This window comes from Streptomyces thermocarboxydus, assembly GCF_024760485.1.
In the GTDB taxonomy this organism is placed as follows: Bacteria; Actinomycetota; Actinomycetes; order Streptomycetales; family Streptomycetaceae; genus Streptomyces; species Streptomyces cellulosae.
In genome coordinates, this window is sequence record NZ_CP058273.1 from 2,370,617 (window position 1) to 2,428,287 (window position 57,671).

Sequence of the window (57,671 nt, forward strand, 5' to 3'; positions counted from 1 at the left end):
GGCTACGGCTACCCCCAGCAGGCGCCCCCGCCCGGCCAGCCCGGTTACGGCTACCCGCAGCAGCCCGGGCACCCCGGTGTCCCGCCGCAGCAGCCGCCCTACGGCCAGCAGCCGCAGTACGGCATGCCGCCCCAGCCCCCGGCCTCCGGCGGCAGCGGCGGCAAGAAGGCGGGGATCATCATCGGCTCCGTCGCGGTCGTCGCGGCCATCGGCGTGGGCGCGTACTTCCTGTTCGGCGGCACCGGCGGCAGCGGCGGCCTGGAGGACGACGGCCCGCACAAGCTGACCGCGCCGGCGTCGGTCCTCGCGGACAAGTACGACCGCCAGGGCCCGGCCCAGGAGGAGTCGGCCAGCTCCAGCGACGAGAAGGACCTGGCGAAGGCCGGGGTGACCGACGCCACCTCGGTCGGCGCCGTCTACTCCACCGCCGACCTCACCGAGCTGAACCCCGAGGACCCGGCGGACCTGGCGAAGCTGCAGACCGCGGAGAACATCACCTACTTCGGCGTCTACGGCAAGGTCGCGGACCCGGAGAAGGCCCTCGACGTGATGTTCACGCAGATGCACAAGAGCACCGACGACGAGAAGGTCACGCTGGTCGGCGAGCCCAAGTCGGTGTCGCCGGACGGGCTGGACGGCGCGGTGATGAAGTGCCAGGAGGCAAAAACCCAGCACCCGGTGACCAAGAAGGACCAGACGACCTTCATGTGCGTGTGGGCCGACTACAGCACGCTCGCCGTGGTCGAGCCGACCGCCACCGCCAAGCAGTACTCGCTCGACGAGTCCGCGGGGATGGCCGCCGACGTGCGCAAGGACGTGCGGGTCGCCAAGTAACGGCTGAACATACGGAGAGGGCGTCCGGCGCGATCGCGCCGGACGCCCTCTCCGTGTGCCGGGGGCCTGAATGCCTGCGGGCCTGGGGGCTTACGCCGTCTTCTGCTCGCCCGAGCCGCGGCCGCGCGAGTCGCGCGGGATGAGCGTCGGGTTGACGTTGGAGAGGACCACGTCCGCGGTGATGACCACGCGGGCCACGTCCTTGCGGGACGGCACCTCGTACATCACGCCCTGCAGGACCTCCTCCATGATGGCGCGCAGGCCGCGGGCGCCGGTCTGGCGCAGGATCGCCTGGTCGGCGATGGCCTCCAGCGCCTCACGCTCGAAGTCCAGCTCCACACCGTCGAGTTCGAACAGGCGCTGGTACTGCTTCACCAGCGCGTTGCGCGGCTCGACGAGGATCTGCAGCAGCGCCTCGCGGTCGAGGTTGTGCACGCTGGTGATGACGGGGAGACGGCCGATGAACTCGGGGATCATGCCGAACTTGACCAGGTCCTCCGGCATGACCTCCTCGAACTGGTCCTTGGACTCCATCTCCCGCTTGGAGCGGATCGTCGCGCCGAAGCCGATGCCCTTGGCGCCCGCCCGGCCCTCGATGATCTTCTCCAGACCGGCGAAGGCGCCGCCCACGATGAACAGCACGTTCGTCGTGTCGATCTGGATGAACTCCTGGTGCGGGTGCTTGCGTCCGCCCTGCGGCGGCACGGAGGCGGTGGTGCCCTCGAGGATCTTCAGCAGCGCCTGCTGCACGCCCTCGCCGCTCACGTCCCGGGTGATCGACGGGTTTTCGCTCTTTCGGGCGACCTTGTCGATCTCGTCGATGTAGATGATCCCGGTCTCGGCCTTCTTGACGTCGTAGTCGGCCGCCTGGATCAGTTTGAGCAGGATGTTCTCGACGTCCTCGCCGACGTAGCCGGCCTCGGTGAGCGCCGTGGCGTCGGCGATCGCGAAGGGGACGTTCAGCATGCGGGCCAGGGTCTGCGCCAGCAGGGTCTTGCCGGAGCCCGTGGGGCCCAGCAGCAGGATGTTGGACTTCGCCAGCTCGATGGCGTCGTCACGGCCCTGGGCGCCGCCGTTCTCCCCGGCCTGGACGCGCTTGTAGTGGTTGTAGACCGCCACGGAGAGCGCCTTCTTGGCCGCCTCCTGGCCCACCACGTACCCCTCGAGGAACTCGTAGATCTCGCGGGGCTTGGGGAGCTCCTCCCAGCGGACCTCGCTGGTCTCGGCGAGCTCCTCCTCGATGATCTCGTTGCAGAGGTCGATGCACTCGTCGCAGATGTACACACCGGGCCCTGCGATGAGCTTCTTGACCTGCTTCTGGCTCTTGCCGCAGAACGAGCACTTGAGCAGATCGCCGCCGTCACCGATGCGTGCCACGGTGTGCTTCCCCTTCGCCTGGGAGACGACCGGACGTCCATGTCCGGCGGCTCCTGGTGCTGCCTTATGTCCGACGGTACCTTGCCTGGCCCCCCGTTCGGGCCCCCCTTGGCACGGTTCACTTTGACGTGGACCGTGCCAAACCGTGCCAAGGGGCGGCAGACGTTACACCCCAGCCGTGCCTCAGCGCAGGCTGGAGTTGTCCATCTTCCGGGTGGTGATGATCTGGTCGATCAGGCCGTACTCCAGCGCGTCCTCGGCCGTGAGGATCTTGTCGCGCTCGATGTCCTCGCGGATCTTCTCGATCGGACGGGTGGAGTGCTTGGCCAGCATCTCCTCCAGCTGCGTCCGCATGCGGAGGATCTCGTTGGCGGCGATCTCCAGGTCGGAGACCTGGCCGCGGCCCGTCTCGCTGTACGGCTGGTGGATCAGCACCCGGGCGTTCGGCAGCGCCATGCGCTTGCCGGGCGTGCCGGCGGCGAGCAGGACGGCGGCGGCGGAGGCGGCCTGGCCCATGCACACCGTCTGGATGTCCGGCTTCACGTACTGCATCGTGTCGTAGATCGCGGTGAGCGCGGTGAAGGAGCCGCCGGGGCTGTTGATGTAGACCGAGATGTCACGGTCGGGGTCCATCGACTCCAGGCACAGCAGCTGCGCCATGACGTCGTTGGCGGAGGCGTCGTCGATCTGCACGCCGAGGAAGATCACACGCTCCTCGAAGAGCTTCGCGTACGGGTCGTACTCGCGGATGCCCTGGGAGGTGCGCTCGACGAAGCGCGGGATGACGTAACGGGACTCGGCCTGCGGACCGGTGTAGCGGCCCTGCGAGCCGGTCATGTCCTGCACGGCCTGCATACGGTCGTAGATCCCGCTGCCGGGGAATGCGTTCACGGTGTCTCCTGAAAGGGGCTGAGGCGGTCGGCTGGGGCTGCTGGGGGCCCCGGGCTCTCACGGGCCCGGGCGGGGTCCTACGGGGCTCGTGGAGCCTCGCAAGGCCGCTCAGGCCCCGGTGCCGCCGCCGCCCGGCATGCCGGCGGCCGTGGCGATCACGTCGTCGATGAGGCCGTACTCCTTGGCCTCGAAGGCGTCGAACCAGCGGTCACGGTCCGAGTCACGGGTGATCTGCTCGACCGTCTGGCCCGTGTGCTGGGCGGTGAGCTCGGCCATGCGCCGCTTGGTGTGCAGCAGCCGCTCGGCGTGGATCTTGATGTCCGAGGCGGAGCCGGCGAGACCTGCGGAGGGCTGGTGGATCAGGATCTCGGCGTTCGGCAGCGCGAAGCGCTTGCCGGGCGTGCCCGCGCTGAGCAGGAACTGCCCCATGGACGCCGCGAGACCCATGGCGATCGTCACCACGTCGTTCTTGATGTACTGCATGGTGTCGTAGATCGCCATGCCGGCCGTGATCGAACCGCCGGGGCTGTTGATGTAGAGGTAGATGTCCTTGTCGGGGTCCGAGGCAAGGAGCAGCAGCTGTGCGGTGATCTTGTTCGCGATGTCGTCGTCGACCGGCTGGCCGAGGAAGATGATCCGCTCGCCGAGCAGCCGGTTGTAGACCTGGTCGCCGAGGCCACCACCGATGGAAGGCTCGCCGGCGGCTGAAGGCATCAGATTCGTCACGTATCCACCTGCTCGTCTTACGACGGCGCCGGGCCGTCTCACGTGTTCCCTGCGGGGCGGGAGCCGTATCGGAGACTCCACTGCCCTGGTATTCATGGACCCTAACGCGCGGGTCCCTTCGGGGAATCCCGGAGATGGGAGTGTTCGCCGGGGGCGTAGTCGGGTGCGGGTCCGTCGTGGTCGCTCACGCGGTTCCCCGCGCCCCTGGGGGTGTTCCCCGTCCCCCGGTGGCGAGAAGGCCCCGGGGCTCGTCGCCCCGGGGCCTTCTCGATGTTCACCTTGCCGGGGCTCAGCCCTCGGTCTTCTCCTCGGTCTTCTCCTCGGCGGAGGCCTCGGAGGTCTCGGCCTCGGCGGCCTCGTCCTCCTCGTCCTCGAGGTCGACGATCTCGCCGTTGGTGTCCTTGACCGTGGCCTTCTCGACCACGACGGCCAGCGCCTTGCCGCGGGCGACCTCGCCGACGAGCAGCGGGACCTGGCCCTGCTCGACGACCGCCTGCGCGAACTGGTCGGGGGACATGCCGGAGGAGGCCGCACGCCGCATGAGGTGCTCGGTGAGCTCCTCCTGGTTGACGTTGAGCTTCTCCTGCTTCACGAGCTCGTCGAGCACGAACTGGGTCTTGATGCCCTTGATCGCGGCCTCGCGGGTCTCGTTCTCGAACTCCTCCTCGGTCTTGCCCTGGATCTCCAGGTACTTCGCGAGGTCCAGGCCCATCTGGCCCAGCTGGTGGTGCTCGAGGTTGTGCTTACGGGTGTTGATCTCGTCCTCGAGCAGCTTCTCGGGGACGGGCACCTCGACCAGCTCGAGCAGCTTGTCCAGGACGCGCTCCTGGGCCTGCGTGGCCTGGTCGTACTGCTTCATGTTCTCGAGGCGCTTGCGGCTGTCCGCCTTCAGCTCCTCGAGGGTGTCGAACTCGGAGGCGAGCTGGGCGAACTCGTCGTCCAGCTCGGGCAGCTCACGCTTGGCGACCTGGGTGACCTTGACGGTGACCTCGGCCTCCTTGCCGGCCGCCGAGCCGCCCTTCAGCTCGGAGGTGAAGGTGGCCTCGCCACCGGCCTCCAGGCCCTTCACGGCGTCGTCGATACCGTCCAGCAGCTCACCGGAGCCGATCGTGTAGGAGACGCCGCTGGCGACGCCGTCCTCGAGGACCTCTCCGTCGACCTTGGCCTCCAGGTCGATGGTGACCACGTCGCCGTCCTCGGCGGCCCGCTCGACCGGGGTCGTGGAGGCGAAGCGCTCACGGAGCTGCTCCACCGACTTCTCCACGTCCTCGTCGGTGACCTCGACGGCGTCCACCTCGACCTCGATGCCGGAGTAGTCCGGGATCTCGATGGCCGGGCGGATGTCGACCTCGGCGGTGAAGTTGAGCGTCTCGCCGTCCTTCAGCTCCGTGATGTCGACCTCGGGCTGGCCCAAGGGGCTCAGCTCGGCCTCGTTCACGGCGTCGGTGTAGAACTTCGGGAGGGCGTCGTTGACCGCCTCCTCCAGGACCGCACCACGGCCGAAGCGCTGGTCGATGACCCGGGCCGGGACCTTGCCCTTACGGAAGCCCTTCACCGTGACCTGCTGGTTGATCTTCTTGTACGCCGCGTCGAGGCTGTCCTTGAGCTCCTCGAAGGGCACCTCGACAGTGAGCCGAACCCGGGTCGGGTTCAGGGTCTCCACGGCGCTCTTCACGGTTCGGTCTCCTTGTGGCTGACTTCTCGGGTTCTGCCGGGACCAGAGCGGTCCGGCCGATTCGCCGCCCGGAGGACTTTCAGAGACACACGGGCGTGCAGCTTGCATAGTAACGGCAGCGGCTGCGGCACCCAAAAGGCGATCACCGATGGTGAGCAGGTGGCTGGTCGGGGTGGCGGGATTTGAACCCACGGCCTTCCGCTCCCAAAGCGGACGCGCTACCAAGCTGCGCCACACCCCGTCTGGTGCGATCCGTAGGGTACATGCACGCGGGCGAAAGGTCCGCCGCCTTTACGGCCCCCGGGGCGGCGCCCGGCGACCGGCCGGACACGGGGTGTGCGGCGAGGGCGTACGACCCGCTACGATGCCTGTCGGTGCCGCGGTCACGGACGCGCGGCGCGCACCGTGCGGGCGTAGCTCAATGGTAGAGCCCCAGTCTTCCAAACTGGCTACGCGGGTTCGATTCCCGTCGCCCGCTCTGAACGGCCGAAGGCCCAGGTGAGAGGGTGTGCACCCGCTCCCTGGGCCTTCGTCGTACCTCCGGGCCGGGCCTCAGGCGGCCCCGCACCGCCTGGCGGCGAGCCGTACCTCCTGCGCCGCGTACGACGGCTCCAGGATCATCGTCCCGGCCTCCCGCCCGTCGTGGTGGTGGACCCGCAGCCGCGGTCCCTCGGTGAGCAGGCGCAGATCCGTCAGCGGGTGGCGCCACAGCAGCACGCCGCGCTCCCACATCTCCAGGCTGCGCGTGGTCACACGCAGCGCGTACTGCGGACCCTCGTGCGCGTCGGGCGGGAGGTGTTCCCGGTACGGGGGCTTGACGGTGTAGACACCCACCACCCTCTCCCCCGGTTCCAGGACCTCGTCCCGCGAGCCGCGGATGCCGCCGATACCGGCCCCCGACCATCCGGCGAACGCGGCCGCCGGCACGGCGCAGACCGCTACCGCCCACCACGGCAGGCCGCCCTCGACCCTCAGGCCGAACACCAGCGCCACGGTCACCGGTACCGCCGTGCCGACCGCGCCGAGCAGCCTCGCGCGCCGCATGCGCCGGTCCCGCTCCTGACTCACGTCCCGCTCCCCCTCCGCAGCCGACTGTGTGCGGCAATCATAGGTTCGATTCACCGACATGCCTCGGGGCCGGCCCGGAGGTCTCCGGGCCGGCCCCGAGGCATGTCGACGGGCGGGGTCAGAAGCTGATGGAGTTGATCATGTCGGCTATCGAGTCCAGGAAGCGCTGGATGTCGTCGGCCATGCCCGTCGAGGCGAGGAAGAAGCCGAAGAGGACGGCGACGATCGCCGGCCCGGCCTTGATGGAGCCACCTCTCAGCAGCACCACCAGGATGATCGCCAACAGCAGCACCACTGACAGTGAAATGGCCACAACTGATCACACCCTTGGTCGGTTCGGCTTCGCCGGCCCGGGCGACGCATCCCCGCGCACCCCGCCAGAACCATCGTGCCACCAACACGCCCGCCCTAACCGGCCGCTGACACATCGTCCACGCCAAGATCCCGCCGCCGTGACCGCCGTACCGGACCCGGAGAGGCAATACCTGTTTGTCGCACGGTAATTCGAGAGAACACCCGCACGGGTAACGGGGCGGCCTTCCGGTGCTTACGCAGGACTTGCGGACGCCACCTTCTCCGCACCCTCACACGGTGTTCGCAGGCGATTCGAATAACCCGTATTCCACCCCGACAAGGGGACATGTCACCGCCAGTCGTCACCCGCCCCCATGACCGGATTGATCCGGAACAATCCTGACAAGAACGGCCGGTGTGAGGGGCGACACGACGACAACACGGCATCTCTTCACTTGTGTTGCCCATCACGCCCACAGCATGCGCGCATTGGCGATTCCGGGGTACTCGAAGGCGATAACCAGGAATGACATCGGGCGTTTTACGGATTCCCGAAGACGACGCTAGGGTGCCTGAGATGTTCCACGCTGCCTCGTCCCCCGCAAGCGCAGCGAGCTCCCCGATCGCCTCCCCGTTCCACCGCCGGGAGGGCCAGTGACGAACTCGCAGCGACCGTACGGCAACAGCAGGACGCCGCTCCCTCCGGTGCAGACGCCCGCGGACGGAGTGCCGACCCCGCGCACCAGGGTCCCGGAGGGCTCCCGGCCCGCCCAGGGAGCCCCGGGAGGCCCGGGGGGCAGACAGCGCGACGCGTTCTTCGACAACGCCAAGTACCTGGCGATCGTGCTGGTGGCCGTCGGCCACGCCTGGGGGCAGCTCCTGGACGACGGGGCGGTCGAGACCGCGTACCGGGTCGTCTACACCTTCCACATGCCGGCGTTCATCCTCATCTCCGGCTACTTCTCCCGCAGCTTCGACCTGCGCCCCAAGCATGTGCGGCGCCTGGTCACCGGGGTCGTCGTCCCCTACGTCGTCTTCGAGACCGCGTACTCCCTCTTCCAGCGCTACGGCAACGACGAGCCGGGGCACGGCATCACGCTGCTGGACCCCACCTACCACCTGTGGTTCCTCTGCGCCCTGTTCGTGTGGCGGCTGACCACACCGGTGTGGAAGGCCGTCAAGCACCCGGTCCCGGTGTCGCTGGTGCTCGCCGCGCTCGGCTCGGTGTCCCCGCAGATCGGCGACGACCTGGAGCTGCAGCGGGTGCTGCAGTTCCTCCCCTTCTTCGTACTGGGCCTGACCCTGCGCCCCGAGCACTTCCGGATGGTCAAGCGCCGCTCGGTACGCCTGGCGTCGGTGCCGGTGTTCCTCGCGGCGGTGGTCACGGCCTGGGCGACGATGCCGTACATGCGGCTCGGCTGGCTCTACCACAGCGACGCAGCCCAGGAGTTGGGCACGCCCTGGTGGACCGGCCCGGTCACGGTGTGGGCCACGCTCGGGTGCTCGCTGGTGATGACCGTCTGCTTCTTCGCCTGGGTGCCGCGCCGCCGCATGTGGTTCACCTCCCTCGGCGCGGGCACCATCTACGGCTATCTGCTGCACGCCTTCCTGGTGCGGGCGGGCAACTACACGGACTTCTACGACCAGCCCGCGCTGCACGAGCCGCTCGGTGTCCTGGGGCTCACCGTCTTCGCGGCCGCCGCGGTGACGCTGCTGTGCACCCGGCCGGTGCAGCGGGCGCTGCGCTGCGTGGTGGAGCCGCGCATGGAGTGGGCGTTCCGGAAGGACGCGGGCGAGGAGGCCCGGATCCGCGAGCAGCCCCGTCCCGCCGAGGTGCGGGCGCCGGGCGAGAAGGTCTCCGTCTAACGGCCTGCGTCCAGGCCCAGAAGCGCGCGCATCCGCGCGTACTTGGCGGTCAGGCGGGCGCGGGTGGCGTCGTCGAGGACGGCGAGGCGGGCCGGGTCGGCGTTGTGCGCCAGGTCCGCCTCCTTCACCAGCAGGGCGCCCGGAGTGGCCAGGATGCGGGCCGCGTACGCCTCCGGGGGTTCGCCGGGCCGCTTGGTCACGGCGAGCACGATGTCCTTGGTGCGCCGGGTGAGCGCCGCCCCCTCCAGCCACGCGGGGCTCAGCCGGTCGTCCTCCACGGCGTCGTGCAGCCAGGCCGCCGCGATCTGCTCGTCGTCGCCGCCCCGCAGCCGTACGCCCTCGGCGACCGCGTGCAGGTGCTCGGCGTAGGGGCGTCCGGCCTTGTCGGTCTGGCCGGCGTGCGCGGCGCGGGCGGTGGCCTCGATCTCGGCCAGGTCCATGAGCGGTGTCCGGTTCACGCGACCAGTGTGCCCGGCGCGGCTCAGCGGACCGCCGCCGCCGTGGGGCCCTCGCGGCAGATCAGCAGCAGCGCCCGGTCGTCGTTGACGTCCTTGGCGACGGCCTCGATGAGGTGCCAGGCGGCGCCGTGGAAGCCGCCCGCGACATAGCGGTCGGCCTCGCCGGTGAGCCGGTCGATGCCCTCGACCATGTCCCGGTCGGAGGTCTCCACCAGGCCGTCGGTGAACAGCATCAGCACGTCGCCGGGGCGCAGCGAGCCCTTCACCGGGTCGAACTGGGCGCCGTCGTAGACGCCGAGGAGGGGCCCGTCGGCGGCCTTCTCCTCCCAGCGGCCGCTGCCCGCGCTGAGCTGGAGGCCCGGCGGGTGTCCGGCTGAGTAGAGCTCGTAATCGCCGGAGTCCAGGTCGAGGACCAGGTGGATGGAGGTGGCGAAGCCCTCGTCCCAGTCCTGGCGCAGCAGATAGCCGTTGGCGGCGGGCAGGAAGTCGTGCGGGGGCAGGCTGCCGAGCAGCCCGCCGAAGGCGCCGGACAGCAGCAGGGCGCGCGAGCCGGCGTCCATGCCCTTGCCGGAGACGTCGGTGAGGACGACCTCCAGGGTGCGCCCGCCGTTGGTGCGGGCGGCCACCACGAAGTCGCCGGAGAAGGACTGGCCGCCCGCGGGACGCAGCGCCATCTCCCGGTGCCAGCCCGTCGGCAGCTTGGGCAGCTTGCTCTGCACGCGGATGCGCTCGCGCAGGTCGAACAGCATGGTGCCGCCGCGCCGCCAGGGCACGCCGACCCTGCTGCGGAACTGGGCGACGAGCAGCCCGAAGAAGCCGCAGGCCGCGACGACCAGGACCACGCCGGGTGTGACGCGGGCCACGCCCTCGGTGTACGGGCCGAGTTGCACGGCCTCCACGATCAGCGCGGTGGCCGCCGCCGCGTACAGCCCGAGCAGGCTGGCCGGGCGCAGCAGGAGGCCGCCCGCGACGATCGGGATGCACAAGGCGGCCGGCGAGCACCACACGGAATTGGCGAGGGTGCCGGCGGCGATCAGCGGGACGGTGAGGAGCAGTCCGACGAGCGCGATCCAGTCCGAGCCGTCGCCGCGGAAGTAGTCGACGGCGGCCCGGCGCACGCCGACGCGGGCCCGGTGCCACTGCTTCTTCAACCGGGCCGTGAACGTCTCGGCCGCCGCGCGCCGCTCTCGTCCTGCTGCCATCAGTTCGGGACCCTATCCATCCAACCGGCCGCTTGGCACGGGAGGTCCAGCTTGTCCCCCCTGACGGGGACCGGACTCACAGTGAACTTCACCCGGGGCCGTTCCGGGTCCGGGCGGCGGAAATTGCCTCGCCCCGGTTCCGGGGGCCTGGTAGGCATGGCCCCATGGTCGACGATCGGACGGGCCCGGAGCCCGAACTGCGCAGCCTGCGACCCGACGAGTGGGACAGCGCGTACGGGAACCTGCTGCGCGCCTTCGGCGGGCTGCCGGAGGCCGACGAGGAACGTCAACTGTGGCGCTCCATCACCGAGTTCGGCCGTTTCCTGGCCGCCTGGGACGGTGACCGGTGCGTGGCCTCCGGGGGCGCCTTCTCCTTCCGGCTGACGGTGCCCGGCGGGGCGTCGGTGCCGACGGCGGGCGTGACGATGGTGAGCGTGGCCGCCACCCACCGGCGGCGCGGGCTGCTGACCGCCATGATGCGCCGGCAGCTGGACGACATCCGTAGCTGGGGCGAGCCGCTGGCGGTGCTGACGGCGTCGGAGCCGGCGATCTACGGCCGGTTCGGCTACGGAGCGGCCACCTTCCAGCTGGACGCGGAGATCGACACCGTCCGCGCCGGTCTGACGGTGCCGGACGGTACGGACGACGTACGGCTGCGGTACGCGGACCCGGTGGAGGCGCTGGACGTGTGCGAGGCGGTCTACGCACAGCTGGTGCCGGGGCGTCCCGGCATGCCGGCGCGGCGGCCCGGCTGGGAGAAGGTGGGGGTGCTGGACCCGGAGAGCGAGCGGGGCGGGGCGTCGCCGCTGCAGTGCGTGGTCGCCGAGCGCGACGGCGCGACGGTCGGGTACGCGCGGTTCCGGGTGAAGCCGCACTGGGGTCCTGGCGGGCCTGACGGCGAGGTGGTGCTGAGCGCCCTGGACGCGCTGGACCCGGCGGCGGCCGCGGCGCTGTGGCGGTTCCTGTTCGACCTGGACCTGACGTCGTCGCTGCGGGTGCGGGGGCGGCCGGTGGACGACTCCTGGCAGTACCTGGTGCGGGACGTGCGGCGCTGCCGCCCGGCGCTGCGGGACGCGCTGTATCTGCGTCCGGTGGAGGTGGGTGCGGCGCTCGCGGCGCGGACGTACCGGACGCCGGTGGACGTGGTGCTGGAGGTGGAGGACGCCTTCTGCCCGTGGAACACCGGGCGCTGGCGGCTGAGCGGGGACGCCAAGGGGGCCGTGTGCGAGCCCACCCGGGACGCGGCCGACCTCGCCCTGTCGGTGCGGGAGTTGGGCGCCGCCTATCTGGGCGGGGTCAGCCTGACCGCGCTGGCGGCGGCCGGGCGGGTGCGGGAACTGCGGGGCGGGGCGCTGGCCGAGGCGTCCGTGGCGTTCGGCAGCGACCCGGCGCCGTGGCTGCCGCACGGCTTCTGACGGGCGGCGTGCCGCAAGGGCCCGTCTCCGCGCGTCCGAGGTCAGGCCCGCTGGCAGCCCGGGCACCAGAAGAGGTTGCGGGCGGCGAGACCGGCGGTGCGGATCTCGCCGCCGCAGATGTGGCAGGGCAGGTTCGCCCGGCGGTAGACGTACACCTCGCCGCCGTGGTCGTCGACGCGCGGCGGGCGGCCCATGGCCTCGGGGGTGTGTTCGGGGCGAACGGTGTCGATGCGGTTGTTCCGGACGCCCTCGCGCATCAGCGCGACCAGGTCGTCCCAGATCGCGTCCCACTCGGCGCGGGTGAGGTCCTTGCCGGCCCGGTAGGGGTCGATGCCGTGCCGGAACAGCACCTCGGCCCGGTAGACGTTGCCGACGCCCGCGACGACCTTCTGGTCCATGAGCAGCGCCGCGACGGTCGTACGGCTGCGGCTGATCCTGCGCCAGGCGCGCTCGGGGTCGGCGTCGGGCCGGAGCGGGTCCGGGCCGAGCCGGTCGTGTACCGCCCGCTTCTCGGGCTCCGTGATCAGGGCGCAGGTGGTGGGGCCGCGCAGATCGACGTACGCGGTGGAGCCGGTCAGGCGCAGCCGCACGGTGTCCGTGGGCGGCGGCGCCGGGGCGGGTCCGAAGGTGACCTTGCCGAAAAGGCCGAGGTGGATGTGCACCCACTCCGGCCGGCCCCGGTCGCCGAAGCCCAGGAAGAGGTGCTTGCCGTGGGCGTCGGTGGTGCGCAGCGGGGTGCGGTCGAGGAGGGCCGCGGCGTCGCTGAACTTGCCCTGGGGGCTGGTGACGCGCAGGGAGGGGTCCGCCCGGAAGGCCTGGGCGTAGTCCTCGGCCAGCCGGTGGATGGTGTGTCCCTCGGGCACGGTCCCCCTCGCTCGCTCCGCTGTCTGTGTCCGGTGGCCGCGTACGGCCGTTACTGCTGCGGGTGGTGCGCCGGGATCGGCGGGAGGTCGCCGGAGGTCTCGTAGGCGGAGAGCATGTCGATCCGGCGGATGTGGCGCTCGTCACCCGAGAACGGGGTGTTGAGGAAGATCTCGACGAACTTCGTCGCCTCCTCCTGGCTGTGCATGCGCGCGCCGACGGCGACCACGTTGGCGTCGTTGTGCTCGCGGCCCAGCGCGGCGGTCTGCTCGCTCCACGCCAGGGCGGCCCGTACGCCCTCGACCTTGTTGGCGGCGATCTGCTCGCCGTTGCCGGAGCCGCCGATCACGACGCCGAGGGAGCCGGGGTCCGCGGCGGTCCGCTCCGCGGCGCGGAGGCAGAACGGCGGGTAGTCGTCCTGGGCGTCGTAGATGTGCGGGCCGCAGTCGACGGGTTCGTGCCCCGCCTCCTTGAGCCATTCGACGAGGTGGTTCTTCAGTTCGTAGCCCGCATGGTCGGAGCCGAGATACACGCGCATGCGTCGAGTGTGACACGGCCCTTCCGGGGAAGCGGCGCGGGGTGGGCGGTGTGAAAGGTGTGAGCCAATCCACAGGACCTCAGGAAAAGCTCGGGTAAAGATTGGAAATCAAAGGTTCCTGTGAAAGTAGGCCTCCGTTTCACTGGTTCAGCTCGTGCACCGCTCGTACGGGTACCGCTCAACCGGCGCAAAGGAAGACCCCCACATGACTTCGCAGCCGACCCTCACCGAGGCCGGTAACGGCCCCGAGGGCCCCGGAGGCCCGCCCACGGGCTCCGGGCTCCAGGCCGGTCTCAAGAACCGGCACCTGTCGATGATCGCCATCGGCGGTGTCATCGGCGCCGGACTCTTCGTCGGTTCCAGCACCGGCATCGCCACCACCGGCCCCGGCATCCTCCTGTCGTACGCGCTCGTCGGCACGCTCGTGGTGCTGGTGATGCGGATGCTCGGCGAGATGTCCGCGGCCAACCCGACCTCCGGGTCGTTCTCCGCGCACGCCGACCGCGCCCTCGGACCCTGGGCCGGATTCACCATCGGCTGGCTCTACTGGTTCTTCTGGGTCGTGGTGCTCGCCGTGGAGGCCACCGCGGGCGCCGCCATCCTCGAAGGGTGGATACCCGCCGTGCCCCAGTGGGGTTGGGCGCTCATCGTGATGCTGGTGCTGACCGCGACGAACCTCGCGTCGGTCGGCTCCTACGGCGAGTTCGAGTTCTGGTTCGCCGGTATCAAGGTCGTCGCCATCGGCGCGTTCATCGTCGTCGGCGGGCTGGCCGTGTTCGGCCTGCTGCCCGGCGTCGACAGCGAGCAGGCGGGCCTGTCCAACCTGACCGGCCACGGCGGATTCCTGCCGAACGGGGCGGGGGCCGTCCTCACCGGCATCCTGCTCGTGGTGTTCTCCTTCATGGGCAGCGAGATCGCCACCCTGGCGGCCGGCGAGTCGGAGGACCCGCAGCGGGCCGTCACCAAGGCCACCAACAGCATCATCTGGCGGATCGGCGTCTTCTACCTCGGCTCGATCCTCGTCGTGGTCTGTCTGCTCCCCTGGGACAGCAAGGCCATCGCCGAGGACGGCTCGTACGTCGCCGCGCTGGACTCGCTCGGCATCGCGCACGCGGGTCAGATCATGAACTTCATCGTGCTGACGTCGGTGCTGTCCTGCCTCAACTCCGGGCTGTACACGGCCTCCAGGATGGCCTTCTCGCTCGGTGAGCGCGGGGACGCGCCGAAGGCGTTCGCCCGGACCACGGGCCGGGGTGTGCCGCGGGCCGCGATCCTCGTGTCGGTCGTGTTCGGCTTCGTCGCGGTGTTCTTCAACTACAAGTTCCCCGACTCCGTCTTCCTCTTCCTGGTCAACTCCTCCGGCGCGGTCGCGCTGCTGGTGTGGCTGGTGATCTGCTTCTCGCAGCTGCGGATGCGGAAGATCATCCAGGCGGAGGCGCCGGACAAGCTGGTCGTGCGGATGTGGCTGTACCCGTACCTGACCTGGCTGAGCATCGGGTTCATCGCCTTCGTGCTGGTCTACATGCTCACCGACACCGAGCACGACGGCCGGTCCACGGTGCTGCTGACGCTGCTGGTCGCGGCCGTGGTGCTGGCGATCGCCCTGGTCCGGCACCGGCGGGCCGCCGCCGCTGCCCCGGAGCGGGACGAGGTGGGCGTGGGCTGAACCGCCCCGGACACAGGTGAAGGGCTCGGCGAGCGCTGTGATCAGCGCCCGCCGAGCCCTTCGGCGTATGCGGTGAAGCCGTCAGCGCTTGTCGACGAGCTTCCAGGCGGTGGGCAGCAGGCCCATCGCGAGCGCGGCCTTCAGCGCGTCACCGATGAGGAACGGGGTCAGGCCGGCCGCGATCGCGGCGGAGGCGGACATCCCGGTGGCCAGGGCCAGGTACGGCACGCCGACGGCGTAGATGATCGCCGAGCCGAGCAGCATCGTGCCGGCCGTGCGCCAGGCGGAGCGGTCGGCGCCACGGCGGGCGAGCGCGCCCACGACGACGGACGCCAGCAGCATGCCGAGGATGTAGCCGAACGACGGCATGCCGATGCCGGACGTGCCCTCCGCGAACCACGGCACGCCCGCCATGCCCGCCAGCGCGTACACCGCGAGCGAGGCGAAGCCGCGGCGGGCGCCGAGGGTGGTGCCGACGAGGAGCGCCGCGAAGGTCTGGCCGGTCACCGGCACCGGGGAACCGGGGACGGGCACCGCGATCTGGGCGGCGAGACCGGTGAGCGCGGCGCCGCCGAGCACGAGGGCCGCGTCCCGGACACGGGAGGCGGGGACGAGGTCGGCGAGGACCTGTCCGGGCCGGGCGGAGGTGACGGTGGCGGTGCTCATGGGGACTCCCCGGGGATGAGGGCAAGTGGGAACACGGCGACGCTATACCGGCGCCCCCGTGCCGATCACCAGCAGCGCTCGACAAAGGCTCGATCAGGGAGTTGGTGGGCTCCGGACAAAGAGCGGGGGTCACACCTCACCCGAGGTGACACGGGTCACTGAGGTGACGTGGTGTCGCCGACACGGAGGGGCGTAGGAGCGGCTGTAGGGATCCACCAACGCGGGCCGGCGTGCGCGGGCGTGCCGTCTCGCCCGTCGGTCACGGTCTGGGCAGCGGGCGTGACCGTTTGCTAGCTTCGGGCCATGGTCGCCCAGTCCCGGAACTTCACCTCGCGTCGCCACGTCGATCTGCGACGCGTGGGCGCCACTGCCTGTCGTCTCCTCTGACGAGGCGGACGGAGCGGATCCGGCGCGCCTCGACTCCCGTACGACGGCGCAGTGTCGGACCCGTTCCCGAGGAAGTTCCCCATGCTTCGTACCGTGGCACCCCCGCCCCACCTCCCTGCCCGCCCGGCGCGTGCCGCCGACCCCGACCGGCGGCGCACCAGCGCCCGCACCGTGCTGCGGTGCGTGCTGGAGCGCGGTCCGGTGGCGCGCAGCACGATCGCGCGGCTCACCGGTCTGTCGCCGGCCTCCGTGACCGACCACTGCGCCCGGCTGACGGAACTCGGCCTGCTCCGTGAGGCCACGGCGCCGCGCCGCTCGGGCGGGGTCGGACGTCCGCACCTGCCCCTCGACGTGGACGGGTCGCGGCTGGTGGTCGGCGGGGTCCATGTGGCGGTGCCGTACACGACGGTGGCGCTGCTGGACCTGCGCGGCCGGGTGGTGGCCGAACGGCGGCTGCCGCACCCGGACACCGAGCCGGTGCGGGTGCTGGAGCGGGCCGCGGACGGTCTGGCCGGGCTGCTGGAGCAGGAGCGGGAACGGCGGCCGCTCGGCGTCGGTTTCGCGGCCGGCGGCTGGGTCGACCGTGCGGCCGGCACGGTCGTCGACCATCCGCTGCTGGGCTGGCGGGAGGTCCCGGCGCGTGAGGTGCTGCGCGCCCGTACCGGGCTGCCGGTCCATGTGGACGGGCACGCGCGGGCGTTGGCGGACGCGGAGCGGCTGTTCGGCCGGGCCGCGCGGGGCGGCGGGAGCGCGCTGCACCTGTTCGCCGGGAACATCGTCGACGCGGCCTTCGCCACCCATGACCAGGTGCACCACGGGCCGCGCTCCCAGGCGGGCGCGATCGCCCATCTCCCGCTGGCGGGCGGCACCGAGGCCTGCCCGTGCGGCCGGACCGGCTGCCTCCAGGCCGAGTTGAGCGAGCGCACCCTGTGCCGGCGGGCCCGTGAGGCGGGCGTCTGCGACGGGCGCAACCCGCTGCACGTGGTCGACGCGGCGGCGGCCGGGCACCCTGTGGCGGCGCGGCTGCTGCGGGAGCGGGCCCGGATGGTGGGGCGCGCGGTGGGTCTGCTGACGGACGTCCTCAACCCGGAGAGCGTCATCGTCACCGAGATCGGCGTCATCCACCGCCCCGACTGTCTCGCGGCGCTGCGCGGCGAACTGGACCCGGCGCGCGCGGAGACGGTGACACCGACGAGTTTCCCGGAATCCGTGCTGGCCGTCGCGGGCGGGGCGGTCGCTCTGGACGTGCTCTACCGGGATCCGCTGAGCGTGTCACCAGAGCGTATTTAATTCAGAAACTCGGAATATTGACAGTCCCCTTCAGGGGCAAGGAACATGCTGGTCATGAGCTGTCGCACCCTCTGTTGCTGACACGTTGACGCGCGATCGTCCGCAGCGTCCCCTCTTTCTCGCGTGCTTTTCCTTCCGGGCTTTTCCCGTCTTTCCCGCCCGGCAATTCAGTGTGCCTTTCCGTCCCCGCGCACACCCCTGTGCGTTTCCCCCGTCCCGGGAGTTCCCTCATGCCCGCACCACCGGTGGCCGGCCTCGACCGGCGTCTCTTCCTCACCTCCCTGCTCGGCGTCACCGCCGCCGCTGCCGGACTGAGCGGCTGCGCCGAGGCCGGGGCGGCGGCCGACGAGGCCGCGCTGAAGGCCCCGCTGGCCGGGAAGGTCCCGCCCGGCACCCGGCTGAAGATCTCCTCGTACGAGAACTTCCAGCAGATCCAGCTGAAGCTCGCCGGCCTCGACGACCTGCCGTTCGAGGTGGCGGAGTGGCTGAACATCGGGGCAGGACCGGACGTCATCAACGCCTTCCGCGCCAAGTCCCTGGACCTCGCCAACAACGCGGGGATCCCGCCTATCCAGGCCTTCTACCAGGGCTTCGACGCGCGGATCGTCGCCATCAACGTCACCCGCAAGCCCAACTACCTGTTCGCCACGAAGCCCGGCAGCGACATCCGCACGGTCGCCGGCTTCAAGGGCAGGCGGCTGGCGTTCTCGCAGGGCCAGGCACAGGGCGTGGTGCTGCTGCGCGCCCTCAAGGAGGCCGGCCTGGACTACGACGACGCGGAGCTGGTCCCGCTGACCAGCAACCAGTTCCTCACCGCCCTGCAGTCCGGGCAGGTGGACATCGCACCGCTCGGCATCAGCCAGGCCCCGTCCTACCTCAAGCAGTACGGATCGAAGGGCGCCCGCACCATCCCCACCGACGTGGTGGACCTGCTCAACCTGCTGTGGGCGCCGGCGGAGGTGCTCGCCGACCGGGACAAGGCCGCCGCGGTGGCCGCGTACATCCCGTACTGGGCCAAGGGCGCGGTGTGGCAGTACGAGCACCCGGACGTATGGAACCGGGAGTACTTCGTCAAGACGCAGAACCTCACGCTCGCGCAGGCCGAGGCCATCACGGCTCTCGCCAACAAGCCGTACTTCCCGCCCCGTTGGGGCGAGGCCATCGCGTGGGAGCAGGAGACCGCCGATCTGCTCGCGGAGGGCGGCTACGTGAAGAAGTTCGACGTCGGCGTGCTCTTCGACCGTCGCTTCGAGTCGCTCGCCGCGCGCGCCGTGCCCGCGGAGTACCGGAGGTGACCGCCGTGACCACGACCACGACCACAGCAGCGACAACGGCCGCTCCCGCCCCGCCCGCCGCCGAGGAGGAGCATCAGGTCGAGCGGCGACGGCGGCTGTCGCCCGGGAAACGGCTGCCCGCCACCCGGATCACCGGCCCGCTGCTGGTGCTGGCGCTGTGGGCCGCCGCCTCCGCCGCCGGACGGCTGGACCCGGGCGCGATCCCCGCGCCCTGGACCGTGGTGGAGACCGGGGTCCGGCTGTGGACCGAGGGCACCCTGACCGACGACGTCCTCACCTCGCTGCAGCGCGCCGGGGCCGGGTTCGCGATCGGCCTGACCGCGGGCATCGTGCTCGCCCTGGCCGCCGGGCTCAGCCGGGTCGGCGAGGCGCTGATCGACGGCAGCGTGCAGCTCAACCGCGCGGTGCCCACGCTCGGTCTGATCCCGTTGTTCATCCTCTGGCTGGGCATCGGCGAGACCTTCAAGATCGCGATCATCGCCATCGTCGTCTACATCCCGATCTACCTGAACACCCACGCCGCGCTGTCGGGCATCGACCACCGGTTCGTGGAGCTCGCGGAGGTGCAGGGCCTGTCCCGGTCCGCCTTCGTCCGGCAGGTCGTCGTGCCGGGCGCGCTGCCCGGTTTCTTCGTCGGGCTGCGGCTCGGCGTCACCGGGTCCTGGCTGGGCCTGGTCGTCCTCGAGCAGATCAACGCCACCAGCGGACTCGGCTACATGATGTTCCAGGCGCAGAACTACGGCCAGACGGACGTCATCCTCGTCGGTCTCGTCGTCTACGGCCTCTTCGGCCTGGTCTCCGACACCGCCGTCCGCACGATCGAACGGAGGGTGCTGTCATGGCGCCGCACACTGAGCAGCTGACCCGGCCGGCCGTACGGCTGCGCGGCCTGACCCGGGCCTTCGAGGGGCGCACGGTCCTCGACGGCCTCGACCTGGACCTGCCGGCGGGGCAGTTCACCGCGCTGCTCGGGCACAGCGGCTCCGGCAAGAGCACCCTGCTGCGGGCGATCGCGGGCATCGACCACGGGGTGGCCGGCAGCGGCACCCTGACCGCGCCCGAGCGGGTGTCGGTGGTCTTCCAGGACTCCCGGCTGCTGCCCTGGCGCCGCATTCTGCCCAACGTGCTGCTGGGCCTGGACGGCAAGGACGCCGGGGAACGCGGCCGGGCCGCGCTCGCCGAGGTCGGTCTCGGCGGGCGGGAACGCGCCTGGCCGAGCGAGCTGTCGGGCGGCGAGCAGCAGCGGGCCGCCCTCGCCAGGTCCTTGGTACGGGAGCCCGAACTGCTGCTCGCCGACGAGCCGTTCGGGGCGCTGGACGCGCTGACCCGGATCAAGATGCACGCGCTGCTGCGGCAGCTGTGGGAGCGGCACCGGCCGTCGGTGCTGCTGGTCACGCACGACGTGGACGAGGCGATCGCCCTCGCGGACCGGGTGCTGGTGCTGGAGGACGGCCGGATCGGGCTCGACCTGACGGTCGACCGCGACGGCCCGCACGCCCACGGCGAGTACCGCACCCGGCTGCTGAAGGCGCTCGGCGTCTCCGACGACGCCCCGTGAGGGTGCCCCGCCCGCACCGCGCCTGACGCGCCCCGCTTCCCTTCCCCGCTCCCCGTCCCCCGTACCGAGAAGGGATCCCGCATGCCCAGACAGCTCCATCTGAACGCCTTCCTCATGAACACCGGTCACCATGAGGCGTCGTGGCGGCTGCCCGAGAGCGATCCGTACGCACACGTCGACCTGGACCACCACATACGGCTGGCCACGACCGCCGAACGGGGCACGTTCGACTCGCTGTTCCTCGCCGACGGCCCCCAGCTGTGGAGTTCCGTGGCGCAGCGTCCCGCCGGGGCGCTGGAGCCGCTCACCCTGCTCACCGCCCTGGCGACCGCGACCGAGCACATCGGGCTGATCGCGACGGCGTCCACGTCGTACAACTCGCCCTACAACCTGGCCCGGAAGTTCGCCTCGCTGGACGTGGTCAGCAAGGGCCGGGCCGGCTGGAACATCGTCACCACCGCCGGCGCGGAGGCGGCCCGCAACTTCGGTCTGGACGCGGAGCCCGCGCACGCCGAACGGTACGCCCGCGCCGCCGAGTTCCTGGACGTCGCCCGGCTGCTGTGGGACAGCTGGGAGGACGACACGATCGTCGCCGACAAGGCGGCCGGGGTGTGGGCCGACGACGCCAGGATCCATCCGCCGCGGCACCGGGGCACGCACTTCCGCGTCGAGGGAGCGCTCAACGTGCCGCGCACCCCGCAGGGTTATCCGCTGCTGGTGCAGGCCGGGTCGTCGGAGGACGGCAAGGCGTTCGCGGCGCGGTACGCGGAGGCCGTGTTCACCGCCCAGCAGACCCTCGCCGACGCGCAGGGCTTCTACGCCGACCTCAAGGCCCGTACGGCGGCGGCCGGGCGCGACCCGGACCACATCAAGGTGCTGCCCGGCATCGTGCCCGTCATCGGCTCCACCGAGGCCGAGGCGCGGCGTCTGGAGGAGACGCTGGAGGAGCACATCGTGCACGAGCACGGGGTGCGCCGCCTCGAGGAGCTGCTGCGTCTCGCCCCGGGCACGCTCGACCTGGACGGCCCGCTGCCCGACGACCTGCCCCCGGAGGACGAGATCGAGGGCGCGAAGAGCCGCTACACGCTGATCGTGGAGCTGGCCCGGCGCGAGCGGCTCACCGTGCGGCAGCTCATCGCCCGGCTCGGGGGCGGGCGCGGGCATCTCACCTTCACCGGCACGCCCGAGCAGGTCGCCGACATTATCGGCCGGTGGTTCGCCGAGGGCGCCGCGGACGGTTTCAACATCATGCCGCCCGTGCTGCCGTCCGGCCTGGAGACCTTCGTCGACGAGGTCGTCCCGATCCTGCGCGCCCGCGGCCTGTTCCGCGCCGAGTACGGCCCCCGGCGCACCCTGCGCGAGCGCTACGGCCTGCCGCGCCCCGCCAACCAGCACGTCACCGCGCGCACCCCGGAGCCGACCCCCGCGGCCGCGCTCGTCTGACACCTCCACCGAAGGGAACGCCCCTATGTCCGACCTCCGGATCACCAAGGTCACCGCGACCATCGGCGCCCGGGTCTCCGGCGTCGACCTCTCCAAGCCGCTGGACGACGCCACCGTCACCGCGCTGCGGGACGCCCTGAACGAGCACAAGACGCTGCTCTTCGACGACGTGCACCTCGACGACGCCGGCCAGCAGGCCTTCGTGCGGCACTTCGGCGAGATCACCGGCGCCCATCCGACCGTGCCGGCCGTCGAGGGCGCGCCCAGCGTGCTGCCCGTCGACAGCGGGCGCGGGCGGGCCGCGAACAACTGGCACACGGACGTCACCTTCGTCCTCAACCCGCCGCAGGCGACCTCCCTGCGCAGCATCACGATCCCGCCGTACGGGGGCGAGACGCTGATCGCGAACTCGGCCGCCGCCTACCGTGACCTGCCGGAACCGCTGCGCCGGCTGGCCGACACCCTGTGGGCCGAGCACACCAACGACTACGACTACGCCGTCCCGGAGGAGGCGATCGACGAGGACGAGGCGGCCCGGCGCGCCCAGTTCACCTCCGTGAAGTACCGCACCGTCCACCCGGTGGTGCGGGTGCATCCGCTCACCGGTGAGCGAGGGCTGTTCATCGGCGGGTTCGCGCAGCGGATCGTGGGACTGTCGAAGAGCGAGTCGCGCAAGGTGCTGGACCTGCTCCAGGCGTACGTCACCCGGCCGGAGAACGTGGTGCGCTGGCGCTGGGAGCCGAACCAGCTGGTGCTGTTCGACAACCGCATCACCCAGCACTACGCGATCGACAACTACGACGGTCTGCCGCGCCGCCTGCACCGTGTCACGGTCGCCGGTGACGTGCCGGCCGGCGTCGACGGCAAGGAGTCGTACGCGATCGAGGGGGACGCCTCGCACTACACGAGCGTGGCGAAGGTGCCGGCCGCCGCGTGACGGGCACCCCGCAGTGAACGGAGGGTAACCCTCCGCTTCAGCGCCGTCCACATGCTGGGCGGCCGCGCCGGAACCTCCGGGCGGCCGCCCAGACTGGGGGGCGTTTTTGTCGTCTCCCCCCCACATTGGACGAGCCGCGCCCATGCCCCTCACCACGGTCGAGACGCCCGCCGACACCGACGGCGTCTCCCTCTCGCACGGCCTCAAACAGCGCCACCTGTCGATGATCGCCCTCGGCGGGGTGATCGGCGCCGGACTGTTCGTCGGCTCCGGCGCGGGCATCGCCGCCGCGGGCCCCTCCATCGTGATCGCCTACGCCCTCTCCGGCCTGCTGGTCATGCTGGTGATGCGGATGCTGGGCGAGATGTCGGCCGCGTATCCCTCCTCCGGGTCCTTCTCCTCGCACGCCGAGCGGGCCATCGGCCCCTGGGCCGGGTTCACCGCCGGCTGGGCGTTCTGGGTGCTGCTGTGCACCGCGGTCGGCCTGGAGGGCATCGGCGCCGCGCAGATCGTCCACGGCTGGCTGCCGGGCACGCCCGAGTGGGCGTGGGTCGCGCTGTTCATGGTGGTGTTCTGCGGCACCAACCTCGCCGCGGTGAAGAACTTCGGCGAGTTCGAGTTCTGGTTCGCCGCACTGAAGGTCGGCGCGATCACCCTGTTCCTGGTGCTGGGCGTGCTGGCGCTGGCCGGCGTGCTGCCGGGCACCGACTCGCCGGGCGGCTCGAACCTCACCGAACTGCTGCCCAACGGCGGTGAGGGGCTGGTCATCGGCCTGCTCGCGTCCGTCTTCGCCTACGGCGGCCTGGAGACCGTGACCATCGCGGCCGCCGAGTCGCAGGACCCGGTCCGCGGCGTGGCGCGGGCGGTGCGCACCGCGATGTGGCGCATCGCCGTCTTCTACGTCGGCTCGATGGCGGTCATCGTCGCCCTCGTCCCCTGGGACGACCCGCAGGTGGTGGAGAACGGCCCCTACGTCGCCGCCCTCGACCGGCTGGGCATCCCCGGCGCCGGGCAGCTGATGAACGTGGTCGTGCTGGTGGCGCTGCTGTCCGCGATGAACGCCAACGTCTACGGCGCCTCCCGCATCGGCTACTCGCTGGTGGAACGCGGCCAGGGCCCGAAGTGGCTGGGCCGGGTGTCGGGCGGGGTGCCGCGCGTCGCCGTGCTGGCGTCCTCCGTCTTCGGCTTCCTGTGCGTGCTGCTGAGCTACTGGCGTCCGGACGACGTCTTCGCCTGGCTGCTGAACATGATCGGCGCGGTGATCCTGGTCGTCTGGATCTTCATCGCCGTCTCCCAGCTGCGGCTGCGCCGCCGCCTGGAGCGCGAGACGCCGGAGCGGCTGGCCGTACGGATGTGGGCGTTCCCGTGGCTGACCTGGGTGGCCCTGGCCGGCATGGCGACGGTCTTCGTCCTCATGGCCCGCGAGCCGGACACGCGGGTGCAGCTGTACTCGACGGGCGCGATGACGCTGGCCCTGGCTGCCGTCGGCTACGCCTGGCAGCGCGCCCGCGCCCGCCGCTGACCCGCACCTTCACCGAGGGCCCCCGCGACCCGCGAGGACACGCGGGGGCCCTCGCGTGTGCAGGGCTCACCGGACAGCCCTTTCTGTTGCTAGCGTGTTGTTGCAAGTCTCTTGCAACAAGAGTCCGACCCGGGATCGTCTTCTCAGCGTTCACCCGGCAGGCGGAAACAGAGAAGCCCCCGCGAGGCTCAGGCTCGCGGGGGCTTCCGGTATGCGGCATTCCGGGTCATCGTTGCGCAATGGCGACACAGCGGACGATGAACGACTACTGCTGGACCTGCGGCAGCGACCAGCAGCACCGCCAGCTGACCAGGAAGGAGGAGGACTGGCTCAAGAAGCGGCTCGGCCGCAACGGGGTCGGCGAGTTCTGGCTCTGCGTGAACGTCCTGGACCCCGACACCGGGAAGCAGTGCCGCAACCTGCGCACGGGATTCAACAAGAAGCCGTTCGCCGAGCCGATCAAGGCTCCCGTGCTGGACTGATCCGTCACAGATTGCTGAAGTCCGGCCCCTTCGTGCGCGTGCGCTTGATCTCGTAGAAGCCGGGGACCGAGGCGACCGCGAGGGTGCCGTCCCAGAGGCGGACGGCCTCCTCGCCCTGCGGGGCGGGGGTGACGACCGGGCCGAAGAAGGCGATCTCCTCGCCGTCGGGGCCGGGGACCGCGATCACCGGGGTGCCGACCTCCTGGCCGACCTTGTCGATGCCCTCCTTGTGGGAGGCGCGCAGCTGCGGCTCGTACGGGGTGGAGTCCCAGTGCTCCATGAGGGAGTCGGGCAGGCCGACGTCCTTCAGCGCCGCCGCGACCGTCTCCTTGCCCGGGCCTTCGCCCTTGTTGTGGATGCGGGTGCCGAGCGCGGTGTAGAGGTCGCCGAGCACCTGCGGCCCGTGCTCCTCCTGCGCGGCGATGACCACGCGGACCGGGCCCCACGCCTTCACCTCGAGCATCTCGCGGTACTCGGCGGGCAGCTCGTCCAGCTTGTCCTCGTTGAGGACGGCGAGACTCATCAGGTGCCAGCGCACGTCCAGGTTCCGCTGCTTCTGCACCTCCAGCACCCACCGGGAGGTCATCCAGGCCCAGGGGCACAGCGGGTCGAACCAGAAGTCGACGGGCGTGGCGGGAGACTTGTCCGACATGTCGCTCCTCGTGAAGGCAGTGTTCCCTCGCGTCAACGCCGTGGCCCGCCCCGGCCATTCCCGGCTGACCCGCGTCAGGGGCGCATGGCAGGATCGGTGCTGTCCATCCCTGTCGACGACGCTGAGGAGTCCGCCCGTGCCCGGTGAGAACCTGACCCGTGACGAGGCCCGGGAGCGGGCAGCGCTGCTGTCCGTCGACGGGTACGAGGTGTCCCTGGACCTGCGGTCCGCCGTGGGCGGGCCCGAGGGCGAAGGACCGCGCACCTTCCGTTCGGTCACCACCGTGCGGTTCCGCTGCGCCGAGCCGGGGGCGAGCAGCTTCGCCGACCTGATCGCGCCGAGCGTGACTGCGGTGTCCCTGAACGGCCGGGACCTCGACCCGGGCCAGGTCTTCGACGGCAGCCGCATCCTCCTGGAGGACCTGGCCGCCGAGAACGAGCTCGTCGTGGACGCGCAGTGCGCCTACTCCCGCACCGGCGAGGGCATGCACCGCTTCGTCGACCCCGAGGACGGCGAGGTGTACCTGTACACCCAGTACGAGCCGGCCGACGCCCGGCGGGTCTTCGCCAACTTCGAGCAGCCCGACCTCAAGGCCCCGTACCGCTTCGAGGTGCGGGCGCCCGAGGGCTGGACGGTGTGGAGCAACGGCGCGGGCGAACTGACCGACGGCGTCTGGCGGTTCGCGGAGACCAAGCCGATCTCGACGTACATCACCTGCGTGGTCGCGGGCCCGTACCACTACGTGACCGACCGCTACGAGCGGGTCTTCGAGGACGGCACCCGGCTGGAGATCCCGCTGGGCGCGATGTGCCGCAAGGGTCTCGCGCCGCACTTCGACGCCGACGACGTCTTCCTGGTCACCAAGCAGGGCCTGGACTTCTTCCACGACCACTTCGACTACCCGTACCCGTTCGGGAAGTACGACCAGGCGTTCGTGCCCGAGTACAACCTCGGCGCGATGGAGAACCCGGGGATGGTGACCTTCCGCGAGGAGTTCATCTTCCGCGGCAAGGTGACGCGGGCCTCGTACGAGGGCCGGGCCAACGTGATCCTGCACGAGATGGCCCACATGTGGTTCGGCGACCTGGTCACCATGGAGTGGTGGGACGACCTGTGGCTGAAGGAGTCCTTCGCCGACTTCATGGGCGCGTTCTCCCTGGTCGGCGCGACCCGCTTCACCGACGGCTGGATCACCTTCGCCAACCGCCGCAAGGCGTGGGCGTACCGCGCGGACCAGCTGCCCTCCACGCACCCCATCACCGCCGACATCCGCGACCTGCAGGACGCCAAGCTCAACTTCGACGGCATCACCTACGCCAAGGGCGCCTCCGTGCTCAAGCAGCTGGTGGCATACGTCGGCCAGGACGCGTTCCTGGAGGGCGCCCGCCGCTACTTCAAGCGGCACGCCTACGGCAACACCCGCCTCGGCGACCTGCTGTCGGTGCTGGAGGAGACCAGCGGGCGGGACATGGCCACCTGGTCCCGGGCGTGGCTGGAGACGGCCGGGGTCAACTCCCTCACCCCGCAGGTGCTGCTGCGCGCTGACGGCACGGTGGACGAGCTGGCCGTGGTGCAGGAAGCCGCCGAGTCACACCCTCAACTGCGCCCGCACCGGGTCGCGGTGGGCCTGTACCGACGCACCGGCGAGGGCAGCCTCGAGCGGTACGCGCAGGCCGGGACGGACGTCGAGGGGCCGCGCACGGTCGTGGCGGAGCTGGCGGGCGCGCAGGCGCCGGAGCTGGTGCTGGTCAACGACGACGACCTGACGTACTGCAAGACGCGCTTCGACGACACCTCGCTCGCCACGCTCCGTGAGGCCCTCGGCGACCTCACCGACCCGCTGGCCCGCGCGCTGTGCTGGTCCGCCCTGTGGAACATGACGCGCGACGCGCTGCTGCCGGCCCGGGACTTCATCGCCCTGGTACTGCGGTTCGCGGGCCGGGAGACCGACATCGGCGTGCTGCAGATGCTGCACGCCTGGGCGGAGTCGGCGGCCGTGCACTACACCGCGCCCGAGCGGCGCGAGGAGGCCGGACGGCGGCTCGCCGAGGGCGCGGCGGAGCAGCTCCGGGCGGCCGGCGAGGGCAGCGAGCAGCAGCTGGCGTGGGCGCGGTTCTTCGCCCGCGTGGCGTGCACCGACGCCGACTTCGAGCTGCTGGGCTCGCTGCTGGACGGCACGGTGACCCTGCCGGGTCTCGAGGTGGACCAGGAGCTGCGCTGGGCGTTCCTGGAGCCGCTGGCCGCGCACGGTCTGGCCGACGAGAAGCGGCTGGACGAGGAGCTGGCGCGGGACGACACCGCCTCCGGCCGCCGTCACCACGTCCGCTGTCTGGCGGCCCGCCCGTCGGAGGCGGTCAAGGCGCAGTGCTGGGCGCAGGTCGTGGAGTCGGACGCGCTGTCCAACGCGCTGGTGGAGGCGACGATCGCGGGCTTCGTCCAGCCGTCCCAGCGGGAGTTGCTCGCGCCGTACGCGGAGAAGTACTTCGCGGTGATCGAGCGGGTGTGGACGGAGCGGTCGATCCAGATCGCGATGGACGTGGTGCGGGGGTTGTTCCCGTCCTACGAGGACTCGCGGGAGACGCTGGACGCGACGGACGCGTGGCTCGCCTCCCACGAGGACGCGGCGCCTGCGCTGCGGCGTCTCGTCCTCGAGGCGCGGGACGACTTGGCCCGTGCCCTGCGGGGCCAGGAGTGTGACGCCGCGGCGGGCTGACCTCCCGTCCCGGGGCGCCGCCCCTGACCCCGTTCCTCGAACGCCGGAGGGGCTGACATGTCAGCCCCTCCGCGCAACCACCGTTACCGAACGCGGGCATTCGCCCCCGTAACCCGCCCCCTCACCCGAACGGACCAGCGGCTTTCGGCATCCGAACACGTGTCCTTTAGTGCGGGGTTGTCCGGGTTCGGCGACGGGCCTGTAACAGGGGTTCGGAAGGCGGCCGGAGGCGGGAAATTGCCGGTCATGAACCAGAACACCCACCTCTCCCCGCGCCCCCTGCACCACCTCGCCACCGGCACCGGACGCCGTGTGCTGACCCACACGCAACTGCGGGCGCACGGCGTCTCCGCCGCGGAGGCCGGGGAACAGTGCCGTCCCGGCGGGCCCTGGCAGCAACTGCTGCCCGGTGTCGTCCTGCTGCACCCGGGACCGCCGACCAGCGAGGAGCGGCTGCACGCGGTGCTGCTGTACGCGGCCCGGGAGCGGACCGTGAGCGTGCCCGTGCAGCCGGGCCGGGACGAGCCGCCCGCCTCCCCCTACGGCGAGGCGATGATCACCGGTCTGGCCGCGCTGACCCTGCACGGCTTCACGTCCGCTCCCCCGCTGCCGAACCAGGAGACGTTCGACGTGCTGGTGCCGCGTCTGCGCCGGCTGCGGTCCACGGGCTGCGCCCGGATCGTGCGGGCCGCCGCGCTGCCGGTCCCGGAGCAGGTGACGGGCCTGCCGGTGGCCCCGGTGCCGCGCGCGCTGGCGGACGCGGTGGCGGGCCTCAAGGACGCGGTCGTGGTGCGCCGGCTGCTGACGGAGGCGGTGCGCGGCGGCCACTGCGAACCGGCGGCCGTCGTACGGGAGCTGACGGCGGCGAAGCTGCTGAACCGCCCGCACGTGGTGGACGCGGTGGACTCGCTGCTGGCCGAGGGGCGGGCGCTCGCGGAGTCGCGGCTGTACCGGATGGTCCGCGAGTACGGTCTGCCGGACCCGTGCTGGAACGTGGACCTGCGGCTGCCCGGCGGCCCGCACCTGGGCGGCCTGGACGCGTACTGGCCCGACCAGGCGGTGGCCGTGGAGCTGGACACCCGCGCGCCCCGGCCGGGCGCGCGGCCCGAGGACGACGCCGAGTGGGAGGAGCACGCCCGCAAGCGCGAGCACCTGGAGCGCCTCGGCATCACGGTCGTGCACATCACCCCGCGCAAGCTGCGGGACGCGGCGGAGCAGCAGGCGGCGGTGGTCCGCACGGCGCTGATGGCGTCGGCGGACCGCGACCCGGCGGCGTACGTCGTCGTGCTGCCCCGCTAGGGTCTGTCCGGCGGATCACGCCGAGGACGCGGGGTCTGGCACGCCCATCTGCGGCGTTGTCGTCAGTCGCCGCAGTACTCCGCCTCGATCACCGCCCCGGGGTCCCCGGTCCAGTCGCCGTTGAAGTTGAACGCCACCAAGTGGCGCCCGTCGCGGGTGGTGACGGCGTCGGAGGTGGAGCCGTGGATGCCGCCGCCGTGGCCCCAGACGGTCACCCCGCAGCTCAGCTCGGTGCTCATCAGGCCCAGTCCGTAGCCGTTCCTGTCGTCCACGGCCACCGTGTCGGTCATCTTCTCCAGCTGCTTCCTCGGCAGCAGCCGGCCGGTGAGCAGGGCGCGGTAGAAGCGGTTGAGGTCCTGGGAGTCCGAGATCATCTCGCCGGCCGACGAGGCCATGGACGGGTTGAGCCGGGTGACGTCGTGGACGGGACCGCTGCCGTCCTCGGTGAGCTTGCCGTAGGCGCGGCTGCTGGGTCCGGGTACGCCGGTGCGGGTGCCGGGGACCGAGGTGCCGGTGAGGTGCAGCGGCGTGATGACGCGGCGGCGGATCTCCTCGCCGTAGGGACGGCCGGTGGCCTTCTCGATCACCATGCCGGCCAGCACGTAGTTGGTGTTGGAGTAGTTCCATCCGGCGCCGGGCGCGAAGTCCGGCTTGTGGGACATCGCGACGCCCACGAGTTCCTCGGGACCGAGGGTGTCGTAACGGTGCTGGAGGAAGCCGTCCTTGAGGAAGTAGGTGCGGCCGAAGTCCTCGTCGGCCGTGTAGTTGAAGATTCCGCTGGTGTGGTTGAGCAGCTGGCGCAGGGTGATCCGGGTGCCGTCGTGGCCGTTGCCCGTGACCAGGCCGGGCAGCCAGGAGTCCACGGTGTCGTCGAGCGACAGCCTGCCCTCGGCCTCCAGCTGGAGCAGCACCGTCGCCACGAAGGTCTTGGTGATGCTGCCGACCCGGTAGCGGTCGTGCGGGGAGCGCGGACGCTCCGTGCGCAGGTTCCCCACCCCGGCGGTGGTCGTCCACACGCCGCGCCGGTCCTCCGCCCGCAGCGTCACCCCGGGCACCCCGCCCTCGACCGCGGCCTTGACGGCCCGGGCGGTGGCCCGGTGGCCGTCGGTGTCCCCCGTGCGGCCTCCGCCGGGTCCCGCCGCGACCGCGGGGGCCGCCAGGGCCGTCGAGAGGGCCACCGCCACCGCTGCCACCGCCGTCGTCCGCATCCGCTCGCGCATGCTCGTGCCTCCCCTGTCCGTCGTGCGTGGTCGCGGGGAGGGACCGCGCCGGGGGGTGGCGGGGTTGCCATGGCTCGTGGTGGTTGACCGTGTTTCGGCCGTTCCGCGCGGGCGGGCGTATGTCATCCCCTGCCGGCCTCCAGATGTCCCCCCGGAGGCCGTTCGCGCCACAGCCGCAGGGCGGTGTCGATCAGGCCGACGCGGGGCAGGCCGGGGACGGCGTCGAGGGGCTGCCAGGCGGCGAGTTCGGTGGAGCCGTCCACCTCGTCGCGCAGTTCCCCGCCGGCGATCCGGGCCTCGTAGACCAGCCGCAGTCCGTGGTGGTCGACGGGGCGGCGGAAGCGGCGCGGCAGGGTGCGGCGGCCGGAGTCGATCCCGAGGAAGCCGGTGACCTCGACGAGGTAGCCGGTCTCCTCCTCCAGTTCGCGCCGCACGGTGTCACAGGGGTCCTCGCCGTGTTCCATGCCGCCGCCCGGCAGCACCCACTCGGGGTTCCCGTCGTCGTCCCGGGACCGGGCGAGCAGGAGCTGTCCGTCGCGCACCACCACGGCGTAGGCCGCCACCCTCAACGTCCGTCGCATCGCGGGACGGTAACCCGGAACGCCGGGAGTGCGCAGGGGGACGTCCGGACGGGTCCGCACTGTGGACACCCACCCTGCACGACCATGACGGACTTGCCCGCTTCAGGCGTGATCTCCCCATACGGGCACCTGGGGTTTTCCCCACACCTCTCCCGGCCTTCCGGCCAACCCTCGCCAAACATCGGCCCTTTACGCAAAGCTCATCGATCGTCCGGTAGTGCATTTCCGGACCCCCGCGACCAGGACCGATCACCCCTGGCCGCTCCCGATCGTTCGCTCCTTGCAAGGGATGCCGATGACCAACTCCCCGCAGCGCGCCCCCATATCGGGCACCAGACGCGCGGCCCGCATAGCCGTCGCCGCCGGTCTCGTCGCCGCGCTCTCCGCGGCCGGGCCGGTCCCGATGGCGCTCGCCGCCGACAACCCGGCGGCCGCCCCGGCCGACGCGGACGTCAAGTCCGCCCACGACAAGCTCGGCTCGCACGACGCGGAACTGCTCGCCGAGGCCAAGGCCGAAGGCGCCAAGAACGTCACGATGATGATCGCGACGGCCCCCGGGAAGACCGCCCAGGTCACCGAGGAGATCGAGTCCCTCAAGGGCGCCTCGGTCGGCCGCTCGGACGACGAGCTCGGCTACGTCCGCGCCACCGTCCCCACCGGCAAGGCGGACGCGGCCATCGCCGCCGCCACCAAGCTCTCCTCCGTGCACGGCGTCGACCTGCGCGAGGAGATCCTGCTCGACGACCCGACCCCGGCCGCCGACACCACGAAGGCCGCCAAGGGCAAGGGCGCGACCGCCAAGACGTACCCCGCGCCCGGCAGGAAGACGCCCGCGAAGAACCCGTACAACCCGTCCTTCGAGACGGGCGCCGTGGACTTCGTGAAGCAGAACCCCAAGGCGGACGGCCGCGGCGTCACCATCGGCATCCTCGACTCCGGTGTCGACCTCAGCCACCCCGCGCTGCAGAAGACCACCACCGGCGAGCGCAAGATCGTCGACTGGGTCACGGCGACCGACCCGATCGTGGACGGCGACCAGACCTGGCGCCCCATGGTCAACGCGGTCTCCGGCCCGACGTTCACCTACGGCGGCGCCACCTGGAAGGCCCCGCAGGGCTCCTACCAGGTCAGCCTCTTCCGCGAGTCGTACACCGCGGGCGGCGACGCGGCCGGTGACGCCAACCGTGACGGCGACACCACCGACGTCTGGGGCGTGCTCTACGACCCGGCCGCCGGCACGGTCCGCGTCGACCTGAACAACAACCAGGACTTCTCGGACGACACCCCGATGAAGCCCTACAAGGACGGCTTCCAGATCGGGTGGTTCGGCACCGACGACCCGAAGACCGACGTCGCCGAGCGCCAGCCGTTCGTCGTGGAGATCCGCAAGGACGTCCCGATGGACCCCTACGGCGGCGACTGGATCGGCAAGAAGGCCGACTTCGTCAACATCGGCGTCATCGAGTCCGAGCACGGCACGCACGTCGCCGGCATCACCGCCGCCAACGGCCTGTTCGGCGGCGCGATGAACGGCGCCGCGCCCGGCGCCAAGCTGGTCTCCTCCCGCGCCTGCACCTGGTCCGGCGGCTGCACCAGCGTCGCCCTGACCGAGGGCATGATCGACCTCGTCACCAAGCGCGGCGTCGACATCGTCAACATGTCCATCGGCGGTCTGCCGGCGCTGAACGACGGCAACAACGCCCGCGCCGAGCTCTACAACCGGCTGATCGACACCTACGGCGTCCAGCTGGTGATCTCCGCGGGCAACTCCGGCCCCGGCGTCAACACCATCGGCGACCCCGCCCTGGCCGACAAGGTCATCTCGGTCGGCGCGTCCGTCTCCAAGGAGACGTGGGCCGCCAACTACGGCTCCGAGGTGAAGACCAAGTACGCGATGATGCCGTTCTCCTCGCGCGGCCCGCGTGAGGACGGCGGCTTCACGCCGACCCTGACCGCGCCCGGTGCGGCGATCAACACCATCCAGACCTGGCTGCCGGGCGCCCCGGTCGCCGAGGCGGGCTACTCCCTGCCGGCCGGCTACGGCATGCTGCAGGGCACCTCGATGGCGTCCCCGCAGGCCGCCGGCGCCTCCGCGCTGCTGCTGTCCGCCGCGAAGCAGAAGCACGTCGAGCTCACCCCGGCGACGCTGCGCACCGCCCTCACCTCCACCGCCAAGCACATCAAGGGTGTGCAGGCCTACGAGGAGGGCGCGGGCCTGATCGACGTCGTGGACGCCTGGAAGGCGATCCGCAAGGGCGCCACCGCGCACGAGTACACGGTGAAGGCGCCGGTCGACACCGCGATCGACCAGTTCCTGAAGACCCCCGGCTTCGGCACGGGTCTGTACGACCGTGAGGGCGGCCTGAAGGCCGGCCAGAAGAAGACGTACGACATCACCATCACCCGTACGTCCGGCCCGGACCGCGCCGTGAGCCACAAGCTGAACCTGGCGAACAACGCGGACGGCACCTTCCGCGTCGTCGGCGGCGACAAGGTCTCGCTGCCGCTGGACAAGCCGGTGACCGTCAAGGTCCAGGCCCAGTCCCGTACGGCCGGCGTCAAGAGCGCGATCCTCGAGGTCGACGACCCGCGCACCGAGGGCGTGGACCGGCAGATCCTCACCACCGTGGTGGTCTCCACCCCGCTGAAGTACACCTACTCGGTGAAGGGCACCGCCCAGCGCAACAGCACCACCTCCTACTTCGTCACCGTGCCCGAGGGCGCGAAGACGCTGGAGGTCGCGATGAGCGGGCTGAAGACGGGGAGCCAGACCCGGTTCATCTCCATCCACCCGTACGGTGTGCCGGCCGACCCGACGTCGACCGTCAACTGCTACCCGAACTACAGCAACCCGGCGAACACCTGCCGCCCCGACGTGCGGTCGTACGCGGCCCCGCAGCCGGGCGTGTGGGAGATCGAGGTCGAGGCGCGCCGCACCTCGCCGCTGCTCGACAACCCGTACAAGCTCGACGTCGCCGTGCTCGGCGCGGCCTTCGACCCGGAGACCGTCACGGTGCCCGAGGCGAAGGTCGGCACCCCGGCCACCGTCGACTGGACGGTGACCAACGAGGCCGCCGCGATCGACGGCAAGCTGGTCGGCGGTCCGCTCGGCTCGTCGAAGACGGCCCGCCCGTCCATCAGCACGGGTGACGTCCACACCACCACCGTCGAGGTGCCCGAGGGCGCCGCGTCGCTTGACGTGGCGATCGGCAACGTCTCCGACACCGCCGCCGACCTGGACCTGTCCGTGTACGACGCGTCCGGCGCGCGGGTCGCCCAGTCCGCGGACGGCGACTCGGAGGAGTCCGTGTCCATCGCCTCCCCGAAGGCCGGCACGTACACCATCGAGGTGGACGGCTACTCGGTCCCGGCCGGCACCACGGAGTACGACTACCTGGACGTGTTCTTCTCCGCCACGCTCGGCACCGTCACCGTCGACGAGTCCGCGCCGGTGAAGCTGGGCACGGGCGCCAAGGCCGGCGTCTCCGGCACCGTCACCGTCGCCGCCGCGGCTCCCGAGGGACGCGCGTTCTTCGGCCGTGTGCAGCTGGTGAACGCGCGCGGCACGGTCGCGGGCATCGGCAACGTGGCGATCGAGAAGGTCGTCCCGTAGCCGACGGTTCACACAGGGCAGAAGAGGGGCGGGCGTCCGTACGGGCGCCCGCCCCTCGCCGTGCCTGGACCGGTGCTATTCGCAGGTCATGCCCCGCGACTCCGCCACGGCGACGGTGAGCCCGGCCCTCTGGCGGGCGACCGGCTCCGCACCGGCCACCACCGTGTCCGGGTACGGGCCCTCGTCGGTCATGCCGACCAGCACGAGGTCGCCCGGCCGCAGCGGGGAGTCACCGGCGTCCCGGAGGAACGTCACCGGGCCGCCGCCCTTGAAGTACCGGGTCGGCCGCACCGTGACCCGGTACGTGCCGTCGGTCTCCGGCACCACCTGCACCGCCGTCACCACCCCCTCGGCGACCAGACGCGCGCACGCCAGGTAGTCGGGGCTGCCGAAGGCGTGGGCGCCCGCGTCCTCCTTGGCGCCCGGGGCCTCCTTGGCGTCCGAGGCGACGCCCCGGTCCGCCGAGTCGGCCGTCACGCCGTTCTGCGACACGAGCCAGCTCAGACCGAGGACGAGGGACGCGGCGGCAGCGGCGGCGAGCCCGCCGAACGCCAGCCTCAGCGGCCGGTACCGGGGCCGTCGCCGGAGCGGCGTGGCGGGCGCGGTCCGTGCGGGGCGCGGCCCGGCCGCCCCGGTGTCCTCGGCCGGCCGCTCCCCGGCCGGAGCGCCCTCTTCTCGCCCCGCCAGGGTGTCCCCGATCAGCGTCAACTGCTCCTGGAGCAGCGCGAGGTCGGCGAGCGCGGCGTCCCGCGCCGCGAGGAACCCGGCGTCCTCCCCCTCGGGCGGCGCCTCGTCGAACAGGGCCGCGGCGAGCGCGTCGTGCCCGTGGCCCTCATGCCCGGTGTCCTTCCGGAACGGGTCCTTGTCGTGGGCGGTCACGTCACACCACCTCGTCCTCGTGCAGGCGGGCGCGCAGGGCCCGTACCGCCGTGTGCAGCCTGCTCTTGACCGTGCCCTCCGGGACGCCGAGCTGTTCGGCTATGGAGCGCACCGGCAGGTCGGCGTAGAAACGCAGCACGACGACCTGGCGCTGCGCGTCGGGCAGCGCGTCCAGGCCGCGTGCGACGGCCAGCGACAGCACGCTGGTCTCCTCGCCGGACGGCGCCTGGGACGGCCGCAGCGCGGCCAGCCGCTCCCCCAGCCGTTCCTGCCGCCGCTTGGCCCGGTGCCAGTCCATGGCGAGGTTGGAGGCCACGACCGCCGCCCACGCCGAGACGTCCCGGGGCGCCTCCCTGCCGCTCGCGGCACGCTCCAGCAGCCGCAAGCGGACCTGCTGCACCCCGTCCGGCAGGTCCGCCTGCGGCACTCCCCCGAGTGCGAGCACCGCCCGCACCCGGCGCTCCTGCGCCGCGTCCAGCGGATCGTCGTCGGCGACGTACGGCCCACGGCCGCGCCGGGTTCTTCCGCGCAGCACCGCTCACCCCCCTCACGCTGTTTCCTCTACGACGCGACGGGCGCCCGGAACGTTCGGACGGATCCGCGGGGCCCGCTGCGGCGTACGTCACACCTTCGTGTGGACGGGGTGGGCCTGGGCAGGGGTCCTTGCGGCCGACGGCCCCCGCGCAGGGAATTTCTGCAGCTCAGAGGGGTTGACGCCGAAGGTCCGCAACCGGCGCCCGGCTCCGGTTCGTCCCACTGTGCGGGCAGTCGTGGCAAAGAATTGGACAGCCGGGGCGTGGTCGGCCGCATGATGGAAGCGCCCCGTCCAGGCACATCAGGTACGCGAGAGACGCAGTAGGGAGTCGCCGTGAGGGTCGGAATCGTCGGAGCCACCGGTCAGGTGGGCACGGTCATGCGCAGGATCCTCACGGAGCGGAACTTCCCGGTCACGGAGCTGCGCCTGTTCGCCTCGGCCCGCAGCGCGGGCACGGAGCTGGACGGCGTGACGGTCGAGGACGCCTCCACCGCCGACTACAGCGGCCTGGACATCGTGCTGTTCTCCGCGGGCGGCGCGACCTCCAAGGCGCTGGCCGAGAAGGTCGCCTCGCAGGGCGCCGTGGTGATCGACAACTCGTCCGCCTGGCGCAAGGACCCCGAGGTCCCCCTCGTCGTCTCCGAGGTAAACCCGCACGCGATCGCGAACCGTCCCAAGGGCATCATCGCCAACCCGAACTGCACGACCATGGCCGCGATGCCGGTACTGCGTCCGCTGCACGCCGAGGCGGGCCTGGAGGCGCTGGTCGTCGCCACGTACCAGGCGGTGTCCGGTTCCGGTCTCGCGGGCGTGGCGGAGCTGCACGGTCAGACGCAGAAGGTCGTCGACGAGGCCGACAAGCTGACGCACGACGGCGCGGCGGTCGACTTCCCCGAGCCCGGCGTCTACAAGCGCCCCATCGCCTTCAACGTGCTGCCCTTCGCGGGCAACCTCGTCGACGACGGTCTGAACGAGACCGACGAGGAGCAGAAGCTGCGCAACGAGTCGCGCAAGATCCTGGACATCCCTGAGCTGAAGGTCTCGGGCACCTGTGTGCGCGTCCCGGTCTTCTCCGGCCACTCGCTGCAGATCAACGCCCGGTTCGCCCGCCCGATCAGCCCGGAGCGCGCGACCGAGCTGCTGGCCGAGGCGCCCGGCGTGGTCCTCACGGACATCCCGACCCCGCTGCAGGCCGCCGGCCAGGACCCGTCGTACGTCGGCCGCATCCGGAGCGACGAGACGGTGGAGAACGGCCTGGCGCTGTTCGTCTCCAACGACAACCTCCGCAAGGGCGCGGCCCTGAACGCGGTGCAGATCGCGGAGCTGGTGGCGCAGGAACTGAGCGCCTGACGGCACACCGGTACGGAGGAGAGGCGGGCGTCCCCGAGGGGGCGCCCGCCTCTTCCCGTTCCGCCGCGTGGGTGGCGGGGGGGCGGTCAGCCCCGCCGGACCTCGTAGAGGCGACGCGTCCCCCTTTCGACACAGGGGTATCCCCATGCCTGCGGTTTCGTCATCGCGTGAGGGCGATCTCGCGTGGAAGGATGGCGCAACCCACACATATCGAGGAGATGACCGCGTGCCTGGCACAAACCTGACTCGCGAAGAGGCGCAGCAGCGGGCGAAGCTGCTGACCGTTGACTCGTACGAGATCGAGCTCGATCTCTCCGGCGCGCAGGAGGGGGGCACCTACCGTTCCGTGACCACGGTGCGCTTCGACGTCGCCGAGGACGGCGCGGAGTCCTTCATCGACCTGGTGGCCCCGGCCGTCCACGAGGTCACCCTGAACGGTGACGCGCTGGACCCCGCCGAGGTCTTCGCCGACTCGCGCATCGCCCTGCCCGGCCTGCTGAAGGGCCGCAACGTGCTGCGGGTGAGCGCCGACTGCGCGTACACCAACACGGGTGAGGGCCTGCACCGCTTCGTCGACCCGGTGGACGACCAGGCGTACCTGTACACGCAGTTCGAGGTGCCGGACGCCCGCCGGGTGTTCGCGAGCTTCGAGCAGCCGGACCTCAAGGCGACGTTCCAGTTCACGGTGAAGGCGCCGGAGGGCTGGACGGTCATCTCCAACTCCCCCACGCCGGAGCCGAAGGACAACGTGTGGGAGTTCGCGCCCACCCCGCGCCTGTCGACGTACGTCACGGCGCTGATCGCGGGCCCGTACCACTCGGTGCACAGCGTGTACGAGAAGGACGGCCGCTCGGTGCCGCTCGGCATCTACTGCCGGCCCTCGCTCGCCGAGTACCTCGACGCGGACGCCATCTTCGACGTGACCCGGCAGGGCTTCGACTGGTTCCAGGAGAAGTTCGACTACGCCTACCCGTTCGAGAAGTACGACCAGCTGTTCGTGCCCGAGTTCAACGCGGGCGCCATGGAGAACGCGGGCGCGGTCACCATCCGCGACCAGTACGTGTTCCGTTCGAAGGTGACGGACGCGGCGTACGAGGTGCGCGCGGCCACGATCCTGCACGAGCTGGCGCACATGTGGTTCGGCGACCTGGTCACCATGGAGTGGTGGAACGACCTGTGGCTGAACGAGTCGTTCGCCACCTTCGCGGAGGCCGCCTGCCAGGCCGACGCGCCCGGCTCCAAGTGGCCGCACTCGTGGACGACGTTCGCGAACCAGATGAAGACCTGGGCCTACCGCCAGGACCAGCTGCCGTCCACGCACCCGATCATGGCGGACATCCGCGACCTGGACGACGTGCTCGTCAACTTCGACGGCATCACGTACGCCAAGGGCGCCTCCGTGCTGAAGCAGCTCGTCGCCTACGTGGGTGAGGACGAGTTCTTCCGGGGCGTGCAGGCGTACTTCAAGCGTCACGCGTACGGCAACACGCGCCTGTCCGACCTGCTGGGCGCCCTGGAGGAGACCTCAGGGCGCGACCTCAAGACCTGGTCGAAGAAGTGGCTGGAGACGGCCGGCATCAACGTCCTGCGTCCCGAGATCGAGACGGACGACGCCGGCGTCATCACCTCCTTCGCCGTCCGCCAGGAGGCCCCGGCGCTCCCCGCCGGCGCGAAGGGCGAGCCGACGCTGCGCCCGCACCGCATCGCGATCGGCCTGTACGACCTGGACGAGGCGACCGGCAAGTTGGTCCGCGGGGACAGGGTCGAGCTGGACGTCGACGGCGAGCTGACCGCCGTGCCGCAGCTCGTGGGCAAGCGCCGCCCGGCGGTGATCCTGCTCAACGACGACGACCTGTCGTACGCCAAGGTCCGCCTGGACGAGCAGTCCCTCGCCGCCGTCACCGAGCACCTGGGCGACTTCGAGTCGTCGCTGCCGCGCGCGCTGTGCTGGGCGTCCGCCTGGGACATGACCCGCGACGGGGAACTGCCCGCCCGGGACTACCTGTCGCTGGTGCTGTCGGGCATCGGCAAGGAGTCCGACATCGGTGTCGTGCAGTCGCTGCACCGGCAGGTGAAGCTGGCCCTCGACCTGTACGCCGACCCGGCCGCCCGCGAGGCGCTGCTGGCCCGCTGGACCGACGCCACGCTGGCCCATCTGCGGTCCGCCGAGCCGGGCAGCGACCACCAGCTGGCGTGGGCGCGCGCGTTCGCGGCGACCGCCCGCACCCCGGAACAGCTGGACCTGCTGGAGGCGCTGCTCGCCGGCACGCAGACCGTGGAGGGCCTGGCCGTCGACACCGAGCTGCGCTGGACGTTCGTGCAGCGGCTGGCGGCGGTGGGCCGGTTCGACGAGGCGGAGATCGCCGCCGAGTACGAGCGGGACAAGACGGCGGCGGGCGAGCGACACGCGGCCACCGCGCGGGCGGCCCGTCCCACCGAGGAGGCCAAGGCGGAGGCATGGGCCTCGGTCGTCGAGTCCGACAAGCTGCCGAACGCGGTCCAGGAGGCCGTCATCGCCGGCTTCGTGCAGACCGACCAGCGGGAGCTGCTGGCGCCGTACACGGACAAGTACTTCGAGGTGCTGGCCGACGTGTGGGCGTCCCGCTCGCACGAGATGGCCCAGCAGATCGCGGTCGGCCTCTACCCGGGCATCCAGGTCTCCCGAGAGACCCTCGACAAGACGGACGCCTGGCTGTCCTCGGCCAATCCCAACGCGGCCCTGCGCCGCCTGGTCTCGGAATCCCGCGCGGGCGTGGAACGCGCCCTGCGCGCGCAGGCGGCGGACGCGGCGGCGTCGGCGTAGGCACGCGGTTGTGAGGGGCGCCTGGTTCCGGCCGGGCGCCCCCGCGTCATGTCACGTCCGGACGGACGGGGACTGGCGCTGGTGCGGGCCTGTGCCGACGTGTGGGGCTGGCAGCCGCTGACCCGGGAGGGCAACCGGGGCAAGGTTGTCTGGTGTGAGCTGGGGTCGGGTCGGGTCAGCTGACGGTGCCCTCAGTTGGCCCGCCACCGTTGCCCCGAAAGCCAGGGTCATGCCCGCGAGTTGGAGCGCCGTCAGGCTTTCGTCCAGGAGCGCCCAGCCCAGTACCGCCGCCGTCAGCGGGGACAGCGGGCCGAGGAGCGTGGCCTGGGTCGCGGTGAGGCGGCCGATGCCGCGGAACCACAGGACGTACGCGAGCGCCGTGTTGACCAGGACCAGGTACGCGTAGCCGCCGGCCGCGCCGGCGTCCAGGGCGGGCGGGGCGCCCTCGACCAGAAACGCGAGCGGGGCGATCAGCAGGCCGCCCGCGGTCAGTTGCCAGCCCGTGAGCGCGAGCGGGCCGACTCCCTCGGGCCGGCCCCACTTCTGCGTCAGCACCGTGCCCGCCGCCATCGACGCCGTGGACGCGAACGCCGCCGCCACACCCAGCGCGTCCAGCGCCCCCGCCGCCCTCAGCACCACCATGCTCACCCCGAGCGCGGCGACGGTCCCGGCGAGGACGTCCCGGAGTGCGGGTCGCCGCCCCAGCAGCAGCGCCGACAGGCCCAGCACCAGCAGTGGGCCCACCGAGCCGACGACCGCCGCCAGCCCGCCCGGCAGCCGGTACGCGGCGAGGAAGAGAAGGGGGAAGAAGGCGCCGATGTTCAGCGCGCCCAGCACCCCCGCCTTCCACCACCAGGCGCCGCGCGGCAGCACCCGGTCGAACACGAGGAGCAGCAGCCCCGCGGGCAGGGCGCGGACCAGGGCCGTGAACAGGGGGCGCTCCGGCGGCAGGAGCTCGGTGGTGACGACGTAGGTGGTGCCCCAGGAGACGGGGGCGAGGGCGGTGAGCGCGACGACGGCGGCGCGACGGTGCGCGGACATGGGCGCCCCTTCCAGTGAGCGAGTAGCAAGTAGCTTAGCCCTAAGCTAGTTATGTGCAAGCTACTTTCTTGCGGGCAACCCCTGCCGCGCGGATACTCCCCGCTATGAGTGCACGCCCCGAGCCCCGCCACGCGGACCCCGTCGACGCGATCATCGAGCAGTGGGCCCGGGTGCGGCCCGACCTGGACACCACCGGGATGGAGGTCTTCGGGCGCATCTACCGGCTGGCGCGCGCCATGGGCGACCGGCACGAGCAGGTGTACGCGCCGTTCGGGATCTCCCGGGGCGAGTTCGACGTCCTCGCCACCCTGCGCCGCGCCGGGGAGCCGTACACGCTCTCGCCCCGGCAGCTCTCCGCCACGCTCATGCTCACCACCGGCGGGATGACGGGCCGTCTCGACAAGCTGGAGCGCGCGGGACTGCTGCGCCGCTCCCCCGACCCGCACGACCGGCGCGGACTCCAGGTCACGCTGACCGAGGAGGGGCTGCGGCTGATCGACGAGGCGGTGGTGGCGGGCGCCGCCGAGCAGTCGCGGGCGCTGGCCGCCCTGGGGCCCAAGCGGTCGGCACAGCTCGCGGATCTGTTGCGGGATCTGCTGCTCGCCACCGAGCGCTAGGGCCTGTCCGGCGGATCACGCCGAGGACGCGGGGTCTGGCACGCCCATCTGCGGCGTTGTCGTCACTCGCCGACGCTCCGCGTCGACTCCCTCCTCCGCCTTGCAACTGGACGCACCAGACCCCGCTCACCTGGGTTGCAAGACGCTGCGCCTTTCCCCCGACTTGATCCGCCGGACAGGCCCCAGGCCCCCGCCGACACACGCCGAAGGGCGCCGGCGAGGTGCCGGCGCCCTTCGAGAAAAGCGCGCGTGCGGACCGCTCGGGCGAGCGGGCCCGGTGTCAGGCCTTGGCGTCCGCCTTGGTCCGGACGTTGGAGCTCGTCGGGTCCTTCTTCTGGTGGGACTTGTCGGCCACCATCACCAGACCGGCGATGACCACGAAGAGCCCGATCGGGAGCAGGACGTAGAGGCCCAGCGTCTCGATGACGCTCAGGCCCGTGCCGGGGTCGTCGCCGTCGTCGCGGTTGAGCGCGAGCGCGGGGGACGACATGAGCAGCATCATCAGCGTCGTACCGGCTGCCAGGGCGCCGGCGCGCAGGGCGTTCTTCTTGTCCACGGTCCCCAAAGTATCGAACGCGGTCGGGGGCCGCGCGCCCGGGGTGTCCAACGGGCGCGCGGGCCGGTCAGGGGGCGGGCGGGGCGGGCCGGTCGGGGGCCGGCGGGGCGTCGGCGCGCAGCACGTCGGTCAGCCTCCGCAGCCGGGGGGACGCGGCCAGGTCCTCCAGGGTCACGGGGCGCCCCTCCGCGTCGGCGACGGGCAGCCGCCAGTTCGGGTACTGGTCCCAGGTGCCGGGCAGGTTCTGCGGCCGCCGGTCCCCGATGCCGTCCGGCAGCCACACGCCGACCATGCGCGCGGGGGTGCGCAGCAGGTAGCGGTACACCGCCTGGATGCCGGCCTCCTCCCGGGAGGCGTCGGAGCCGCCTTCCGCCGTCGCGGGCAGCAGCCCCAGCTCCTCCAGCCGTTCCAGCCACTCGCCCACGTCCGCCTCCGCCTCCGCCCGCTCCTCGGCGAGGGGCCGGGTGAGCAGGTCCAGCCGGTCGCGCAGCTCCACATGCTCGCCGGTGAGGCGGGCCGCAGTGGACGGCAGGTCGTGGGTGGTGGCCGTGGCCAGGCAGTCGGCGCGCCAGCGCTCCGGCGGCAGCGGGCGGCGGTCGCCCTCCCAGTCCCGCTCGAACCACAGCACCGACGTCCCGTACACCCCCCGCTCGCGCAGCGCCTCGCGCACCCCGGGCTCGACCGTCCCGAGGTCCTCGCCGATCACCAGGGACCCGGCGCGGGACGCCTCCAGGACGAGCACGGCGAGCATGGCCTCGGCGTCGTAGCGGACGTACGTCCCCTCCGTGGGCGGGAGGCCCTCGGGCACCCACCAGAGCCGGAACAGGCCCATCACATGGTCGATGCGCAGGGCGCCCGCGTACCGGAAGAGGCCCCGCAGCAGGTCGCGGAAGGGGGCGTACCCGCTCTCCGCGAGCCGGTCGGGGCGCCAGGGCGGCAGCCCCCAGTCCTGGCCGCGCGCGTTGAAGGCGTCCGGGGGCGCGCCGACGGACATGCCGGGCGCGAAATGATCCTGCTGCGCCCAGGCGTCCGCGCCGGTGGGATGCACGCCGACGGCCAGGTCGTGCACGATCCCCACGCCCATCCCGGCCTCTCGCGCGGCCCGCTGGGCGGCGGTGAGCTGGGCGTCGGTGAGCCAGACGAGCCAGGATTGGAAGTCGACGCGGTCCCGCAGCTCCTCGCGGGCGCGGGCGGTCTCCGCCGAGCGGGGGTCGCGCAGCGGGGCGGGCCAGCGGCGCCAGTCGGGGCCGTGCGCCTCGGCGAGCGCGTACCAGGTGGCGTGGTCCTCCAGGGCCTGCCCCTGCTCGGCGCGGAAGGCGCGCAGGGCGGCGGCGCGGCCGGGGCCGAGCGGGACCGTCCGCACCAGGTCGAGGGCCTCCCGCTTGGCGTCCCAGACGGCGTCCCGGTCGATCAGCTCGCCCTTGCCGAGCACCGCCTCGCGCAGCCGCGCCGCCCGCTCGAGCAGGGCGTGCAGCCGCTCGCGGTCCTCGACGTACGCGAACTCGGGCACGGCCTCGACCCGCAGGTGCACGGGGTCGGGGAAGCGGCGCGAGGAGGGGCGGTACGGGGACGGGTCCGTCGGGGGTCCGGGAACGGCCGCGTGCAGCGGGTTCACCTGCACGAACCCGGCGCCGAGCGCGCGTCCGGCCCATGCGGCCAGCTCACCGAGGTCGGCGAGGTCGCCCATGCCCCAGGAGCGGCGGGAGAGCAGGGAGTACAGCTGCACCAGCAGCCCGTACGAGCGCCCCTCGACGGCGGGCAGCCGGGGCGGCGCGACGATCAGATGGGCGCGGGCGGTGCGCCCGTCGGGGGCGGTGGCGGTGAGCAGGTGCACGCCGGGCGGGAGGTCCTCGGCGGACGCGCGGGTGCCGCCGTCCTCGGTGCGGATCTCCAGCCGGGCGCCTTCGGGCAGCGCGGCGAGCGCCTCGGGCGGGCGGGCGCCCCATGCGACGACGGTGGGCGGCAGCAGCCGCTCGGCGATCTCCTGTTCGCGCACGGCCAGGGCGGCGCGGACGGCCTCCTCGGTGGACGCGTCGACGCCGAGGGCGGCCAGGGCGCGCGTGACGGCGGCGGCCGAGGCCGGGACCGTCGTGTCCGGGGAGGGGCGGTAGGAGGTGGCGACACCGTGCAGGGCGGCGAGCCGGGACAGCGCCTCGGAGGGGGTCCCGTCCGGCCGTGGCGCGGTCACGCTAGGGCTCCGGGGAGTACTGGGCCGGGAAGGAGTCGAGGCCCGCGGAGTCCGAGGTGTCGGAGAAGGAGTCGGACTCGCTGGTCAGCGGGGTGGCGTCGGCGAGCGGCGGTTCGCTGGTGAGGGGTTCGGCGTCGGGCAGCGGGGGTTCGCTGGTCAGGGGCGCCTCGGCGCCGGTGCCCTCGGCGCCGAGGAAGCAGTCGTGCGGGTCGTGGGCGGAGTGCTCCGCCTCGGGCGCGGAGTGCTCCGCCACGGGTTTGGACAGGACCGGGGGAAAGACGTATGCCGCTGCGGTCACCAAGGGCCTCCTCGTCGTGCCGGACGTGCGGGTCATTTCGCAGCCCTACCCAGCGGACGCGAGCGCAGACGCACAAAGGCGTTCAACGTGAACCTGGTCACATTCTCTTCCTTCACTCTCACCCCCCAGGGGGACAAATACGCCACAACACCCTCTCTGATTGACACGTTCACTCCAGGAGTGGTGGGCTCTGGGCGTCTCGGTAACGGAATGGACACGGCCGCCGGTCGTAGGCCGGCCGGTCCCGGGGGATCAGGAGGGGCCTCGTGCAGCTGTGGCGTGGCAGAACGGCGTCCGCGCGGAGGACCGCACTCGCACTCGCCGTGCTCGCCGGGTCCCTGGGCGTCGCCCCCGCCGCGACGGCCGCGACCGCGCCGGATCCGGCCCGTTCGCCCGCAGCCGACCCGGCCGGGAAGGCCGCCGCGGACGTCCCGGCGATCTGGCCGCGCCCGCACTCCCTGCGCGCGAACGGCGCCCCGGTCCGGGTGACCGAGGAGGTCGCCCTGGCCGTGGAGCGGGGGGCGGATCAGTACGCCGTGGAGGCGCTGAAGGACGTCCTGCGGGAGGCCGGCGCGCTCCGGTTCACCTATCCCGGCGCACCGGCGCCCGAGGGGGCGCTCGTCGTACGCGCGGGCAGCGAACGCGCCTCCGCCGACCCCCGTCACGCCCTTCCGGCGGGCGGCTACACCCTCACCTCCGGCGACGGCTCCGTGACCCTCACCGGCGCGGACGGCGACGGCCTGTTCCACGCCGTGCAGACCCTGCGCCGTCTGGTCCGTCCCGACGGCACCATCGCCGCCGCCGTCGTACGGGACTGGCCCGCCACCGCCGTACGCGGCATCACGGAGGGCTTCTACGGCACCCCCTGGACGCACCGGCAGCGGCTCGGCCAGCTCGACTTCATGGGCCGCGCCAAGCTGAACCGGTACCTCTACGCGCCCGGCGACGACCTGTACCGGCAGGCCCGCTGGCGCGAGCCCTACCCGGCCGAACTGCGCGCGGAGTTCCGCGAGCTGGCCGAGCGGGCCGCCCGCAACCACGTCACCCTCGGCTGGGCCGTCGCGCCCGGACAGGCGATGTGCTTCTCCTCCGACGACGACCTGCGGGCGCTGACCCGCAAGCTGGACGCGATGTGGGCGCTGGGCTTCCGCGCCTTCCAGGTGCAGTTCCAGGACGTCAGCTACAGCGAGTGGCACTGCGGGGCGGACGCCGACCGGTTCGGCTCCGGACCCGAGGCGGCCGCCCGCGCCCAGGCGCACGTGGCCAACGCGGTCGCCCGGCATCTGCGGCAGCGGCACGCGGGCGCACCGGCGCTGTCCCTGATGCCCACCGAGTACTACGAGGACGGCTCCACCGCCTACCGGCGGGCGCTCGCGCGGGAGCTGGACGACGGCGTCGAGGTGGCGTGGACCGGCGTCGGCGTGGTGCCCCGCACCATCACGGGCCGTCAGCTGTCGGAGGCCCGTGAGGTGTTCGCCCACCCGCTGGTGACGATGGACAACTACCCGGTCAACGACTACGCGCCCGGGCGCCTGTTCCTCGGCCCCTACCAGGGCCGGGAGCCCGCCGTGGCCGTCGGTTCGGCCGCGCTGCTCGCCAACGCGATGGAGCAGCCCGAGGCGTCCCGCATCCCCCTCTTCACGGCCGCCGACTTCGCCTGGAACCCGCGCGAGTACCGCCCCCAGGAGTCCTGGCGGGCCGCGATCGCCGACCTGGCCGACGGTGACAAGCGGCGCGAGAAGGCGCTGACCGCCCTGGCCCGCAACACCGCCTCCTCGGTGCTCGGCGGCACGGACGCCGCGTATCTGCGGCCGCTGATCGAGGAGTTCTGGCGCACCCGGCCCGCCGCGCGCGGCGCGGGCGAGGCGGAGGCGGCCGGGCGGCTGCGCGCCGCCTTCACCGACCTGCGCGAACTGCCCGGCCGGCTGTCCGGCACGTCCCTCGCCGACGAGATCACCCCCTGGACCGGGCACCTCGCCCGCTACGGCGAGGCGGGCACGGCGGCGCTGGACATGCTGCGCGCCCAGCAGGCCGGGGACGCGGGGGACGCCTGGGCCGCGTACCGGCGGCTGGAGGCGCTGCGCACGGAGCTGAGGTCGGAGCGGGTGACGGTCGCCGAGGGCGTCCTCGAACCGTTCCTGAACCGGGCGCGCACGGCGTACGAGAGCTGGGCGGGCATCGCGCAGGCGCCCGGGGGGAGCGACGGCGGCGCGCTGCGGCTGGAGCGCGCCCGGGTGCTGGACACGGTGACGGTGCTGGCCGAACCGGGCACCACGGGGTCCGTGGAGGTGCGTACGGAGACCGGGGCGTGGCGGCGTATCGGCGCGCTGGACGCGGCGGGCGCCACCGAACTGCGCGCCGGCGAGCGGCCGGTGGACGCCGTGCGCGTCGTGGACGCGGACCCGGAGCGGGTACGGCATGTGGTGCCGTGGTTCGCCGACGTGCCGGACGCCGTGGTGGGACTGCCCGGCGACCGCGCCGACGCCGACATCGGCCGCACCCGCACTCTGACGGTCACCCTGGGCTCGGCCCGCCCCGAAGACGTACGGGACCGGCTGACCGTGGACGCGCCGGAGGGCGTCGAGGTGCGGGTGCCGAAGAAGCCGCTGTCCGTGCCGCGCGGGACGCCGGTGCGGGTGCCGGTCGAGGTGACCGTGAAGCCGGGCACGCCGACCCGGTCCTACGACGTCCGCCTCGGCTTCGGCGGCGCGGCCCGCACGCTGACCGTGGACGCGGTACCGCCCGTCGACGGCACCGACGTGGCCCGTACCGGCCGCGCGGAGTCCTCGGCGGACGAGACGCCCGACTTCCCGGCGTCGGCGGCCAACGACGGGGACGCGCACACGCGTTGGTCGTCGCCGGCCGAGGACGACGCGTGGTGGCAGGTGGAGCTGGACCGCCCGGTGCGGCTGGGCAAGGTCGACCTGCACTGGCAGGACGCGCACGCCTCGGCGTACCGCGTGGAGGTCTCCGAGGACGGCCGCGCCTGGCGCACGGCGGCGGAGGTCCGCGACAGCCGTGGCGGCCACGAGACGGTCCGCATGGACGAGCCGGACGTCCGCCACATCCGCGTCCAGGGCGAACAGCGGGCCACGCGGTACGGGTACTCGCTGTGGTCGGTGGAGGCGTACGCGGTCGCGGACTGAGCGCGCGGGGGGGCCGGGCGGCGCTCCGGCCTCTCCTTGTCTGCCCGTCACTTGTTCCCGACCCACGACTCGCTGAACTCGGCGCTGGCGCATACGGCCCGCGAGGCGGGCACCGCGGTCCTGCTGATCACGCACGACACCCGGACCGCCGCGTATGCGGACCGGGAGGTGTCCCTCCTCGACGGCGTGGTCGTGGAGGAGGACCCCGCGCCTGCGGTGACCCCGTGACGGCGGACCTGCGGCCGGCCCGGCACCTGGTGCGCGGCTCGGACCGGCACGAGTGGTGGCGGATCGCGCTGACCGGCGTCGGCGCCCTGCTCACCGCCGCGCTCGCGCAGGGCGCGGTGGTGCCGGCGTCGGTGCGTGGGCATCGCGACTTCCCCGTCGCGCACGGGCTGCTGGACGCCCCCGGGGAGCGGTCGGGGGTGATCGCCGCGCTGCTGCTCCTGCTGATCCCCGTGCTCGGGTTCGTCGGGCAGAGCGCCCGGCTCGGCGCGGTCCACCGGGACCGGCGGCCGACGGGGCTGCGGCCGGAGGGGCTGCGGCCGACGGGGCTGCGACTGGCGGGGCTGCGGCCGACGGGGCTGCGACTGGCGGTGCGGCGGATCGCGGGCGGCGGAGCCGGCCTGGCCTGCCTGGCGGTCGGCGCGACGGGCATCGACCGGACGGCCGGGCCATCGGCCGTCGGGCTCGTGATCACCTGGCCGGCTCGGCGTCGGCCCGCCGAGTCCGTCGCCACCCGCCGCCGCACGCTCGCGGCACAGGCCGCGGCGGGGTGCCGCGCGCGGTCCTCGGCCGGGCGCTGCTCCTGGAGACCGCCCTGCCCCTGGCCCCAGGCGTGCTGCTCGCGGGCATCGGCGGCGGCGCGATCGGCCTCTGGTACGCCGCGCTCGCCGAGGGCGGCTGCTGGTCGGCGCCGTGGGCGGTCCTGCTGGTGCCGGTCGCCGTCCACACGGCCTCGCTCAGGGCAGCGGCCACCGCCGTGCCGCTGCCGCACCGCACGCCACGCCCGTCGGAGCCGCGGTACGCGTGACGGCGAGCACCGCCCGGTCCGGGAAGCGCGGGGAGCTTTCCGGGCCGGGGCGGGGCGTACCGGGCCCCGGGACAGGGCGACGCCGGGGCGGTGCGTACCGCCCGGAGTGAAGCGGTGCGGGAGCCGGCGCCGGACGGCATGGTGACTCCGCCCGCCCGGTGCGGCACCCGCACACCTCTACGACGGCTGCCGGCCCGGCCACGCCCGTCCCGCCCGTGGTCCGGGCGCTCCGACGACGCCGACCGGCCGTCGGTGGGTCCGCCGCCCGGTTTCACCACGCCGACGCCGCGCGGGGCCGGCCGCCGGGAACGACGGACGCGGGACACGGGCTTCTGGCGGCGGGGAAGAGAGCCGAGCGGGTCGCGGGCAGCCCGCCGGTGCAGGCGGCGCGACCGGTTGCCGCGCCGCCGCCGGACGAGGAAACCGACGCCCTCCGGCGTCACCCCCTACCGCACGGCGTACCCCTTACGCCGAGATCCCGTCGATCCGCGCCAGCGCGTCGTCCGCCCCGTACGGCTGGAGGTAGGGCAGCCAGCGCGGGTCGCGGTGGCCCGTGCCGATGATGCGCCAGGCCAGGCCCGTCGGCGGGGCGGGCTTGTGGCGCAGGCGCCAGCCCAGTTCGAAGAGGTGGCGGTCGGCTTTCACGTGGTTGCAGCGGCGGCAGGACGCCACCACGTTGTCCCAGACGTGCTTGCCCCCGCGGCTGCGCGGGATGACATGGTCGACGCTGGTGGCGACGCCACCGCAGTACATGCACCGGCCCCCGTCACGGGCGAAGAGCGCCCTGCGGGTGAGTGGAACGGGCCCCCGGTAGGGAACCCGCACGAAACGCTTGAGCCGGACCACGCTGGGTGCGGGGACGGTGACGGTCGCGCTGTGCAGATAGGCGCCGGTCTCCTCGAGGCAGACTGCCTTGTTCTCGAGGACGAGCACGAGCGCGCGGCGGAGCGGTACGACGCCGAGCGGCTCGTACGACGCGTTGAGGACCAGGACATGCGGCACGGACGGCCTCCTTGTACGCCGGCGGCGCGTGGCTCGCGCCGGGACGATCCGTAGTCAGTTTCCCCTCATGCCTGGTGAACGCGCCACCATGTCCCGGTAACGGGCTGGGAGTGTTTTCGACCACACCCGGATACATCCCCAGGATCATGGCCTGTTCAAGCGCAGGTGAGCGCGGTCTCTTCTTCACATGTCCCGCCCATCCCCCCGCAATGCCCCGTTAGTGTGGTGGTTCCGTCCCCACCGGTGACCTGTTCGTGATCCCGCCGGTCTTGACGCCCGCACCGGGGACGGTCGTGCACCTGGAGGTACCCGCCGTGTCCTTGTCCGCCGCCCTGTCGGCAGCCGACCCCTCACCGACCCCCGCGGAGACGGAGACCCCACGGGTCCCCTCGCTGCAGGACGCCCAGGAGAGCGCCACGAGCGCCGCCGGCTGGGTCGAGGAGAACTGGTCGACGTGGCTCGCCATCGGGCTGCGGGTGCTGCTCATCGTGGTGATCGCGGCGGTGCTGCGGGTGCTCGTGCGGCGGGCCATCACCAAGCTGGTCGACCGCATGTCCCGCACCGGTCAGACGCTGGAGGGCGGCGGGCTCGGGGGCCTGCTGGTCAACGCCGAGCGGCGCCGCCAGCGGTCCATGGCGATCGGCTCGGTGCTGCGCTCCGTGGCGTCCTTCCTGATCATGGGCACGGCCGCGCTGATGGTGCTGGGCACCTTCCAGATCAACCTCGCGCCGCTGCTGGCGTCGGCCGGTGTGGCCGGTGTCGCGATCGGTTTCGGCGCCCGGAACCTGGTCACGGACTTCCTCTCCGGCGTCTTCATGATCCTGGAGGACCAGTACGGCGTCGGCGACACGATCGACGCGGGCGTGGCCACCGGCGAGGTGATCGAGGTCGGCCTGCGGGTGACGAAGCTGCGCGGCGCCGACGGCGAGATCTGGTACGTCCGCAACGGCGAGGTCAAGCGCATAGGGAACCTCTCGCAGGGCTGGGCGACCGCCAACGTGGACGTCACGGTCCGCGCCGACGAGGACCTGGACCGGGTCAAGGCCGTCCTCGGCGAGGTCGCCGAGCGCACCAGCAAGGAGGAGCCCTGGAATGAGCTCCTGTGGAGCCCGGTCGAGGTGCTGGGCCTGGACTCGGTGCTGCTGGACTCGATGGTGGTCCGGGTCTCCGCGAAGACGATGCCGGGCAAGTCGCTCACCGTGGAGCGGGAGCTGCGCTGGCGCATCAAGCGCGCCTTCGACGCGAACGACATCCGTATCGTCGGAGGCGCCACGGCCACGGAGGACGCCCCGGCCGCGGATCCGGCGGCCGGTGTGGCCGCGCCGTCCGCGTACGCCAGCTCGGTCTCCCCGCAGTCGATGGCCGCGTCCCCGCTGCCGGGCCCGAACACCACGAAGTAACCGCCACAACCGCGGAGGGGCGGCGCCCGGGACCTCCCGGACGCCGCCCCTCCGCCATGTCCGGGCCACCCCTTGACGCCTCCTGCGCGCCGGGCCTACCGTCCTCCCACCCGACAGGAAACCTTCCTGACAGTCTCTCCCGGATGGACGTCCCGCGCGGCCCGCTGAGAAGCCGTGCGGTCGACGAAGGGCAGGTGGCGCACCCCATGGCAGGAATAGCCGGCACACCGGGCACCCCGCGCGTCCTGCGCGCCATGAACGACCGCGCCGCCCTGGACCTCCTGCTGGAGCACGGCCCGCTGTCACGCACCCGGACAGGCAAGCTCACAGGTCTGTCGAAGCCGACCGCGTCCCAGCTCCTGGCCCGCCTGGAGGCGGCCGGACTGGTCCTCGCCACCGGCACCACCGAGGGCCGCCCGGGCCCGGGCGCCCAGCTGTACGCCGTGAACCCGGCCGCCGCGTACGCCGCCGCGCTGGACGTGAACCCGTACCGGATCCGCGCGGCCGTCGCCGACGTCACCGGCCGCACCGTCGGCCACCACGAACTGCCCACCCCCGGCCGCCGCCCCGCCGTGCCGGTCGTCCAGCAGGTCACCGAGGCCCTGGACGGCGCGGTGAAGGCGGCGGGCCTGACCCGCGCGGACATCCACCGCACGGTGATCGGCACGCCCGGCGCGTTCGACCCGAACACCGGCCGTCTGCGTTACGCCTCCCATCTGCCCGGCTGGCACTCCCCCACGCTGCTGGACGAGCTGGCGGCGGCCCTGCCGATGCCGTGCGAGTACGAGAACGACGTCAACCTGGCCGCCCTCGCCGAACAGCGGCTGGGCGCGGCCCGCGGCCACGGCGACTTCGTCCTGCTGTGGAACCAGGAGGGCCTGGGCGCGGCCCTGGTGCTGGGCGGGCGGCTGCACCGGGGGTTCACCGGCGGCGCCGGCGAGGTCGGCTTCCTGCCGGTGCCGGGCACGCCGCTGGTCCGTCAGGTCACCAAGGCCAACAGCGGCGGCTTCCAGGAGCTGGCCGGCGCCCAGGCGATACCCCGCCTCGCCCGCGAGCTGGGCGTCGAGGACATCCCCGACGGCCCGTACGCGGAGGTGGCGGCGGCACTGCTTGAGCGCGCCGCGGCCCGCCCCGGCGAGGAACCGCACCGCGCGCTGCTGCACACCTACGCCACCCGTCTGGCGACCGGCCTGGCCTCCCTGGTCTCCGTCCTCGATCCCGCGCTCGTCGTGCTGAGCGGCACCGTCCTCACCGCGGGCGGCGAGCCGCTGCGCGACCTGGTCCAGGCCGAGCTGGCGGAGCTGGCCGCCTCCCGCCCGCGTCTCGTCCTCGCCGGCGTCCGTGAACACCCCGTGCTGCGCGGCGCGCTGGAGAGCGCGCTCGCGACGACCCGCGACGAGGTCTTCGACACCTCGCGCCGATCCTAGGGACACCGCGTATGAAACTCACCGTGGTCGGCGGAGGCTCGACCTACACCCCCGAACTCATCGACGGTTTCGCACGGCTGAGGGACGTCCTGCCCATCACGGAGCTGGTCCTCACCGACCCGGCCACCGACCGCCTGGACCTGATCGGCCCCCTCTCCCGCCGCATCTTCGCCCGCCTGGGCCACCCGGGCCGCATCACCACGACCACCGACCTGGACGCGGCAGTCGAAGGCGCGGACGCGGTCCTCCTGCAACTCCGCGTGGGCGGCCAGGCAGCGCGCCTCCAGGACGAGACGTGGCCTCTGGAATGCGGCTGCGTGGGCCAGGAGACAACGGGCGCCGGAGGTCTGGCCAAGGCGCTGCGCACGGTCCCGGTCGTCCTGGACATCGCCGACCGGGTCCGCCGTACCAACCCCGACGCGTGGATCATCGACTTCACCAACCCGGTGGGCATCGTGACCCGCGCCCTGCTCAAGGAGGGCCACAGGGCCCTGGGCCTGTGCAACGTGGCGATCGGCCTCCAGCGCAAGTTCGCGGCACTCCTCGACGTGAACCCCGCCGAGGTCCACCTGGACCACGTGGGCCTCAACCACCTCACGTGGGAAACGGCCGTCCACGTGAACGACGAGAACGTCCTCCCGCGCCTCCTTGCGGACCACGGCGAGAAGATCGCCGCGGACCTCCGCCTCCCCCTCCCCGTCCTCACCACGCTGGGCGTGGTCCCCTCCTACTACCTCCGCTACTTCTACGCGCACGACGAAGTGGTGGCCGAGATGCGCACCAAGCCCTCCCGGGCAGCCGAAGTGGCGCGCATGGAAAAGGAACTGCTCACCCTCTACGCGGACCCGGCCCTCGACGAGAAACCGGCCCTCCTCGCCAAGCGTGGCGGCGCGTACTACTCGGAAGCGGCCGTCGACCTGGCAGCGGCCCTCCTCCGCAGCGCGGGCCCGCAGCACCAGGTGGTCAACACCCTCAACAACGGCACGCTCCCCTTCCTCCCCGACGACGCGGTGATCGAAGTACCGGCAGCGATCACACCCAAGGGCGCGGTGCCCCTCCCCGTACGTGAACTCGACCCCCTCCTCACGGGCTTGATGGCGAACGTGACGGCGTACGAGGACCTGGCCCTGGAGGCGGCCCTGCACGGCGGCCGGGACCGCGTCTTCCGCGCCCTGCTGGCCCACCCGCTGATCGGCCAGTACGCGTACGCGGACCGCCTGACCGACGACCTGATCGCGCACAACCGGGAGCACCTCACGTGGGCCTGACCGCAGCCGTCCTCGCCGTCGACGCGGGCAACAGCAAGACGGACGTGGCGGTGATCGCCCCGGACGGCACGGTGCTGTCGACGGCCAGGGGAGGAGGCTTCCGGCCGCCCGCGGACGGCCTGGACAAGGCAATGGCAGCCCTGGGCGCCCCCATCACCGAGGCCCTGCACGCAGCAGGCACCTCCAAGGTCTCCCATGTCTCGGCCTGCCTGGCGAACGCGGACCTCCCGGTCGAGGAAGAGCACCTCACGGAGGCCCTCGCATCCCGCGCCTGGTCGGAATCCGTCACCGTCCGCAACGACACGTTCGCCATCCTCCGCGCGGGCGTGGAGGAACCCCGGGGCGTGGCGGTCGTCTGCGGGGCGGGCATCAACTGCGTGGGCATGCGCCCCGACGGCCGTACGGCACGCTTCCCGGCCCTGGGCCGCTTCTCGGGCGACTGGGGCGGCGGCTGGGCCCTGGCCGAGGAGGCGCTGTACCACGCGGCCCGGGCAGCGGACGGCCGAGGCGAACCCACGGCCCTCTCCACCACCCTCCCCGCCCACTACGGCGTCCCCGACATGCCCGCCCTGATCGAGGCCCTGCACCTCAACCGCATCCCGCACCTGCGCCGCCACGAGGCGACACCGGTCCTCTTCGCCACCGCAGCGCAGGGCGACCCCACAGCCCGCGGCGTCATCGACCACCAGGCCACCGAAATCGTCACGATGGCCACGGTCGCCCTCACCCGCCTGGACCTCCTCACCGATGAGACCCCGGTCCTCCTCGGAGGCAGCGTCCTGGCAGCGAACCACCCCCTCCTCACGGAAGGCATCCGCACCCGCCTCTCCGCCGCAGCCCCCAAGGCCGTACCGCACGTGGTGACGGCGCGCCCGGTCCTGGGGGCGGCCCTCCTCGGCCTGGACGACGTGGAAGCCCCCCGGGAGGCACACGACCGCCTGCGCGCGCAGTACATGTGAACGCGTCGGCCGCGTACGGCGGGACGGGGACGGGCTGGGGGTGCCCGCCCGCAGCGGCCGGCGCGTCCGCGCCCTGAGCTGTCCGAGAAGCGCAGTCGCGCCGGACCGAGGACGGGCACCCCCACCGCGGCCCCGACCCCCAACCCACCGCAGGCGCGACAGCACCCCCACCGAGCGGAACGATGCGCCGCAGGCCTCGAACCTCAGCCCCCTCTCACAGGCCCGACACAACCCCACCCCCGGGCACGACGTCCCGGAACCGAACGGATTTCCCGGGCGTGTTCCTGGGCAGGGTGGGGTGCGGCGGCCGGAACTCGCGGCCGTCACCCTGCAAGGGGATCAAGATCGTGCCAAGGCCGGTGCGGATGTCGCGCCCGACGGCGATACTTGCCGCGGAGGATGACCATGGGGGAGGTCAGATGACACACACACCGAACACGGGCGCACCACCGACGCTGCCCGCGATCCCGCCCCAGCAGCCGTCCCCCACGGCCCTCGGCAGCACCACCCCCGCACCGGCCTCACCCCCCGCGCCCCCCACAGCCCCCACCCGCCGCCGCACCGCCTTCGCCGAGGGCGTCGACCAGCTCCGCCACGCCGCCACCACGGAACCCGGCCGCCTCCGCATCATCGGCGCGGTCCTGGCCGCACTCGTCGTGGCGTTCGGCGCGGTGACGGCCTGGCAGATGACCGACCGAGCAGCGGCGGCGGACGCGGTCCTCACGAGCAGCCAGCCCCTCACCTCGGACGCCGCCGACATCTACCGCTCCCTCGCGGACGCGAACACCGCCGCGAGCAGCGGCTTCCTCGCAGGCGGCCAGGAATCCGCGGCCACCCGCGACCGCTACGAACGCGACATCGCCACAGCCGCGGCGAAACTGGTGAACGCCGCAGCGAACGCAGAGCCAGGCAGCCCCTCCACGGAGACGATCACCAAGCTCAACCGCCTCCTCCCCGAGTACAAGGGGCTGGTCGAGCGTGCCCGCACATACAACCGCCAGGGCTACCCCGTGGGCGGCGCCTACCTGCGCTACGCCAACGAGAAGATGCAGCAGGAGATGCTCCCGGCCGCCCAGGACCTCTACACCAAGGAGAACGAACGCCTGCGCGCGGACTACGCGGACGCGACCCCGTACCCCTGGCCGGCGATCGCTCTGGGCCTGGTCACCCTCGCCGCCCTCGCCTGGGTGCAGCGCCGCTCGTACCTCCGCACGAACCGCGTCCTCAACCACGGCCTCGTGGCGGCGACGACGGCGGCCGCCATCGTGCTCCTCTGGCTGACCGCCGGCCACACCCTCGCCCGCAGCCGCCTCGACGACTCCTACGACCACGGTGTCCGGTCCCTCGCCGTCCTCCACGACGCCCGTATCGCCTCGCTCAAGGCACGCGGCAACGAGAACCTCACCCTGGTCGCCCGGGGCGCGGAGACGACGAAGGTCGGCGACAAGACCCTCGACGCCTACGACCACGACTTCACCCGCGAGATCGACACCCTCGCCAAGGGCCTCGCCCACGCCCGACGCCTCGCGGACGACGACACCGGCGAGAAGCCGGTCACCGCGGCCGTGGGCAACATGACGGAGTGGAAGAAGCGTCACGCGGCCGCCCGCGAGCAGGACGAGAACGGCAACTACCAGCAGGCGCTGGACATGGTGATCGGCGCGAAGGGCGCGACGGGCGAATGCTTCGACGCGGTCGACGCGAACCTGGCGACGGCGCTGAAGCACGAGGAGGCCGAGTTCGCGACGGCGGCCGGCGACGGCCGGGACGCGCTGACGGGCCTGCCGACGGGCGCGGCGGTCCTCGCCGTGCTGGGTGCGGCGGGCGCGGTGCTGGGCATCGGCCGCAGGCTTTCGGAGTACCGATGAATTCCGGTGGCCCACGGTGGACGACGAACCCGAAGGAGGCGATCACGATGCACGCACGACACCTGCGGGCCCGCCTGAAGGGCTGGGGCGGGGTGGGCGCGATGGCGGCGGCCTGCGCCCTCGCCGTCGTGTTCGCCCTCGCCGTGACCTGCACGGGATCGGTCGCCTCACAGGCGTCCGATCCCCACCGCGCGGGCGACCGCACCGCCCAGGCCCGCACGGCGGACGCCCCCCGCGCGGCGGACGACTGCGAGGCCCCCGAGAAGCAGACCCTGTCCCCGTCCCGCGCCGACGGACCCACGATCACGGCGATCAAGAACCGCCCGGGCGAGAAGCGCAAACTGGTCGTCGGCGTGGACCAGAACAGCTACCGCTGGGGCTACCGCGACCCGAACGGCGGCGAGAGCGGCCGCCTGGAGGGCTTCGACATCGACCTGGTGCACCGCATCGCGGAGGACATCCTCGGCGACCCGGACGCGGTGCAGTTCAAGGCGATCCCGACGGACCAGCGCATCCCGGCGATCCAGGACGGCCGGGTGGACCTCGTGGTCCGCACGATGACGATCAACTGCTCACGCCTGCAGGACGTGGCGTTCTCCGCGCCCTACTTCAAGACGGGCCAGCAGGTGCTGGCGCCGAAGTCCAGCCCCGTCACCGGCTACGACGAGACGCTCGCGCACCACAGGATCTGCACGGCGAAGGGCTCGACGGCGCACGCGAAGCTGGAGGAGGACCGCGAGAGCGGCGACCTGCCGGCGTCGACGGACATCTC

The 57,671-nt window shown here is 72.4% G+C and carries 47 protein-coding genes, 2 tRNA genes and 1 pseudogene (2 of these 50 running past the window's edge); 28 read left to right on the plus strand and 22 right to left on the minus strand.

The genetic code is table 11. The annotated features are described in order from the left end of the window. On the plus strand, nt 1-834 hold the 3' portion of the coding sequence (locus AY578_RS10945; RefSeq protein WP_019527659.1) for a hypothetical protein. The gene continues 114 nt to the left of window position 1, outside the view; only the last 834 of its 948 coding nucleotides appear in the window; the start codon falls outside the window, past its left edge; its stop codon occupies nt 832-834. 90 nt (nt 835-924) lie between these two features. Here AY578_RS10945 and clpX read toward each other — a convergent pair whose 3' ends face one another. The 5 genes from clpX to AY578_RS10970 form a co-directional block, all read right to left on the minus strand. Next, complete coding sequence (gene clpX, locus AY578_RS10950; protein ID WP_019527658.1) at nt 925-2,211, minus strand: ATP-dependent Clp protease ATP-binding subunit ClpX; 1,287 nt, start codon at nt 2,209-2,211, stop codon at nt 925-927. A gap of 183 nt (nt 2,212-2,394) precedes the next feature. Next, the gene (locus AY578_RS10955; RefSeq protein WP_006133588.1) at nt 2,395-3,102 is read right to left on the minus strand and encodes an ATP-dependent Clp protease proteolytic subunit; all 708 of its coding nucleotides are present in this window, start codon (nt 3,100-3,102) and stop codon (nt 2,395-2,397) included. A gap of 108 nt (nt 3,103-3,210) precedes the next feature. Beyond that, nucleotides 3,211-3,816, minus strand: coding sequence for an ATP-dependent Clp protease proteolytic subunit (locus AY578_RS10960; RefSeq protein WP_006133589.1), 606 nt, complete (start codon nt 3,814-3,816; stop codon nt 3,211-3,213). Between the two features lie 301 nt (nt 3,817-4,117). Continuing rightward, on the minus strand, nt 4,118-5,503 hold the full coding sequence (tig, locus tag AY578_RS10965) for a trigger factor (protein WP_168713481.1): 1,386 nt from the start codon (nt 5,501-5,503) through the stop codon (nt 4,118-4,120). Nucleotides 5,504-5,667: 164 nt separating this feature from the next. Continuing rightward, nucleotides 5,668-5,744 (minus strand) — tRNA-Pro (locus AY578_RS10970). A 166-nt stretch (nt 5,745-5,910) separates the two neighbouring features. Here AY578_RS10970 and AY578_RS10975 point away from each other — a divergent pair. Continuing rightward, nucleotides 5,911-5,981 (plus strand) — tRNA-Gly (locus AY578_RS10975). Nucleotides 5,982-6,055: 74 nt separating this feature from the next. Here AY578_RS10975 and AY578_RS10980 read toward each other — a convergent pair. After that, nucleotides 6,056-6,571, minus strand: coding sequence for a hypothetical protein (locus AY578_RS10980; protein WP_240318811.1), 516 nt, complete (start codon nt 6,569-6,571; stop codon nt 6,056-6,058). Between the two features lie 118 nt (nt 6,572-6,689). Continuing rightward, entirely contained in the window at nt 6,690-6,884 is a 195-nt protein-coding gene (locus AY578_RS10985; protein ID WP_024887528.1) for a hypothetical protein, read from the minus strand. Between the two features lie 635 nt (nt 6,885-7,519). On the opposite strand from AY578_RS10985, the gene AY578_RS10990 reads away from it, so the two are divergent. Then, nucleotides 7,520-8,731 (plus strand): acyltransferase family protein, encoded by a 1,212-nt coding sequence (locus AY578_RS10990; RefSeq protein WP_051101735.1) that lies wholly within the window; start codon nt 7,520-7,522, stop codon nt 8,729-8,731. Here AY578_RS10990 and AY578_RS10995 read toward each other — a convergent pair. After that, a complete protein-coding gene (locus tag AY578_RS10995; RefSeq protein ID WP_019527652.1) occupies nt 8,728-9,171 on the minus strand; it encodes an HD domain-containing protein in 444 nt (147 codons plus the stop codon). The two genes, AY578_RS10990 and AY578_RS10995, sit on opposite strands and share 4 nt — an antisense overlap. A 41-nt stretch (nt 9,172-9,212) precedes the next feature. Beyond that, nucleotides 9,213-10,391, minus strand: a complete 1,179-nt coding sequence (locus AY578_RS11000; protein WP_026244250.1) for a PP2C family protein-serine/threonine phosphatase — start codon at nt 10,389-10,391, stop codon at nt 9,213-9,215. A 164-nt stretch (nt 10,392-10,555) separates the two neighbouring features. Between AY578_RS11000 and AY578_RS11005 the strand changes: the two genes are divergently transcribed. Continuing rightward, nucleotides 10,556-11,806, plus strand: a complete 1,251-nt coding sequence (locus tag AY578_RS11005; RefSeq protein ID WP_019527650.1) for a GNAT family N-acetyltransferase — start codon at nt 10,556-10,558, stop codon at nt 11,804-11,806. Nucleotides 11,807-11,847: 41 nt separating this feature from the next. Here AY578_RS11005 and AY578_RS11010 read toward each other — a convergent pair whose 3' ends face one another. After that, nucleotides 11,848-12,669, minus strand: a complete 822-nt coding sequence (locus tag AY578_RS11010; RefSeq protein ID WP_019527649.1) for an Fpg/Nei family DNA glycosylase — start codon at nt 12,667-12,669, stop codon at nt 11,848-11,850. Nucleotides 12,670-12,719: 50 nt separating this feature from the next. Next, complete coding sequence (locus AY578_RS11015) at nt 12,720-13,205, minus strand: ribose-5-phosphate isomerase (RefSeq protein WP_019527648.1); 486 nt, start codon at nt 13,203-13,205, stop codon at nt 12,720-12,722. A gap of 205 nt (nt 13,206-13,410) precedes the next feature. On the opposite strand from AY578_RS11015, the gene AY578_RS11020 reads away from it, so the two are divergent. Further along, on the plus strand, nt 13,411-14,871 hold the full coding sequence (locus tag AY578_RS11020; RefSeq protein ID WP_258902309.1) for an amino acid permease: 1,461 nt from the start codon (nt 13,411-13,413) through the stop codon (nt 14,869-14,871). Nucleotides 14,872-14,952: 81 nt separating this feature from the next. On the opposite strand, the gene AY578_RS11025 is transcribed toward AY578_RS11020, so the two are convergent. Beyond that, nucleotides 14,953-15,537: a biotin transporter BioY gene (locus tag AY578_RS11025; RefSeq protein WP_019527646.1), complete on the minus strand. Its 585-nt coding sequence runs from the start codon at nt 15,535-15,537 to the stop codon at nt 14,953-14,955. A 468-nt stretch (nt 15,538-16,005) separates the two neighbouring features. Here AY578_RS11025 and AY578_RS11030 point away from each other — a divergent pair, with 468 nt between their 5' ends. The 8 genes from AY578_RS11030 (at nt 16,006) to AY578_RS11065 (ending at nt 24,451) form a co-directional block, all read left to right on the plus strand. Next, the gene (locus tag AY578_RS11030) at nt 16,006-17,214 is read left to right on the plus strand and encodes an ROK family transcriptional regulator (protein WP_161232580.1); all 1,209 of its coding nucleotides are present in this window, start codon (nt 16,006-16,008) and stop codon (nt 17,212-17,214) included. Between the two features lie 230 nt (nt 17,215-17,444). Beyond that, entirely contained in the window at nt 17,445-18,509 is a 1,065-nt protein-coding gene (locus AY578_RS11035) for an ABC transporter substrate-binding protein (RefSeq protein WP_258902310.1), read from the plus strand. After that, entirely contained in the window at nt 18,506-19,372 is an 867-nt protein-coding gene (locus tag AY578_RS11040; RefSeq protein WP_215048288.1) for an ABC transporter permease, read from the plus strand. Before AY578_RS11035 ends, AY578_RS11040 begins: the two co-directional genes overlap by 4 nt. Then, on the plus strand, nt 19,348-20,067 hold the full coding sequence (locus tag AY578_RS11045) for an ABC transporter ATP-binding protein (protein ID WP_019527642.1): 720 nt from the start codon (nt 19,348-19,350) through the stop codon (nt 20,065-20,067). The genes AY578_RS11040 and AY578_RS11045 overlap by 25 nt, the downstream gene beginning before the upstream one ends. A gap of 81 nt (nt 20,068-20,148) precedes the next feature. Next, the gene (locus AY578_RS11050; protein ID WP_258902311.1) at nt 20,149-21,510 is read left to right on the plus strand and encodes an LLM class flavin-dependent oxidoreductase; all 1,362 of its coding nucleotides are present in this window, start codon (nt 20,149-20,151) and stop codon (nt 21,508-21,510) included. Between the two features lie 25 nt (nt 21,511-21,535). Further along, complete coding sequence (locus AY578_RS11055) at nt 21,536-22,447, plus strand: TauD/TfdA dioxygenase family protein (RefSeq protein ID WP_258902312.1); 912 nt, start codon at nt 21,536-21,538, stop codon at nt 22,445-22,447. Between the two features lie 142 nt (nt 22,448-22,589). Next, nucleotides 22,590-23,969 carry an amino acid permease gene (locus AY578_RS11060; protein WP_161107929.1) on the plus strand — a complete coding sequence of 460 codons (1,380 nt, stop codon included), beginning with the start codon at nt 22,590-22,592 and terminating at the stop codon, nt 23,967-23,969. Between the two features lie 239 nt (nt 23,970-24,208). Beyond that, complete coding sequence (locus AY578_RS11065; protein WP_037779491.1) at nt 24,209-24,451, plus strand: hypothetical protein; 243 nt, start codon at nt 24,209-24,211, stop codon at nt 24,449-24,451. A gap of 4 nt (nt 24,452-24,455) precedes the next feature. Here the strand turns inward: AY578_RS11065 and AY578_RS11070 are convergent, their stop codons facing one another. After that, entirely contained in the window at nt 24,456-25,103 is a 648-nt protein-coding gene (locus tag AY578_RS11070; protein ID WP_215048287.1) for a mycothiol-dependent nitroreductase Rv2466c family protein, read from the minus strand. A gap of 136 nt (nt 25,104-25,239) precedes the next feature. On the opposite strand from AY578_RS11070, the gene pepN (AY578_RS11075) reads away from it, so the two are divergent. Further along, nucleotides 25,240-27,816 (plus strand): aminopeptidase N, encoded by a 2,577-nt coding sequence (gene pepN, locus AY578_RS11075; protein WP_161232585.1) that lies wholly within the window; start codon nt 25,240-25,242, stop codon nt 27,814-27,816. A gap of 246 nt (nt 27,817-28,062) precedes the next feature. Further along, nucleotides 28,063-29,115: a putative endonuclease domain-containing protein gene (locus tag AY578_RS11080; RefSeq protein ID WP_019527635.1), complete on the plus strand. Its 1,053-nt coding sequence runs from the start codon at nt 28,063-28,065 to the stop codon at nt 29,113-29,115. Between the two features lie 62 nt (nt 29,116-29,177). Here AY578_RS11080 and AY578_RS11085 read toward each other — a convergent pair whose 3' ends face one another. Further along, nucleotides 29,178-30,335 carry a serine hydrolase domain-containing protein gene (locus AY578_RS11085; protein ID WP_258902314.1) on the minus strand — a complete coding sequence of 386 codons (1,158 nt, stop codon included), beginning with the start codon at nt 30,333-30,335 and terminating at the stop codon, nt 29,178-29,180. A gap of 122 nt (nt 30,336-30,457) precedes the next feature. Continuing rightward, on the minus strand, nt 30,458-30,916 hold the full coding sequence (locus AY578_RS11090; RefSeq protein ID WP_202415171.1) for an NUDIX domain-containing protein: 459 nt from the start codon (nt 30,914-30,916) through the stop codon (nt 30,458-30,460). Between the two features lie 295 nt (nt 30,917-31,211). Between AY578_RS11090 and AY578_RS11095 the strand changes: the two genes are divergently transcribed. Next, nucleotides 31,212-34,529, plus strand: coding sequence for a S8 family serine peptidase (locus AY578_RS11095; RefSeq protein ID WP_215048285.1), 3,318 nt, complete (start codon nt 31,212-31,214; stop codon nt 34,527-34,529). 75 nt (nt 34,530-34,604) lie between these two features. On the opposite strand, the gene AY578_RS11100 is transcribed toward AY578_RS11095, so the two are convergent. After that, entirely contained in the window at nt 34,605-35,408 is an 804-nt protein-coding gene (locus AY578_RS11100; protein WP_258902315.1) for a hypothetical protein, read from the minus strand. Between the two features lies 1 nt (nt 35,409). After that, complete coding sequence (locus AY578_RS11105) at nt 35,410-35,943, minus strand: RNA polymerase sigma factor (RefSeq protein WP_028961144.1); 534 nt, start codon at nt 35,941-35,943, stop codon at nt 35,410-35,412. Nucleotides 35,944-36,276: 333 nt separating this feature from the next. On the opposite strand from AY578_RS11105, the gene AY578_RS11110 reads away from it, so the two are divergent. Continuing rightward, a complete protein-coding gene (locus tag AY578_RS11110) occupies nt 36,277-37,293 on the plus strand; it encodes an aspartate-semialdehyde dehydrogenase (protein ID WP_028961145.1) in 1,017 nt (338 codons plus the stop codon). 226 nt (nt 37,294-37,519) lie between these two features. Further along, entirely contained in the window at nt 37,520-40,096 is a 2,577-nt protein-coding gene (gene pepN, locus AY578_RS11115) for an aminopeptidase N (RefSeq protein WP_137210656.1), read from the plus strand. Nucleotides 40,097-40,147: 51 nt separating this feature from the next. Here pepN (AY578_RS11115) and AY578_RS11120 read toward each other — a convergent pair whose 3' ends face one another. After that, a complete protein-coding gene (locus AY578_RS11120) occupies nt 40,148-41,137 on the minus strand; it encodes an EamA family transporter (RefSeq protein ID WP_136239405.1) in 990 nt (329 codons plus the stop codon). 104 nt (nt 41,138-41,241) lie between these two features. On the opposite strand from AY578_RS11120, the gene AY578_RS11125 reads away from it, so the two are divergent. Beyond that, the gene (locus AY578_RS11125; RefSeq protein ID WP_136239404.1) at nt 41,242-41,754 is read left to right on the plus strand and encodes a MarR family winged helix-turn-helix transcriptional regulator; all 513 of its coding nucleotides are present in this window, start codon (nt 41,242-41,244) and stop codon (nt 41,752-41,754) included. 280 nt (nt 41,755-42,034) lie between these two features. Here the strand turns inward: AY578_RS11125 and AY578_RS11130 are convergent, their stop codons facing one another. From AY578_RS11130 to AY578_RS11140, 3 genes are all read right to left on the minus strand, one after another. Then, nucleotides 42,035-42,310 carry a hypothetical protein gene (locus tag AY578_RS11130; protein WP_019527624.1) on the minus strand — a complete coding sequence of 92 codons (276 nt, stop codon included), beginning with the start codon at nt 42,308-42,310 and terminating at the stop codon, nt 42,035-42,037. Nucleotides 42,311-42,377: 67 nt separating this feature from the next. Then, nucleotides 42,378-44,498 (minus strand): 4-alpha-glucanotransferase, encoded by a 2,121-nt coding sequence (gene malQ / locus AY578_RS11135; protein WP_258902316.1) that lies wholly within the window; start codon nt 44,496-44,498, stop codon nt 42,378-42,380. A gap of 1 nt (nt 44,499) precedes the next feature. Beyond that, on the minus strand, nt 44,500-44,796 hold the full coding sequence (locus AY578_RS11140) for a hypothetical protein (protein WP_019527622.1): 297 nt from the start codon (nt 44,794-44,796) through the stop codon (nt 44,500-44,502). 266 nt (nt 44,797-45,062) lie between these two features. Here AY578_RS11140 and AY578_RS11145 point away from each other — a divergent pair, with 266 nt between their 5' ends. The 3 genes and pseudogenes from AY578_RS11145 to AY578_RS33830 all read left to right on the plus strand — a co-directional run bounded on the left by AY578_RS11145 (nt 45,063) and on the right by AY578_RS33830 (nt 48,975). Beyond that, nucleotides 45,063-47,942 (plus strand): glycoside hydrolase family 84 protein, encoded by a 2,880-nt coding sequence (locus AY578_RS11145; RefSeq protein WP_258902317.1) that lies wholly within the window; start codon nt 45,063-45,065, stop codon nt 47,940-47,942. Between the two features lie 81 nt (nt 47,943-48,023). Next, nucleotides 48,024-48,170: pseudogene (locus AY578_RS11150) on the plus strand (ABC transporter ATP-binding protein); the annotation flags it as partial. A 547-nt stretch (nt 48,171-48,717) separates the two neighbouring features. Continuing rightward, nucleotides 48,718-48,975 (plus strand): hypothetical protein, encoded by a 258-nt coding sequence (locus tag AY578_RS33830; RefSeq protein ID WP_337663094.1) that lies wholly within the window; start codon nt 48,718-48,720, stop codon nt 48,973-48,975. A gap of 465 nt (nt 48,976-49,440) precedes the next feature. Here the strand turns inward: AY578_RS33830 and AY578_RS11160 are convergent, their stop codons facing one another. After that, nucleotides 49,441-49,977, minus strand: coding sequence for an HNH endonuclease (locus AY578_RS11160; RefSeq protein ID WP_006133642.1), 537 nt, complete (start codon nt 49,975-49,977; stop codon nt 49,441-49,443). Between the two features lie 314 nt (nt 49,978-50,291). Between AY578_RS11160 and AY578_RS11165 the strand changes: the two genes are divergently transcribed. The 6 genes from AY578_RS11165 to AY578_RS11190 form a co-directional block, all read left to right on the plus strand. Then, nucleotides 50,292-51,377: a mechanosensitive ion channel family protein gene (locus AY578_RS11165; protein ID WP_026244246.1), complete on the plus strand. Its 1,086-nt coding sequence runs from the start codon at nt 50,292-50,294 to the stop codon at nt 51,375-51,377. A gap of 206 nt (nt 51,378-51,583) precedes the next feature. After that, nucleotides 51,584-52,804, plus strand: a complete 1,221-nt coding sequence (locus AY578_RS11170; protein ID WP_136239401.1) for an ROK family transcriptional regulator — start codon at nt 51,584-51,586, stop codon at nt 52,802-52,804. 11 nt (nt 52,805-52,815) lie between these two features. Next, on the plus strand, nt 52,816-54,072 hold the full coding sequence (locus AY578_RS11175) for a 6-phospho-beta-glucosidase (protein ID WP_019527617.1): 1,257 nt from the start codon (nt 52,816-52,818) through the stop codon (nt 54,070-54,072). Then, a complete protein-coding gene (locus AY578_RS11180) occupies nt 54,063-55,031 on the plus strand; it encodes an N-acetylglucosamine kinase (protein WP_019527616.1) in 969 nt (322 codons plus the stop codon). Before AY578_RS11175 ends, AY578_RS11180 begins: the two co-directional genes overlap by 10 nt. Nucleotides 55,032-55,450: 419 nt before the next feature. After that, on the plus strand, nt 55,451-56,899 hold the full coding sequence (locus tag AY578_RS11185; RefSeq protein ID WP_019527615.1) for a GlnX family signal transduction membrane protein: 1,449 nt from the start codon (nt 55,451-55,453) through the stop codon (nt 56,897-56,899). A gap of 47 nt (nt 56,900-56,946) precedes the next feature. Further along, nucleotides 56,947-57,671, plus strand: partial view of a glutamate ABC transporter substrate-binding protein gene (locus AY578_RS11190; RefSeq protein ID WP_215049347.1) — the 5' portion only. 334 nt of this gene lie beyond the right edge of the window; 725 of the gene's 1,059 nt are visible here — the first part of the coding sequence; its start codon is at nt 56,947-56,949; its stop codon lies beyond the right edge, outside the window.

Bases quoted from the DNA above. Each gene is read 5' to 3' on its own strand.
- AY578_RS10960 (WP_006133589.1), bottom strand. From the start codon at position 3,816: ATGCCTTCAGCCGCCGGCGAGCCTTCCATCGGTGGTGGCCTCGGCGAC.
- AY578_RS10995 (WP_019527652.1), bottom strand. From the start codon at position 9,171: ATGGACCTGGCCGAGATCGAGGCCACCGCCCGCGCCGCGCACGCCGGC.
- AY578_RS11000 (WP_026244250.1), bottom strand. From the start codon at position 10,391: ATGGCAGCAGGACGAGAGCGGCGCGCGGCGGCCGAGACGTTCACGGCC.
- AY578_RS11005 (WP_019527650.1), top strand. From the start codon at position 10,556: ATGGTCGACGATCGGACGGGCCCGGAGCCCGAACTGCGCAGCCTGCGA.
- AY578_RS11015 (WP_019527648.1), bottom strand. From the start codon at position 13,205: ATGCGCGTGTATCTCGGCTCCGACCATGCGGGCTACGAACTGAAGAAC.
- AY578_RS11020 (WP_258902309.1), top strand. From the start codon at position 13,411: ATGACTTCGCAGCCGACCCTCACCGAGGCCGGTAACGGCCCCGAGGGC.
- AY578_RS11025 (WP_019527646.1), bottom strand. From the start codon at position 15,537: ATGAGCACCGCCACCGTCACCTCCGCCCGGCCCGGACAGGTCCTCGCC.
- AY578_RS11030 (WP_161232580.1), top strand. From the start codon at position 16,006: ATGCTTCGTACCGTGGCACCCCCGCCCCACCTCCCTGCCCGCCCGGCG.
- AY578_RS11035 (WP_258902310.1), top strand. From the start codon at position 17,445: ATGCCCGCACCACCGGTGGCCGGCCTCGACCGGCGTCTCTTCCTCACC.
- AY578_RS11045 (WP_019527642.1), top strand. From the start codon at position 19,348: ATGGCGCCGCACACTGAGCAGCTGACCCGGCCGGCCGTACGGCTGCGC.
- AY578_RS11050 (WP_258902311.1), top strand. From the start codon at position 20,149: ATGCCCAGACAGCTCCATCTGAACGCCTTCCTCATGAACACCGGTCAC.
- AY578_RS11055 (WP_258902312.1), top strand. From the start codon at position 21,536: ATGTCCGACCTCCGGATCACCAAGGTCACCGCGACCATCGGCGCCCGG.
- AY578_RS11060 (WP_161107929.1), top strand. From the start codon at position 22,590: ATGCCCCTCACCACGGTCGAGACGCCCGCCGACACCGACGGCGTCTCC.
- AY578_RS11065 (WP_037779491.1), top strand. From the start codon at position 24,209: ATGGCGACACAGCGGACGATGAACGACTACTGCTGGACCTGCGGCAGC.
- AY578_RS11070 (WP_215048287.1), bottom strand. From the start codon at position 25,103: ATGTCGGACAAGTCTCCCGCCACGCCCGTCGACTTCTGGTTCGACCCG.
- AY578_RS11080 (WP_019527635.1), top strand. From the start codon at position 28,063: ATGAACCAGAACACCCACCTCTCCCCGCGCCCCCTGCACCACCTCGCC.
- AY578_RS11085 (WP_258902314.1), bottom strand. From the start codon at position 30,335: ATGCGCGAGCGGATGCGGACGACGGCGGTGGCAGCGGTGGCGGTGGCC.
- AY578_RS11090 (WP_202415171.1), bottom strand. From the start codon at position 30,916: ATGCGACGGACGTTGAGGGTGGCGGCCTACGCCGTGGTGGTGCGCGAC.
- AY578_RS11095 (WP_215048285.1), top strand. From the start codon at position 31,212: ATGACCAACTCCCCGCAGCGCGCCCCCATATCGGGCACCAGACGCGCG.
- AY578_RS11120 (WP_136239405.1), bottom strand. From the start codon at position 41,137: ATGTCCGCGCACCGTCGCGCCGCCGTCGTCGCGCTCACCGCCCTCGCC.
- AY578_RS11125 (WP_136239404.1), top strand. From the start codon at position 41,242: ATGAGTGCACGCCCCGAGCCCCGCCACGCGGACCCCGTCGACGCGATC.
- AY578_RS11170 (WP_136239401.1), top strand. From the start codon at position 51,584: ATGGCAGGAATAGCCGGCACACCGGGCACCCCGCGCGTCCTGCGCGCC.
- AY578_RS11175 (WP_019527617.1), top strand. From the start codon at position 52,816: ATGAAACTCACCGTGGTCGGCGGAGGCTCGACCTACACCCCCGAACTC.
- AY578_RS11185 (WP_019527615.1), top strand. From the start codon at position 55,451: ATGACACACACACCGAACACGGGCGCACCACCGACGCTGCCCGCGATC.